42 protein-coding genes and 3 tRNA genes (1 of these 45 running past the window's edge) are annotated in these 57671 nt (G+C 40.0%); 23 read left to right on the top strand and 22 right to left on the bottom strand.

Annotation, left to right across the window (positions count from 1 at the left end; genetic code table 11):
• The 4 genes from MTCD1_RS13105 to MTCD1_RS20755 all read right to left on the bottom strand — a co-directional run.
• Positions 1-3130 carry the 5' portion of an AAA family ATPase gene (locus MTCD1_RS13105; RefSeq protein ID WP_088568959.1) on the bottom strand. Its footprint begins 791 nt before the window's first position, so 3130 of the gene's 3921 nt are visible here — the first part of the coding sequence; it begins with the start codon at positions 3128-3130; the stop codon falls past the left edge of the window.
• The gene (sbcD, locus tag MTCD1_RS13100; RefSeq protein WP_057180795.1) at positions 3127-4641 is read right to left on the bottom strand and encodes an exonuclease subunit SbcD; all 1515 of its coding nucleotides are present in this window, start codon (positions 4639-4641) and stop codon (positions 3127-3129) included. The genes MTCD1_RS13105 and sbcD overlap by 4 nt, the downstream gene beginning before the upstream one ends.
• Positions 4642-4827: 186 nt before the next feature.
• A complete protein-coding gene (locus tag MTCD1_RS13095; protein ID WP_057180794.1) occupies positions 4828-7299 on the bottom strand; it encodes a response regulator in 2472 nt (823 codons plus the stop codon).
• A gap of 268 nt (positions 7300-7567) precedes the next feature.
• Positions 7568-7768 (bottom strand): hypothetical protein, encoded by a 201-nt coding sequence (locus MTCD1_RS20755; RefSeq protein ID WP_143760124.1) that lies wholly within the window; start codon positions 7766-7768, stop codon positions 7568-7570.
• Between the two features lie 250 nt (positions 7769-8018).
• Here MTCD1_RS20755 and MTCD1_RS13085 point away from each other — a divergent pair, with 250 nt between their 5' ends.
• Both MTCD1_RS13085 and MTCD1_RS13080 read left to right on the top strand, forming a co-directional pair.
• Positions 8019-9530 carry an MFS transporter gene (locus MTCD1_RS13085; protein ID WP_057180792.1) on the top strand — a complete coding sequence of 504 codons (1512 nt, stop codon included), beginning with the start codon at positions 8019-8021 and terminating at the stop codon, positions 9528-9530.
• 94 nt (positions 9531-9624) lie between these two features.
• The gene (locus MTCD1_RS13080) at positions 9625-11352 is read left to right on the top strand and encodes a bifunctional protein-serine/threonine kinase/phosphatase (protein WP_057180791.1); all 1728 of its coding nucleotides are present in this window, start codon (positions 9625-9627) and stop codon (positions 11350-11352) included.
• A 370-nt stretch (positions 11353-11722) separates the two neighbouring features.
• Here the strand turns inward: MTCD1_RS13080 and MTCD1_RS13075 are convergent, their stop codons facing one another.
• A complete protein-coding gene (locus tag MTCD1_RS13075; protein ID WP_057180790.1) occupies positions 11723-14095 on the bottom strand; it encodes a S8 family serine peptidase in 2373 nt (790 codons plus the stop codon).
• A 209-nt stretch (positions 14096-14304) separates the two neighbouring features.
• On the opposite strand from MTCD1_RS13075, the gene MTCD1_RS13070 reads away from it, so the two are divergent.
• Positions 14305-15003 (top strand): 2OG-Fe(II) oxygenase, encoded by a 699-nt coding sequence (locus MTCD1_RS13070; protein ID WP_057180789.1) that lies wholly within the window; start codon positions 14305-14307, stop codon positions 15001-15003.
• Between the two features lie 151 nt (positions 15004-15154).
• Entirely contained in the window at positions 15155-17470 is a 2316-nt protein-coding gene (locus MTCD1_RS13065) for an FdhF/YdeP family oxidoreductase (protein ID WP_057180788.1), read from the top strand.
• 83 nt (positions 17471-17553) lie between these two features.
• On the opposite strand, the gene MTCD1_RS13060 is transcribed toward MTCD1_RS13065, so the two are convergent.
• Positions 17554-18591, bottom strand: coding sequence for a formate dehydrogenase accessory sulfurtransferase FdhD (locus MTCD1_RS13060; RefSeq protein WP_057180787.1), 1038 nt, complete (start codon positions 18589-18591; stop codon positions 17554-17556).
• A 281-nt stretch (positions 18592-18872) separates the two neighbouring features.
• Here MTCD1_RS13060 and MTCD1_RS13055 point away from each other — a divergent pair, with 281 nt between their 5' ends.
• Positions 18873-19982 (top strand): NAD(P)/FAD-dependent oxidoreductase, encoded by a 1110-nt coding sequence (locus MTCD1_RS13055; RefSeq protein ID WP_057180786.1) that lies wholly within the window; start codon positions 18873-18875, stop codon positions 19980-19982.
• Positions 19983-20117: 135 nt separating this feature from the next.
• A complete protein-coding gene (locus MTCD1_RS13050) occupies positions 20118-21386 on the top strand; it encodes a GGDEF domain-containing protein (RefSeq protein ID WP_057180785.1) in 1269 nt (422 codons plus the stop codon).
• An 8-nt stretch (positions 21387-21394) separates the two neighbouring features.
• Here the strand turns inward: MTCD1_RS13050 and MTCD1_RS13045 are convergent, their stop codons facing one another.
• From MTCD1_RS13045 to murQ, 3 genes are all read right to left on the bottom strand, one after another.
• Positions 21395-24364 (bottom strand): FAD-binding and (Fe-S)-binding domain-containing protein, encoded by a 2970-nt coding sequence (locus MTCD1_RS13045; protein ID WP_057180784.1) that lies wholly within the window; start codon positions 24362-24364, stop codon positions 21395-21397.
• Positions 24365-24408: 44 nt separating this feature from the next.
• Positions 24409-25521 carry an exo-beta-N-acetylmuramidase NamZ family protein gene (locus MTCD1_RS13040; protein WP_231733001.1) on the bottom strand — a complete coding sequence of 371 codons (1113 nt, stop codon included), beginning with the start codon at positions 25519-25521 and terminating at the stop codon, positions 24409-24411.
• Between the two features lie 82 nt (positions 25522-25603).
• On the bottom strand, positions 25604-26530 hold the full coding sequence (murQ, locus tag MTCD1_RS13035) for an N-acetylmuramic acid 6-phosphate etherase (protein WP_057180782.1): 927 nt from the start codon (positions 26528-26530) through the stop codon (positions 25604-25606).
• 223 nt (positions 26531-26753) lie between these two features.
• Here murQ and alr point away from each other — a divergent pair, with 223 nt between their 5' ends.
• Complete coding sequence (gene alr / locus MTCD1_RS13030) at positions 26754-27836, top strand: alanine racemase (protein ID WP_057180781.1); 1083 nt, start codon at positions 26754-26756, stop codon at positions 27834-27836.
• Positions 27837-27872: 36 nt separating this feature from the next.
• On the opposite strand, the gene queE is transcribed toward alr, so the two are convergent.
• Positions 27873-28541: a 7-carboxy-7-deazaguanine synthase QueE gene (gene queE, locus MTCD1_RS13025; protein WP_057180780.1), complete on the bottom strand. Its 669-nt coding sequence runs from the start codon at positions 28539-28541 to the stop codon at positions 27873-27875.
• 139 nt (positions 28542-28680) lie between these two features.
• Between queE and queC the strand changes: the two genes are divergently transcribed.
• The 3 genes from queC to MTCD1_RS13010 all read left to right on the top strand — a co-directional run bounded on the left by queC (position 28681) and on the right by MTCD1_RS13010 (position 30956).
• The gene (gene queC, locus MTCD1_RS13020; RefSeq protein ID WP_057180800.1) at positions 28681-29337 is read left to right on the top strand and encodes a 7-cyano-7-deazaguanine synthase QueC; all 657 of its coding nucleotides are present in this window, start codon (positions 28681-28683) and stop codon (positions 29335-29337) included.
• 401 nt (positions 29338-29738) lie between these two features.
• Positions 29739-30347 carry a MarC family protein gene (locus MTCD1_RS13015; protein ID WP_057180779.1) on the top strand — a complete coding sequence of 203 codons (609 nt, stop codon included), beginning with the start codon at positions 29739-29741 and terminating at the stop codon, positions 30345-30347.
• A 396-nt stretch (positions 30348-30743) separates the two neighbouring features.
• Positions 30744-30956 carry a hypothetical protein gene (locus MTCD1_RS13010; protein WP_057180778.1) on the top strand — a complete coding sequence of 71 codons (213 nt, stop codon included), beginning with the start codon at positions 30744-30746 and terminating at the stop codon, positions 30954-30956.
• 48 nt (positions 30957-31004) lie between these two features.
• On the opposite strand, the gene uvrB is transcribed toward MTCD1_RS13010, so the two are convergent.
• Together uvrB and MTCD1_RS13000 are read right to left on the bottom strand one after the other, a co-directional pair.
• Complete coding sequence (gene uvrB / locus MTCD1_RS13005; protein ID WP_057180777.1) at positions 31005-33026, bottom strand: excinuclease ABC subunit UvrB; 2022 nt, start codon at positions 33024-33026, stop codon at positions 31005-31007.
• Complete coding sequence (locus MTCD1_RS13000; RefSeq protein WP_057180776.1) at positions 33023-34411, bottom strand: MATE family efflux transporter; 1389 nt, start codon at positions 34409-34411, stop codon at positions 33023-33025. Before MTCD1_RS13000 ends, uvrB begins: the two co-directional genes overlap by 4 nt.
• A gap of 662 nt (positions 34412-35073) precedes the next feature.
• Between MTCD1_RS13000 and MTCD1_RS12995 the strand changes: the two genes are divergently transcribed.
• The 3 genes from MTCD1_RS12995 (at position 35074) to MTCD1_RS12985 (ending at position 35509) form a co-directional block, all read left to right on the top strand.
• Positions 35074-35149: transfer RNA gene (locus MTCD1_RS12995), tRNA-Asn, on the top strand.
• A gap of 104 nt (positions 35150-35253) precedes the next feature.
• Positions 35254-35329, top strand: a tRNA-Asn gene (locus MTCD1_RS12990).
• A 104-nt stretch (positions 35330-35433) separates the two neighbouring features.
• Positions 35434-35509, top strand: a tRNA-Asn gene (locus tag MTCD1_RS12985).
• Positions 35510-36459: 950 nt separating this feature from the next.
• Here the strand turns inward: MTCD1_RS12985 and clpA are convergent.
• Both clpA and clpS read right to left on the bottom strand, forming a co-directional pair.
• Positions 36460-38718, bottom strand: coding sequence for an ATP-dependent Clp protease ATP-binding subunit ClpA (gene clpA / locus MTCD1_RS12980; protein WP_057180775.1), 2259 nt, complete (start codon positions 38716-38718; stop codon positions 36460-36462).
• Between the two features lie 19 nt (positions 38719-38737).
• Entirely contained in the window at positions 38738-39058 is a 321-nt protein-coding gene (clpS, locus tag MTCD1_RS12975) for an ATP-dependent Clp protease adapter ClpS (RefSeq protein ID WP_057180774.1), read from the bottom strand.
• 252 nt (positions 39059-39310) lie between these two features.
• On the opposite strand from clpS, the gene cspD reads away from it, so the two are divergent.
• Entirely contained in the window at positions 39311-39529 is a 219-nt protein-coding gene (gene cspD / locus MTCD1_RS12970) for a cold shock domain-containing protein CspD (RefSeq protein WP_057180773.1), read from the top strand.
• Between the two features lie 75 nt (positions 39530-39604).
• Here cspD and icd read toward each other — a convergent pair whose 3' ends face one another.
• Together icd and MTCD1_RS12960 are read right to left on the bottom strand one after the other, a co-directional pair.
• Entirely contained in the window at positions 39605-40855 is a 1251-nt protein-coding gene (gene icd / locus MTCD1_RS12965) for an NADP-dependent isocitrate dehydrogenase (protein WP_057180772.1), read from the bottom strand.
• Between the two features lie 252 nt (positions 40856-41107).
• Positions 41108-43339, bottom strand: coding sequence for an NADP-dependent isocitrate dehydrogenase (locus MTCD1_RS12960; protein ID WP_057180771.1), 2232 nt, complete (start codon positions 43337-43339; stop codon positions 41108-41110).
• A 179-nt stretch (positions 43340-43518) separates the two neighbouring features.
• Here MTCD1_RS12960 and MTCD1_RS12955 point away from each other — a divergent pair, with 179 nt between their 5' ends.
• From MTCD1_RS12955 to MTCD1_RS12930, 6 genes are all read left to right on the top strand, one after another.
• Positions 43519-44124 (top strand): pseudouridine synthase, encoded by a 606-nt coding sequence (locus MTCD1_RS12955; RefSeq protein ID WP_057180770.1) that lies wholly within the window; start codon positions 43519-43521, stop codon positions 44122-44124.
• Positions 44114-44605 carry an NUDIX hydrolase gene (locus MTCD1_RS12950; protein ID WP_231733000.1) on the top strand — a complete coding sequence of 164 codons (492 nt, stop codon included), beginning with the start codon at positions 44114-44116 and terminating at the stop codon, positions 44603-44605. Before MTCD1_RS12955 ends, MTCD1_RS12950 begins: the two co-directional genes overlap by 11 nt.
• 115 nt (positions 44606-44720) lie before the next feature.
• The gene (mnmA, locus tag MTCD1_RS12945; RefSeq protein WP_057180768.1) at positions 44721-45863 is read left to right on the top strand and encodes a tRNA 2-thiouridine(34) synthase MnmA; all 1143 of its coding nucleotides are present in this window, start codon (positions 44721-44723) and stop codon (positions 45861-45863) included.
• Positions 45864-45908: 45 nt separating this feature from the next.
• On the top strand, positions 45909-46541 hold the full coding sequence (hflD, locus tag MTCD1_RS12940) for a high frequency lysogenization protein HflD (protein WP_057180767.1): 633 nt from the start codon (positions 45909-45911) through the stop codon (positions 46539-46541).
• Positions 46542-46629: 88 nt separating this feature from the next.
• Entirely contained in the window at positions 46630-48000 is a 1371-nt protein-coding gene (gene purB / locus MTCD1_RS12935; protein WP_057180766.1) for an adenylosuccinate lyase, read from the top strand.
• A gap of 263 nt (positions 48001-48263) precedes the next feature.
• Positions 48264-48587, top strand: coding sequence for a GNAT family N-acetyltransferase (locus MTCD1_RS12930; protein WP_057180765.1), 324 nt, complete (start codon positions 48264-48266; stop codon positions 48585-48587).
• Between the two features lie 21 nt (positions 48588-48608).
• On the opposite strand, the gene MTCD1_RS12925 is transcribed toward MTCD1_RS12930, so the two are convergent.
• Positions 48609-49016, bottom strand: coding sequence for a DUF4826 family protein (locus tag MTCD1_RS12925; RefSeq protein WP_057180764.1), 408 nt, complete (start codon positions 49014-49016; stop codon positions 48609-48611).
• A 231-nt stretch (positions 49017-49247) separates the two neighbouring features.
• Between MTCD1_RS12925 and MTCD1_RS12920 the strand changes: the two genes are divergently transcribed.
• Positions 49248-50282, top strand: a complete 1035-nt coding sequence (locus MTCD1_RS12920; protein ID WP_057180763.1) for a Leu/Phe/Val dehydrogenase — start codon at positions 49248-49250, stop codon at positions 50280-50282.
• 87 nt (positions 50283-50369) lie between these two features.
• Positions 50370-51227, top strand: a complete 858-nt coding sequence (locus MTCD1_RS12915; RefSeq protein WP_057180762.1) for a transporter substrate-binding domain-containing protein — start codon at positions 50370-50372, stop codon at positions 51225-51227.
• A 59-nt stretch (positions 51228-51286) separates the two neighbouring features.
• Here MTCD1_RS12915 and MTCD1_RS12910 read toward each other — a convergent pair whose 3' ends face one another.
• From MTCD1_RS12910 to thrS, 5 genes are all read right to left on the bottom strand, one after another.
• The gene (locus tag MTCD1_RS12910; protein WP_057180761.1) at positions 51287-52390 is read right to left on the bottom strand and encodes a phosphoribosylaminoimidazolesuccinocarboxamide synthase; all 1104 of its coding nucleotides are present in this window, start codon (positions 52388-52390) and stop codon (positions 51287-51289) included.
• A gap of 229 nt (positions 52391-52619) precedes the next feature.
• A complete protein-coding gene (gene rplT / locus MTCD1_RS12905; protein ID WP_057180760.1) occupies positions 52620-52979 on the bottom strand; it encodes a 50S ribosomal protein L20 in 360 nt (119 codons plus the stop codon).
• A gap of 16 nt (positions 52980-52995) precedes the next feature.
• Positions 52996-53190 (bottom strand): 50S ribosomal protein L35, encoded by a 195-nt coding sequence (gene rpmI, locus MTCD1_RS12900; protein ID WP_019029135.1) that lies wholly within the window; start codon positions 53188-53190, stop codon positions 52996-52998.
• Between the two features lie 181 nt (positions 53191-53371).
• Positions 53372-53929 carry a translation initiation factor IF-3 gene (gene infC, locus MTCD1_RS12895; protein WP_057180759.1) on the bottom strand — a complete coding sequence of 186 codons (558 nt, stop codon included), beginning with the start codon at positions 53927-53929 and terminating at the stop codon, positions 53372-53374.
• A gap of 118 nt (positions 53930-54047) precedes the next feature.
• Positions 54048-55961, bottom strand: coding sequence for a threonine--tRNA ligase (thrS, locus tag MTCD1_RS12890; RefSeq protein ID WP_057180758.1), 1914 nt, complete (start codon positions 55959-55961; stop codon positions 54048-54050).
• A 740-nt stretch (positions 55962-56701) separates the two neighbouring features.
• Here thrS and MTCD1_RS12885 point away from each other — a divergent pair.
• Positions 56702-57433 carry an SRPBCC family protein gene (locus MTCD1_RS12885; RefSeq protein WP_057180757.1) on the top strand — a complete coding sequence of 244 codons (732 nt, stop codon included), beginning with the start codon at positions 56702-56704 and terminating at the stop codon, positions 57431-57433.
• The last annotated feature ends 238 nt before the right edge of the window (positions 57434-57671 follow it).

Raw genomic sequence — 57671 nt, 5'->3', positions numbered from 1 at the left:
GTGCTTGTTTTTTATTATCACCAATATCATCGGCAAGTTTGCTCAGTTGCTGCTTTTTATCGGGACTAAGCAAGGCTGATAAAACCTGTTGTTCATCGGTAAAATCACTGGCAGATAGGAGTTTTGTCCAATCACTGGTTACGCTGTCACTTTGCTTACTCACTGTCTCTAATTGTGTTTTTGCCGTGCTTAGTTGGCCTTTATTTTCCTGTTGTGCTGATATTTCTGCCTGATGCAGACGTTTCGCCTGTTCAAGTTCTTTATCATCAGCCAGTCGCTCAACAGATATTTTTTCTGTCAATATAACCGTATCTTGCATCTGTTTATCGGTGATACCAAGCTCAACAAACAAGGTGACACGTAAGGTGTTTTGAGCGGAAATTTCACTTTGCTGACCACTTAATTGTGCTTTTGCTTGGCTATATAAGTGCTGCTGTTGTTCAACCTGCTGTTTTAGTAAACCTAGCGTGTGTTCAATGCTAGTTAAGTGCTCTTGTGCAGCTTGCTGGTTACTGGCAATTTGTTGGTATTCTTGTTGCTGTTTCTGCACAGAGCCTAGCCAAGTTTCATCAATACATATTGACTGAACTTGTCCGCTAGCCTCATCACTTACCGAAACATTAGGCAAGGCTATTTTACTAGCAATTCCACTCACAGTGATGTCGGCTAATAATTGTCCATTGAGGGTGACCATAGCTTGCTGTGCTAAGGCTAAATCCTTGGCTATCTTTATCTTAAGGTCACGCTGAAAATTGCCTTGTTCGTGTAATAGTTGTAATTGATTTTTCTGACTAGATAATTGCTTATCACCAAGGGTTAACTGCTCAAGGTTTTGTTGCTGAGCTTGACTGTTTTGCTGCAGTGCTTGTTGCAAAGACAGTAACTCATCAAGCTGCTGACTCAAGGTATTTAATTGCTGAGTTAACGCTTGCGCAGTGCCTGCATCTATTAATGAAATCTGCTGTTCATTTTGCTTGCTAGTAATATCTTCCCTGATAAATTGCTTAACCGTTAACGACTGCCAATTTTGCTCAAGACTCTGTTGCTCGTTAGTGATGCCTTGTAGGCGAGAATGTTGCATGGCAAGTTGCGCCGTTAGCTGCGCTTGCACACTATTAAGGGCTTTACCTCGTTGTTCTAATTGCGACAATTCATCATTGAGCCGTGATAAACGCTGTTGCTGCTCATCACTATCAAGTGCTTGATAATCATTTATCGCTGGGTGTTCACATGAGCCACATAAGGGGCAAGCGTCTTCGGCTTGTAGTTTTGCTCTGTGCTCACTGAGCGCCATAATAGTTTGCTGCTGAGCAAGTAAACGTTCAACGTCTTTTTTCTGTTGCTGATTAGCACCATAACTTATGCGTAACTGTATTAGCTCTTGCTCTGTTATGGTCAGTTGTTGCTTATCTTTTACTTGTTGTCGTGACAAACCTTGTTGCTCATCGGCCAACACCTGAAACCGCTGTGCTAACTGCAGGGCTTGTTTTAAGCTTAGTTGTTGCTCTTGGCTATCAACAACCGCTTGATTAAGGGTCTCACTGGTTACCTCAGTTATCGCTGCTGCCTGATTTACGCCCTTATCCTCTGCGTTATCATCACTAAAGCGAGCAAAGATAGCCTGCGCCGCTTGGCTGTTTTGCACCCCTTGCTGTGCTTGGTCGACCAGGGTTTGCTGTTGTTCATTAAGCGCGAGTAACAGCCCTTCACTCTGCGTAATATGCTGCTGTTGTGTTTGATGTTGAGCTTGTAAACCAAGCAGCGTTTGCTCAAGCTTACTTTGCTCGCTTAATAAGCCCTGCACACTCACTTGCTGTTGAGTTAATTGCTGATATTGATTTTGCCATAAGGGTAGTTTTTCCGGCAGTTGCTGCAAGGCATGGCCTTGAGCTAACGCTTCTTGTTGCTGCACCACTGTCTGTAATATTTGCTCTTGCTCTGTTTGAGCCGTGACTAAAGCCGCTTCGTTAACCGTTAATTCCTGGCTTTGTCCAGCGACCCTATTGTTAGTCTCTTGCCAAGCTGCTTGTTGGTGAGTAATGGCATGTTCAAGCGGTTGGATCTTTTCCTGCAATACTTGCTCAATAACGTTACGTTGTTTTTCTGCCGTAATTTGGCTGGTTTTTAGCTGGGTTAAGACACTATCACTGGCTAAAACCGCTTGCTCCAGTGTTGCTAATTGCTCGGTTTGACTAGTCACTTGCTGCAAACTTTGCTGGTATTGCTGACGATAATGCGCCATTTGCTCATAAGGCGCGCGCAGCGGCTCAGCCAAAGTCGACTGGGTGAGTAAATCAAGATCGGCTTTTGCTTGCTGCTCTTGCATCTCTATCGCTGTTAACTGCTGCTTTGCCTCTTGTTGTGCTTGTGCATTAGTCGATAAATTCGAGCACCAATTTTTTACTTGTTGCGCCTGCTGCACTTGTTCATTTAACTGTTTTTCTTCACTTGTGGTTTGCGCAAGTTGTCGCTCAAGCTCACTGACCTGCTCTTCATCAAGTAAGGCGACACCTTGGCTCTGAGCTTGTAATAACTTCAATTCTTCACTGGCACTGCGGTGATTATCAAAAACTTGTTGGGAAATATCGCCGTAAATTTCGGTACCGGTGAGTTGTTCAAGTAATTGTGCACGCTCATTGGCCGGAGCATTTAAAAAGGCGGCAAACTCCCCTTGGGAAAGCATCATTGATTTGGTAAAACGTGAAAAGTTAAGCCCAGTTAAATCGCTAATATCACTGCGCACTGTTTTAAGCTTATTTGACATTATGGTGCCATCGAGTTTAGCGAGTTCAGCTACAGGCTCTAATAAATTGCCATCAAGCTTATTGCGGGCTCTTTTTTGGCTCCAAAAGGCCCGATATCCTTGACCTTTTACTTCAAATTCAACCTCAGCCATACAGTGACTAGTATGGCGGGTCATTAACTGGTTTTGTTTTTTAGAAACAGTTAAACGCGGTGTTTGATGATAAAGCGCTAAACAAATAGCATCGAGTATGGTAGTTTTTCCGGCCCCAGTAGGACCGGTAATAGCGAATAAACCGCTGCTATCAAAAGGCGCGGCACTAAAATCTATTTTCCAACTGCCTTTGAGAGAATTAATGTTCTCAAAGCGTAACGTTAAAATTCTCATAAATTGTCTTGCTCAACCTCTTCAACCTTGCCATTTTCCTTGCCCGCATCACTATCACAAGCCTCGCTTTGTCCTTGCTTTTCAGCCTCACCTTGCTTAACTTCAGCTGAGCGCTTAGCGGAAAGCTCCACCGATAGCTCAGTAAACAATAATTTTAAGCGCTCTTTACGGGCTAATTCCTCCTCCGTTTGCCAATCCAGTTGTGACAAACGCGAATCAAATACTTCTGCCAACGATAATTCGCTTAAAGTACTGTTATCTTGCTGTGATAGTTGTGCTTGCAGACGTTGCCGTGCTTTTTTACAACGACGCACCAATAACACTTCAAACGGCATATCAACAACAAGATCACTGACTCTTTGTGATAAATCGCTCAAGTGATCGCCATTATCAATTTCAATATCCAGCCAAGCTTTACTCTCAAGCGCTAGCTCGGTTTGCGCACCCTGCTCTTTAAACAATTCAAACTCTACCAGGGTCTTTTTTAAGTTGCACTCAAGCTCATCCACCGATGTTTTTACCATATATAACGCTTGAAAACACGGCACCATAATATCGTTAACCTGAGCAAGTTTGCCCGAGATAAACTCAACCATAAGTACCCGTTTTTCCTGCTTTGCTTCATCAAAACTAAGCGCGATTGGCGAGCCGCAATAACGAATGTGCTCTGATTTCGCCACGTGTTGCGCTCTATGGATATGACCCAGAGCGATATAGTCTGCTGGCGGAAAAGCGCTAGCAGGAAAAGCTTCTAACGAGCCTATATAAATATCTCTGACCGAGTCACTTTTACTATCACTTAACGATACGCCAAGCGCAGTAAGGTGACCCGTAGCAATAATTGGCAGTTGCTCGCCCGGCTCCACTTCTTTCGATATTTCTTTGGATGGTGCTTTAGCTTGTGTTTTGGCTTGCTCTTTGAATAGCTTTTTAGCTAAAACAACCGCGTGTTGATAAAGGTGCTGATAATGAGCACTGATCGCTTGTTGTAAATTTTGCTGTTTATCACTGGCCGACTGACCAGCACGGCTTTTAATAACATCACGTGGACGGACAAAAGGGATGGCACAAATAATGGCCGATGCTTGCCCTTTGGCATTCATTAACGGAAAAACTTGCTGTGCCAAGGCCTTAGCTGCCGCACTTGTTTCAGTGCTTAAATCATCTTCAGCAAGTGACACAGGAATTACTTGGGTAATAACGCGGGTAGATAAACTGGCTAATACCGCTTGCGACTCAGACAACATCGCCACTGAGTCATGATTTCCAGCCAATATAACCAGTTGGCAAGCAGTAAGATGTAGCTTGGCAATAAAATCATAATACATTTCACGGGCATAACTTGGCGGGGTTGAGGTATCAAAAATATCACCGGCAACAATAATGGCATCAATATTATGCTTGCTAACTTGTGCTATCAACCAACTAAGAAATTGTTGATGTTCATTGGCGCGGCTTTTGCCGTAAAAATATTGGCCAAGGTGCCAATCTGAGGTATGGATAATGCGCATAAAACGGGAAAAACTGTGCAATGAAGACGTGGCCGTAGTTTACCTGAACAAGTAAATTAAGTGTAGGCAGTTTCCCCATCCTTTAAGGCTAATTGATAGTGACGACCAAAAAACTCAAACTTATCACCCGCTATACCATTACAAATAGCGATTAATACAATTTAAATCACTAAAGCTGAATCGAATTTACTCAATTAATGAAGGTTGTTTTGTCTTATTTAGCCACTTATTAACCGTATCCGTTAATATTTCCAACTCAATTGGCTTAGTTAAATAGTCACTCATACCCGCAGCAAAACATTTCTCATCATCGCCAATCATAGCGTTAGCTGTCATGGCAATAATTGGAATATCTTTATAGTTATCCCCTGCTTCGCCTAAACGAATTTCTCTGGTAGCTTGATAGCCATCCATGGTTGGCATTTGGCAATCCATTAACACCAAAGTGAAGGGGTCGTCTGCATGGGCGTTAGCCAAAATATGTAAGGCTTCTTGGCCATTCTTTGCCGCGGTCACATCAAGGCCAATTTCATGCAGCATTTGCGTTGCTACCACAGTATTAATTCGGTTATCTTCGACCAATAAAATTCTAACCTTAGCTAACCTACTTATAGGCTCGACCTCGTTTTCACTGATAGCGCTGTAATTTTCAGCTAATTCATTATTTTCATGGGAAAATGAAGCTAAATATTGATGGGTAATAATAGGTTGCGAGCCGTCAGTATCACTGGCGGTGGATTTTATTATGGCTAACGCATCTAAAATATCGGCTCCGGTAACGGGTTTTGAGAAATAAGCACTAAAACCTAAATCGGTAAAATATTGCTTATCACCTTGTGTAGACATGGATGTCATCATGACCATGGGCAGTTGATTAAAACGCTTATCGTTTTTTATTTTCTTAGCAAAAGTGGCACCGTCCATTTCCGGCATCTGCATATCAACAAAAATCACATCAAACAAAGCCTGCTCATTGTCATAATACTGAGCCAATTTTAATAACGCCGCTGCAGCACTGTCCACTTCTTCTACGTAGCAGCCCCAGAGTTCCAATTGTCCTCTTAATACTTCCCTATTGGTGGCGTTATCATCTATCACTAATAAGGATAACTTGCTGACATCAATATGGGGTATTACCTGTTTAGATTGATTGCTTTTTAACAAGGTAATATTAAATTTAAAACAACTGCCCTTAGCCAAGGTGCTAGTAACCGATATTGAACCTTGCATCAATTCACATAATTGTTTGGCAATGGATAAACCGAGCCCAGTGCCGCCATATTTGCGGGTAGTGGAAGAGTCAACTTGGGTAAATAGTTGAAAAAGCTTATTAATGGCTTTTTTCGGAATACCTATGCCGCTATCCTGCACGGTACAAGTAAAGATTAGTGCTGAATTTTCACCTTCAATCAGTTCCGCCCTCACGATAATCTCGCCCTTTTCGGTAAACTTTATTGCGTTTGAGACTAAATTTGCAATGATTTGTCTAATGCGGTCTGGATCACCTTTGACCATGGAATGTTCAATGCGAGTAATATCGAGAATAATTTCTAAGCCTTTACTTTCAACTTGTAAGGCCACAGATTGAGCAAGTTCAATTAATAAACTGCGCAGGTCAAAGTCCAGTATTTCTAAATCTAGTTTCCCCGCATCCACTTTTGAAAAATCTAAAATATCATTCAGTAAAACTAATAATGACTTAGCGCTAGAACGTGCTATTTCAGCCTTATACAGTTGACTTTCATCAAGTTTTGACCTCATTAATAAATCTAACATACCGATAACACCATTCATTGGTGTTCGAATTTCATGACTCATGCTAGCTAAAAATTCTGCCTTTGCCAGGGTTGAAGCTTCGGCATCAGCTTTGGCCAGTATGAGCTTGTTAAAAATTTTGTTAATGATGTTAGAGACTACCGCTAAGGTAGATAAAAAAAGTGTGGCAGCGGTCAATATAACCGTCATCATGGCATGTGAATTACTAGATTCTGCGTGGGTAAGCTGCCCTGTCGCCAAAAAGTTCGATGCTTGCATACCCATATAATGCATACCGGTAATAGCGGCACCAACTAACGCCGCAGAGCGTATCATTTGGTAATTCACCTCCCTGGCAGAATTAACAGTAAATTTCCCAACATACAGAGCAAAGATAGCTAAGACCACGGCAACCATGATAGAGAGCAGAAAAAACCAGGGGTGGTAAACTAAAATAAAATTGCCATACATTGCTTCCATGCCCATATAATGCATGGTGCCAATGCCAGCGCCTAAGATAATTCCGGCGCCGATAAGCTGCCAAATATCATATTTATCACGGTCAATAAAAAACAACGCGATGTAACTGGCCGCAATAGCAGGCAGAACAGATAATGCGGTGAGCACAAGATGATGGTGCACGGCTACGGGTAATGATAACGCCAGCATACCAACAAAGTGCATCGACCATATTGCGCACCCCATGGCGATAGAGCCGCCGATATGCCAGAAGCGCTTAGTGGCAACAGACTCAGCATGACGCATAGAGGGAATGGTAGATAACCCTGCGTACACACCAATCCAAGCAACGATATAAGAAGCAAAGACAACAAAGTAATTATAATCGGTAGTTAATGTTAGCAAGAGATCGGTATTATTATCTATAAATTCTAAGCCAAACATATTTTAGCGTCTCAAGATTGAAAAAAGTGGAGATGAAATTTACAATGCATTAGCATTTAGCATAGACCCATTTAGCCAATTAGCCATTAAGGCCTAAGCCCTAAGCCAACTTCACCTTAGCGTGATCATTATTTTCTCTGCTGTCAAAACAGTTGCATTCGCCAACATGTTGTCAATTATATTTCCCGCGGATAAAGCCATGATACTAGCCATAACAAAAAACATAATGGTGGCAGCTAAATAATAACCAGCAGCAGTTTTCTGTTTTTTAACACCGATAATAGCAGCAGACAAACAGGCAATAAAAATCACCGAGCACGTTAATAAGCCAAACCATGCCTATTGACATAATGGCTATCAGCAGCACAATAAAAACTAAGCGATTGGATTTATCATTAAATAGTGCTAACTGATGGACAATAAAACTATCAGTGATTGTCATCGGCCGTGTTAGACGAGAAAAATTCATAATAAGGAAGAATCCTGACTGCCGCATTGAATTAGCTAGGGTTATTATCACTGAACATATCTATTTGTTACACTTTTGTAAACTTGCTACATTTTATCACTTATTAAGCTGCACTATGGTGCATACCAACCTTCCTCACGCTTTAAATATAATAAATAACCATAGATATCAACACGTTAAATGATGGCTCGTTTTTTGCTGATAATTTACTATTGTTTGAAAATTCACCCTAACTAAATCAAGGTTTTGTATGAGTCAATCATCGTTAAAACATAATTTTTTATCCTTTCAGGGCCGAGCCAGAATTCTCCATAGTACCTGGCTAGCTTTTTTTATCACTTTCCTAGTATGGTTTAGCCATGCACCACTCATGTCTACCATACAAACCAGTATGGGCTTAACAGATATTGAAGCTAAAATATTATTGATTTTAAATGTGGCATTAACGATACCGGCCCGAATTGTCACGGGTATGTTGGTTGATAAATATGGTCCGCGTAATTCTTATACCGCCATGTTGGTGGCTACGGCACTATTATGTTTTTTCTTTGCCTCTGCGCAAAGTTTTGAAACCTTAGCGTTAGCTAAGTTTTTAATGGGTTTTGTTGGTGCGGGTTTTGTCATTGGCATTCGCATGATCAGTGAATGGTATCCAGCAAAGCAATTAGGTTTAGCCGAAGGTATATATAAGGGCATGGGTAACGTAGGCTCTGCCGTTGGTGCCGGTACTTTAGTGTATATCGCCAGTTTATTTGGCGGCGAAGATGGCTGGCGTTATGCCATTGCCTCAACCGGCGTATTGGCACTGTTATATTCAGTTTTTTACTATTTTGCCGTAACAGATACACCGGTAGGCTCTACTTATTTCAAACCTAATAAGTCCGGTGGTCTTGAGCTAACTAGCAAGCGAGATTTTGTTTTCTGTCTATTGTTTAATATTCCTATGGTGGCGGCATTGGCCATATTAACGTGGCGAGTAACCGATGCTGGTGTGGTTGCTGGTACAGGTGCTGAATTAATTATTGGTGCCGGTTTACTCAGTGATTTTACTGCCTATGTTATTTATGGCTTATTACTGGCATTGACCCTTTATCAATCGTGGAAATTGTATCAGGTGAATAAAGACATGTTGCAATCACCGCCTATGGATGAAATCTTACAGTATAAGTTCAAACAAGTAGCCATCTTAAGTATTGGTTATGCGGTAACCTTTGGTGCTGAATTATCGGTGATATCCATGTTAGCGCAATACTTTGAAAGTCAATTTTTAGTCGCTGCTGCTGCTGCCGGTATATTTGGTGCTTGTTTCGCCGCCGTTGATGTATTTTCTTGTCCCTCAGGTGGTATGTTCAGTGATAAGTTTGGTCGTAAACTTCCCTTGATCTTTTTATTAAGCGGCGCATCATTAGGCTTTTTTGTTATGTCATTGATCACCCCAGCATGGCCTCTTGCGGCAGTGGTTGCCACCATGATGATTTGCTCATTCTTTTTAGGCTCGGCAGCCGGATGTATTTTTGCGGTAGTGCCCCTAGTCAAACGCAAATTAACCGGACAAATTGCCGGTACGGTTGGTGCCTATGGTAACGTTGGTGCTGTAGTATTTTTACTGGTCTTTTCCTTTGTTTCACCCTCGGTGTTTTTTGCTACTATCGGTGCTGGGGTCGCCTTTGCCGTTTGTTGTTCGCTATTTTTAGATGAGCCAAAAAGTACCATGGCCGAAGTGATGCCTGATGGCACAGTGCAAATGATTGAAGTACATTAACACTGATTATTTGATAATATTTTATGGTCGCTTAACTCTTACCGGTATAAGAGTTAAGCGATTTTTAACCTAGATAAAAACAGGATGGGGCGATTTGGCCAGTGAATTAAGCTTTACTGTGGCACAACGTTCAGTAGCAGGTAAAAAAGCTCAGAACGAAGATGCCATTGGTATACGACTTCCTAAAGATTCGTTATTAACCAACAAAGGCGCTGTAGCGGTAATTGCTGACGGTGTCAGTGCCGCAGAAGCAGGTAAAGAAGCCAGTGAAACCTGTGTGCATAATTTTTTATATGACTATTATTCTACGCCCGATAGTTGGAGTGTTAAAAAATCAACGTCGCAGGTGTTAACCGCGCTTAATCGTTGGTTATATGGTCAAGGGCAACAATTCAATGATGTACACAAAGGCTATATTAGTACCTTCAGCTGCATTATTTTCAAATCACAAACTGCCCATGTTTTTCATGTGGGTGATAGCCGTATCTATCGTTTTCGCCACGGTGAATTAGAACAAATAACCAGAGATCACAGCACTTATATCAATGCAAATCAAAGCTATTTATCTCGAGCCATGGGTTTAGATGTAAAGCTCGATGTCGACTGTCACAGCTTAGCGGTAGAAGTAGCAGACATTTACTTGTTAACTACCGATGGCATCCATGACTTTGTTAAACACAAAGAGTTAGCCGCTATTTTAGCTAAGCTAACACCAGAAAGTGATGAAGCCTGCTTTGAGCTGGCATGCGAAAATTTTATTGCTCTAGCGCTAACCAACAGCAGTGGCGATAACTTAAGTTGTCAAATTTTACGACTTGATAGCCTGCCGGCACAAACCATCAATGAAGTTGGCCGCAAGCTGTCAGAATTACCTTTTCCGCCTTATTTAGAGCCTGAGATGATATTGGACGGATACAAGGTGGAAAAGGTCTTACATGTCAATACCCGCAGTCAAGTGTATGTGGTGCGAGATGTTGACAGCGGCGCACGTTATTGCATGAAAACACCGTCGGTTAATTTTGACGATGATTTGCCTTATGTCGAACGTTTTATTATGGAAAGTTGGATGGGTAGTCGCATCAATAGCCCTCATGTAGTTAAAGTAATTGAAGGTAATAGAGCAAAGAATTGGCTTTATTATTTAACTGAATATATTGAAGGCATAACCCTAGAGCAATGGATAAAAGAACACCCAATACCTGCGGTGCAAGATGTAGTCTATATTCTGGCTCAAATTGAAAAAGGTCTACGGGCAATGCACAAGCGCGAGATTTTGCATCAGGATATCAAACCAGGCAATATTATGATTGATCATAATGGCGAAGTTAAAATCATTGATTTTGGCTCATGTTATAGCAAAGGTATTGCTGAAATAGCCACGCCGCTGGACCAACCGGGTATTTTAGGCACTGCCGGCTACTCTGCGCCAGAAGTCGTCATCACAGGAAAGAGTACGGTGCAATCTGAAGTTTTTTCATTAGCTGTGCTCGCCTATGAAATGTTAACCGGCAAAGAGCCGTTTTCTGGCAAGCTCAATAAATGTCGAACCGTTAAAGCCTATATGAAAACCAAATACATTCCCTGTTTTGATATCAATCCCTTGGTGCCTATCTGGATCGACTGCGCGATAAAAAAGGGCCTACGCTTTAAAGCCGAACGTCGTCATGAAGATGTATTAGAGTTTTTACATGAATTACAAAAGCCCAATCCTAAATACAAAAGTAACCACAACGCGGTATTAATGGACAAAAATCCGCTGTTATTTTGGCAAGCTTGCTCCGCATTTTGGTTAATCGCTTTTTTTATTTCACTAGTATTTTAACTTAATACCAAATTGATTAAGTTCTTTCCCACTCAGCGAGAATTAAAAGGCTTAGAGACAAGGCATTGATTGAAGAGAATGGTTACTCCCTTCTCCAAATCAATAACGCTGTGTGTAAGCCTTTTAAACTCGCCCTCGGGAGCTTACTCGATGACCACTAACTTCGTTAAATTCATTTGATTTAGAGTGACTAAACCGAAACGAATTTACCTTGTTATTGAACATCGAGCATAACTCTGAGTTGGGAAGAAATTTAATCAAATTGGTATAAGTCCATTGTTGCAAAAAAAAAGGGTAACTTGCGTTACCCTTATATTTTTTTGCTTACTCGCTTATTTTATCAAGCGATTTTACTTAGCTAGCATACCAATTACTGTGGTGTAGCTTGTATGTTTAACGTTACCCCTGATGCGGCTGAATACCCGTAGATATCAACATACCAAGTACCCTGTGCTGGGTCAGTAAAGTTACAGCTTTCATTGTTGCCATTTTTATAAGGGCGACAATCATAAGTAGACGATGTTGATTGCTTACCTTGAGTAACATACAAGTCTGCATCACCACTACCACCAGAAAGGCTAACCGTTAGGTCGGCGTATCCCGCTGCTAAATCAAGGGTATAACGAGTCCATTGTCTTCTTGCCACTGAGATGTTGTTCACTGTGCTATCAATGGGGTTAACAGCACCGCCACCACCCGTACTTGGCTCAATGTAACTAGCGGTTAAACTAACGCCAGTAAAATCACTATAAGCTTTGATTTTCACATAATAGCTTCCGCCAGCTTGTGTACTCGCACAAGATTCAACATTACCTGCTCTATATGGACGACAGTCATAAAGACTGTCCGTTGGCTCAGCACCAAATTTCACATATAAATCCGCATCACCACTACCACCTGTGATGGCAAAGTTAATATCGGTTGCACCCACGGGTACTTCCATAGTGAAAACAAGTTCATTACCCGTAGTCGCGGCTAGCTCTGTTTTAACGACACCATTTTCAAGTACGGTATCGTCTGGGGTTGTACCACCGCCGCCACCTGTACCACTACCATCACAACCATTCGCGCTGATGTAATCAATGGCATCTTTAGTTTGTACTAATCCATAACCAAATTTAACATCCCGGCCAGTTGCACCAAGATCTTGTGCCGTGGCATTAAGTACATTACGAATTTCGACGTTAGTACAGCTAGGATGATGACTCCATACTAAGGCAGCGACACCAGCAACATGAGGTGATGCCATTGAGGTACCACTCATCTTGCCATAATTACCCGCGCCAATATTTACCGTTGCACTCGCGCCTAAGTTACTTAACATGGCTGCACCATCAGTATCTGAAATAGTAACACTCGGAATGCTAGTCGCGTTGGTGGTACCTAAGGTGCCACCAAAACTGCCCGCTACGTTATTATAAATAATAGCGCCAACACCGCCGCTGTCTTGACAAGCTTTGACTTTATCGTGAAATGAAATGCTACCACGAGCAATTAAACACACATTACCGTTAGCACCCGAATCAATCGACTCACCCGTGCCAAAGTTATATATAGCACCTGTGGCACTGCCCTGGTTTGCCATGGCATTAGCCGAATAGCCAATACCGGCAACCGACACTTCGACCACTGAACCCAAACCTTCCGGGTAAGTAGAGTAAACATCAACACCTGGGCCTGATATCTCAACCTGACTATTCTTCTGTGAAAAATCAGCTAAGACTTTATTGCTATCAATAGCGGCCACTGACATCACTGAGTCATACGAAGCAGGAAAACTTTCAGCGTCAGTTGTACTGGTAGCAACACCACTATTACCCGCCGCAGCGATAAGTAATACGCCAGCATCATAAGCGGCTTGCATGGCATTTGCTTCACTGGTATTTGAGCCCGCACCACCTAAGCTCATATTAATAACATCTGCGCCATTGCTGACACAGGTATTAATAGCGCTGACTAAACTGGAGGAATAGCCCCAACCTGATTCATTAAATACTTTAACAATATGCAAGTTAGGATCGGAACCAATAACACCACGAACACCAATACCATTATTAAGGGCAGCAATGGTACCAGCTACATGAGTACCATGTGGGCCGCCATGATCAAACCAATTACCCGTACCACTATCATTAGTACCATTAACCGTACCGCCTTGCGCGCCCATATCTTCATGAGGCATATTTAGACCTGAGTCAATAATACAAATTTTCTTACCACCGGCGTTCGCTGAAGCAATACTGTCATCAACTTGGTCCGCTTGTACCATACCAATACCATAAGGTACGTTTTGCGCCATAAAACGACGTGGTAAATCTTCTTCTACGTATTCAACATTATCATCCATCGCTAAACTCATCACATCTGCTGGTGATAACTCAGCGGTGATGATATTCATATTAGGAAATTCAGCGCCAACTTTAACGCCTAGAATTTTAAATTTTTTCTTAAGCGCTGCCAAACGATTAAAAGCCATAGGGCTAGCCATATCGCTCACAGTGCTAAAATTACTTATCGTCGCTTGCATCGTTGATTGAGCGTTAGCGGATTGCTTATATTTGACAATAAAGCGTTTTGGTAAAGGTGAGCTGGCCACGGCAGATAATATATTATCTGTGGTCTGCACTCCAACGGGTTGCGCTGCATATAAAGCTGTTGATATTGATAGCGACAAGACACTTACCGTTGTTATTATTGCGGCCTTATGTAGCGATATTTTGTTGCGTTTTATATTGTTTGACATGACTTTTTCCTGTACGTTAAATGATATTTATTGATTTTTTTATACAAATTCAGTACACAATGATATAAATCAAAGCCAGACAAACATAACATTAATGCAACAAATATTACAAGTATGTTACAAAATATTTATGGTTAAGTTAAATTACCCCTAGTATGTCATATAAAAATGTCAGTTAAATTTACGCAAAATAGCTTTAAGGATTAATAATGAGCCAATTTATAGGTGTGTTTGACCACGCACTATCCGATGATCTGTGCGACAAACTAATAAAAGGTCATCAAAGCAGTGATAAAGTAGTAAAAGGTCGTGTTGGTCATGGGGTGATGACACATCTTAAAGATAGCATGGATGTCACTATGGTTGAAAAAGAATGGCAAGCACTACAGCTTGAGCTTATTAACGCCAGCTATCCCCATGTCAAAGCTTATTTGACTAAGCATTACATGGCGTTAATCTCAGCTTTAAACCCAACAGTCACAGATCCCGACACAGGCTTACCTACCTCGGTAACGAAAGAGAATTTTGACCGTTTAGGCACAGCTTACTTAGACCAGTTGATCCAGTACGTTTTTTGTTACGACAATTTCACCGTGCAACGCTACGAGCAAGGGGTTGGTGGCTATCATTACTGGCATTCGGAAATTTTCCCGCAGTTACCACACAATAAGCCATTACACCGGGTATTAGCGTTTTTGTATTACTTAAATGATGTTGATGAAGGTGGCGAAACAGAATTTCATTATCAAGGCATAAAGGTTAAACCTAAAAAAGGCTCATTAATTATTTTCCCTGCCGGTTTTACTCATACCCATAAAGGTCATATTCCTTTGTCGGATGAGAAATACGTGGTGACTTCATGGCTAATGTATAACAAAGCTGAACAGCTCTATGCTAAGAAGGGCTAGCTGTATTCATTTCAGCACACAAAAGCCCAATAACACTGAACGCAAGCCAGTTGAATGACTGGCGTCTAACCGCTGCCTCCGTATATAATTGATTCATGAATATCTGTTGATATTTTTCAATGGTCTGCGTCGTTATTTCAAGGTGTATTTTGTGTCTAAACATTTCAGTAAAAAGCCCAACAAAGCCGGTGGTTTTTCCTCATTAACCTCGACCTTAAAACACATCATGCGAAGCCAGCAACCACAGACTAATGTCAAAAATTTATTAAGAGCAAATAAGGATAAAGGCTTTGATTGTCCGGGCTGTGCTTGGGGCGATGAAAAAGAAGGTTTACTGCAGTTTTGTGAAAATGGCGCCAAAGCCATTGCGTGGGAATCTACCAGTAAAAAAGTTGATGCCACTTTTTTCGCCCAATATAGTGTCCGCCAGTTACAAAAACAAAGTGATTATTGGTTAGAGTATCAAGGTCGGTTAACTGAGCCGATGAAGTACAATAAAGACACTGATCATTATGAGCCTATTAGCTGGCAAGATGCCAATCAGCTGATAGCAAATAAACTCAACAGTTTATCTTCGCCCAATGAAGTAGAATTTTATACTTCTGGCCGCGCCAGCAATGAAGCCTCGTTCCTTTATCAATTATTTGGCCGACTCTACGGCACTAATAACTTTCCTGACTGCTCAAATATGTGTCACGAAGCCAGTGGTATCGCGTTAAATGAAGCCATTGGTATTGGTAAAGGCACGGTAATATTAGACGACTTTAACCACGCCGAGGCGATATTTGTTTTTGGACAAAACCCGGGCACCAATCACCCTAGGATGATGAATGCCTTGCGTAAGGCCGCACGAGGCGGTTGTAAAATAGTAAGCTTTAACAATTTAAAAGAAGTCGCACTGGAACGTTTTGCCAGCCCGCAAGATCCTATCGAGCTTTTTACCCCCAAGGCAACAACTATCAGCCACGCTTATTTTACCCCTAAATTAGGCGGTGATATGGCGGCTGTTCGTGGCATGGTCAAAATAATTCTCGCCCGTAACGCAGAGCAAATAGAAAACGGCAAGCCCGCACTAATCGATAATGACTTTATCAAACAACATTGCCAGCAATTTGACCAATATCAGCAAGTGGTTAACGACACCTCATGGCAACAAATTGAACAACAATCTGGACTATCGTTTAAAGAATTGTCGCAAGCGACGGATATATTTTTGCACGCAGACACGGTAATTTGTACTTGGGCCATGGGCATCACCCAACATAAACATTCTGTCGCGACCATTCAAGAAATTGTTAATTTACAGTTGTTGTCTGGCAATATTGGTAAAAAAGGTGCCGGTTTGTGTCCGGTGCGTGGTCATTCCAATGTGCAAGGTAATCGCACCATGGGCATCAATGAAAAGCCTACGGCGGCGTTTATCGAGCAACTTTCACAAGCCGTTAATGCTCAACTACCCAAAGAAAAAGGTCATAATGTTTATTATGCCTTAAATGCTTTTTTACAGAAAACCAGTAAGGTATTGATTTGTTTAGGGGGTAATATCGCCCAAGCCGCGCCCGATACCAAACAAACCCATCAAGCATTAAAAAATACCGAGTTGAATGTGCAAATAAGTACAAAACTCAACCGTAGTCATTTATGCATCGGTGAAGACGCGCTCATTCTGCCCTGTTTAGGCCGCACTGAAATAGATAATCAAGCCACTGGTGAGCAGTTTATTACCGTGGAAGATACTTTTAGCATGGTGCATGCATCACAAGGTAGCGTAGTGCCCCTAGCAAAGACCATGCACTCTGAAACCGCCATTGTCACGGATATTGCTGATGCTACCTTAACTAACTCCACGATAAACTGGCAACAGCTAAAAGGCAATTATGATCTTATTCGTGATTTAATCGAACAAGCCATCCCAGGATTTAGTAATTTTAATCAACAGCTTGAACAACCTGGCGGCTTTTATCTTGGTAACAGTGCCGCACAACTTCAATGGCACAATCCTCAAGAAAAAGCCTTGTTTACTGCTAATTGTCTGCCAACAAGTATTATCAACATATCTACAGAGCAAGTAAACGAACTGCAAAAAAAGAATCAGCCACTTTATACCTTACAATCTTTACGGTCACACGATCAATTCAATACCACCATCTATGGCATGGACGATAGATACCGTGGCGTTAGTAACGCCAGAAATGTATTATTTATCAACGAAAAAGATGCTTTAAAACAAGGATTTAAAGATAACGACTATGTCGACATCACCTCTATTTGGTCGGATAACCAAGATCGCACGGTAACTAACTTCATCTTATGTTTTTATGATATTCCACGCAGTAATCTGGCCGCTTATTACCCAGAAACCAACCCGCTGGTGCCACTGGACAGTTATGGTGATCGCTCTTATACACCCACCTCAAAATCGGTGGCGGTGATCATCAACAAAGCGCTAAAACCACCGTTGATTTAACTGGAATTACCGCAGGGGCGCGTGCTGGTGCTGCTTGATTATTTCTACTCTAGCTTTACTCCATATTTATTCGATATAATCAGTTAAGCATTAGTTAAGCGCCAATCACCATGATAGACATTAAAGCCTTTATCACTAACAAAACCAATCAAGGTTAAATCAAATTGCTTAGCTGCTTGTATGGCAAGATCAGAAGGTGCTCCAACACCGACTAAAACATGAATACCGGCCATGATGGTCTTTTGTACTATTTCAAAGCTTATTCGTCCACTAACAAGCAGTAAACATAACCTTGCTTGTTGCGACGATTTTGCAGAGTTACCATGCACTGACTTATTTTGCACGTCGTTGGATGTTAATAAAGCGCCAATCACCTTATCTACCGCGTTATGACGACCGATATCTTCATAGATATGTTGTAAATTTAGCTTTTGATGCAATGAGCGAGCTAACGGTAGCTCAGCTGCTCCTGCTGGCTCTCTGTTACACTCTAGCCCAAATAAGGCTACGCCATGTACACCACCCGTTTTATCAAATAGACCTTGTTGACCACGCATTTTACTGGATAATAAAAGTAATGACTGTGCCACTAGAACATTTTTATGTTCAACAAAAGATAAGTTTATTACCGTCTTAAGCTCTAGTGTTTTTAAGGAGGTAGTGCCACAAAGGCCACAACTAGAATAGCTCATCATATATCGTTCTAATGAGGATAAGTCGGGGATAACCCCGGCATTAAAGAGTACTAACCACTCATTTTGCCCGCCTTGCCCCGTTATATCGTCAGACTCTAGTTTTATTGACTCAATATCACTAAGTTGCTTTATCACCCCTTCACTATGCAATAAGCCGATTATCAATAAGTAATCGTGTCCCGGTGTGCGCATGGTAATAGTGAATACTCTGTTTTCCACCACGCCTTGTGCTAGCCAAGATAAAGTGATCTGCAAGGGTTGTTCAACAATAACCGTATCGGTACTGGTTTTCCTTATCAGTGTGCGCTGATTCTTTTCTGTAACCGCAGCTAAAACGGCACTTTTCCCCGTTCCTCCAGGGCTAAAGGAGTAGCTTACCTTGTTGATGGTTTTTGTTGAACGTAGAGCGCTTGCAGTATTTTCCATATGAAATTGTATTACTATTTTAAGGGTGCTTAATGAGTAAAGTTTACCGCCTAACCTTAAAACAGGAAAGCGCTAGTTACCTTGATTAACGAATAAGAGTTAAAATATGGTCTAGCTTTTGTTGCATAACAATTTATTCAGGCTAAATTATCTTTTGTCTATCGAGCCTAGGTAAAATTTACTAAAAAATAGAGTAGATGTTTGTTTTATCGCTATAATTAGCACACTTAGGGTCACACTTACCACCAAGGTAAAGTGTGCTTGTTATTACGTAGGATAGTATGGATAAAGTAGATGTGCTTATTGTTGGCGCGGGTGTTATTGGTTTAGCCATTGCAGCAAAACTCAGTCAACAGTTAGATGATGTGTTAGTGATTGATAAAAATGCTAGTTTTGGTGAAGAAACCAGTAGTCGCAACAGTGAAGTGATTCATGCGGGTATTTACTATCCACAAAACAGCCTAAAAGCAACGTTCTGTGTGCAAGGCAAAACCTTGCTTTATCAATATTGCCAAGAGCGCCATATTCCCGTTAATAAAATCGGCAAGTTATTGGTTGCCCAAGGCCCAGTAGAAGAAGCTTACCTTAAAAAAACCATGCTCAGCGCTAGCAAAAATGGCGTTGATGATCTTACCTGGATTGCTCAAGCCCAATTAAAACAGCTTGAACCTGAACTAAGAGCGACGGCGGCTATACATTCTCCGTCAACGGGCATCATTGACAGTCATGCTTATATGCAAAGTTTATTAGCACAAGCTGAACAAAATAACGCTATGTTTGTTGCCCAAACCAAAATGATTACTGCCCTAGCTACACCAGATGGTTTTGACGTTAGCTTAGATAGCCAAGGTGAACGGCTATCCATTCACTGCAAATATTTAATTAATTGCGCGGGATTACACAGTGTATCGTTAGCACATACCATCAAGGGCTTAGATAAAAAATTTATTCCCCAGCTACATTGGTGTCGTGGTCATTACTTTTCTTATCAAGGAAAAAGTCCTTTTAAACAGTTGATATACCCTATCCCGCGTGACAATGGCTTAGGTATTCATGCCTCACTTGATATGGGTGGCCAGTTAAAGTTCGGCCCTGATACTCAATATATTGAACATTTGGATTATGACTTTCCAGAGAAACTGAAAGACAAGTTTATAACGCAGGTATCGCAATATTTTCCCACGTTAGCAATCGATAAGTTACAACCAGCTTACGCGGGTATTCGCCCTAAATTACAGGGGCCTAATGATGCTTTTAAGGATTTTGTTATTCAAACAAGTCAAGTACACCAACTTAAAGGCCTAATAAATTTATTTGGTATTGATTCACCGGGCTTAACCTCTAGCTTGGCCATCGCTGATTATGTTGCTGAGCGGCTAAAAGTTGTTTAATTGCTCATGCTGTATTACGTTTAAAGGAGTAACATTTTTACCTGCTAGTCTCTCAAGCGAATAAATTAACGTTAACACTCATTTATTTTGCTATAGATGTTTGCAACGACTTAGCTACTTTAAGGGATATTTTCTATGCAAAAAGTAAAGGAGACTCAGGGAAGTGGTGAACTTTATGGTGTTATGTCACTGCTATTGTTAACGTTAATCATCTCAGTCTTGTTATTTCTCAACATAGAAAAAGTTAAAAGCATTGATTTACACTCAGCTGACATTAAGGTTATTGATGATAGTAGCGTGCTAGGTGCCTCAATCGCCAAGGTAGTAAAGACCAATCAAGGACTTGAATTTTCATGTCAATTAAAAAAATCGCATCTAGATCAACCTTATTGTCAGTTAATTATTAATGTACAGGATTTAAGTAAACAAGCCCCCTTCACCGGCTTAGACTTATCTAGTTATGAGAAAATTGGTTTATGGATACAGCATAATCATCCAACACAACCCGGTACCCGTATAGAATTACGCAACTTTAATGCGGATTACTCGCTCAATGCTGAAGAAAAAAGCCTAAAATATAATAGTTTAGAGTATTTAGAAGCTTACGTTAGTAACCCCGTTTGGTTAACACTCAATGATTTTTATATCCCTCAATGGTGGCATAATAGCCATAATTTAGCGTTAACTCATGGCGGCACCGATTTTGCCAACATCTATAGTATAGTCATAGCACCCAGTACAACAGTAGCAGCAGGTAACTATAAAATAACCCTGGAACGTATTGAGTTTAAAGGTAAATATGTCAGTTCAACCACGCTGATTTCAATATTAATTGCCATATGGAGTTTAGCGCTAGGTTATTTAATCCATCGTGCTAGTCGCCCGAAAGAGCGTGCAGCGGAAGTTTCAGCTCAACCTGCACCAGCAATAGCCTTTGGTGCTCAGACTGATGCCTTAACGGGCGCACTTAATCGTATTGGTTTAAGAAAATGTTTTGATCAACTGGCGCCAACTGACTTACAAAATTTAAGTATTATCTTTTTCAATCTAGATGACTTTTCAGATTTATACCCGAAATACGGTCAGCAAATGGTAGATAAGCTTTTACAACAATTTGTCAAGCAAATTAATAGCTCCTGCCGCTCTAGCGACACGATAGCTCGCTGGAATAGCGAAGAATTTTTATTGGTCTGCCCCGATACCAGCCTGGCACAAGCCATGGCAGTAGCGGATAAAATTAGAGCCAGTATTTTAGCGACTGCTTGGCCAAACGACATTCAACTATCTTGCAGCTCAGGTGTTGCACAAATGCACGATGAAGATTTAAATGATCTTATTGCTCGAGCTAATAAAGCGCTTTATAAGGCAAAAAACACCGGCAGTAATCGCACGGCGGCCGCTTAATTTATACCTTAATCACTGCACTGATCTAATAAATACAGTATCGATTGATAAGATATGCCTGAATGCTCGGTTAGCCCTATTTCACACGTGCGAGAGTTACTCAAACCTCGTTGACAACCCGGTGGTATTTGAGCTTTTAAAGGCGCCAAGGCACTTTTATTGAGTTCCGGTAAATAAAAACCTTTATCTCCGGCAAAACCACAACAACTGATATTTTCTGGTTCAACAATATTGTCACTACATAGCTGGGCAAGTTGCTTTAAATAACGGCCCTGGTCCATTTTTTCACTGCTACAGCTATTGTGTAGCATAAAACATTCATCGCTTTTATTAATCTGTAATTTATCCACCACATACTTGGCGATAAACTCAGTCGCTTCAAATATTACCAACCTAGTGGCAGAATTATCACTGTCTTCCCCTTGATTCAAGGTCAGTGCACATGGACTAGCATCGGTGATGACCGGCCATTTACCTTGCTCTGAAGCCGTGACTACTTTTGCTAAAAATTGCTGCCTTTTATCTTGAGAAATCTGTGCTAAGCCTTTTGACTGCCATGGCATGCCACAACATAATTCACCACTGCCCTTTGGAATAATGACGGTAATATTGGCTTTTTTACATAGTGACAAGACGACTGCAACTAAACTGCGTTTATCGGGTGCTTGTTCATCACAACCAAATATACGATTGGCACATGAAGGGATATAGACAACTTTGTTTGCCGCCTTAGTTGTTGCTACCGGTGTTGCTACCTGAGTTTCAATATTGCTGGCAACAGGTGCTGAGAGCAGATGGTTTTGACCATTAAACTCACCTTCAGCAATGACTTTAGCCCCGGCTGGCCAGGCTTGAAACCATAAAGGTATGGCATTATTACTCAAGGTACTAACAGCCTTAAAGGACTTTTTAGTGAACTTATTACCGGCGATATGATTTATCGTAGCCACTGTATTTAAACCCAACCTAGCAATACTCGACACTGCAGAAAAATTATCTGCGATCACTTTAGCCGAAAAGGTTTTTACCTTACTGCCAGTATTTTTCTTTTCTCTTAGCGACTTGATAAACATGCCGGTATCAATACCCACTGGACATTGTTGACCACATAGCCCAGTGGCCGCACAACTATCGATAGCAAAAAACTGATAATCTTTTTCCAAAGCTCTTAACTGAGCGGTTAACGCTATTTTTTCCGAGTCATTGGCATGAGAAATTTGTTGGCTTAATAGGGCTTTTTGTCGCCATAACGCAATGCGTTGACGTGGGGTGAGGGTGAAATCTTTCGAAGGGCACACGGGTTCACAAAAGCCACATTCAATGCAGGTATCAATAATGTCATCTGTCGCCATCATGGTTTTTAAGTGGCGTAGATGGGCCTCGCTATCGTCATTGATGATAACGCCAGGGTTAAGTATGCCTTTAGGATCAAACAATGTTTTTATTTGTTTCATCACTTGATATAAGTCCCCGCCCCACTCCATTTCCACAAATGGCGCCATATTACGACCCGTACCATGCTCAGCTTTAAGCGAGCCTTGATAGTCAATGGCAACCATTTTAGTTACCTTAGCCATAAAGTCACGATAACGACTGATTTCCTTGTCACTGGCAAACGTTTGAGTGAAAACAAAGTGTAAATTTCCGGCTAAAGCATGACCAAAAATTATCGCTTCATCATAACCAAATTGCTTAAATAATTGCTGTAAATCGTTAACACCTTCTGCCAGCCTTGCCAGTGGCAGGGCAATATCTTCAATGATGACTGTGGTTCCCTTTGGGCGGACTGAGCCAACGGCAGGAAACATGCCCTTGCGTATTTTCCATAACGCCTCGATTTCGTCTTTATCAATAGTAAAAGCTTTTTGTGCTTGAATAGACTTTTCCACAATTTTAATATGGAGCAATAATTGCTGCTCATTGACTTGCAGTTGTTCGACGGTATCGGCACTTATTTCAATTAACAAGGCCACGCTTTCTGCGTTTAAAGGCTTATCAATATTTACAATCGAAGCAAGTTGACCGTGGACACTGTTTAACGCCCGAGCATCCATAATTTCTACTGCATCGACACGTTCTTGAGCTAAGGACAAAACAAGATTACAAGCAATATCCATATTATCAAAAATAAATAGCCCGGCAGATTTATGAGGCAAGACCTCGATCGTGTGGAAAGTAATGTTATTAATAAAAGCCAGTGTTCCTTCTGAGCCTATAATTAAGTGACTAATAATGTCGATAACATCGCTATAATCAACCAGCGCATTTAAGCCGTAGCCGGTGGTGTTTTTTAAGCGGTATTTATGCTTAATTTTAGTGACTAAAGCGTGATCCGCATTGACGTAGTCAACAATTTTCATCAAGCGAGTGGTAAAACTTTTGTTTTGCTGAAGAAATGTTTCCCTTGATTGACTATCAGCGGTATTTAACTGGCTGCCATCAGCAAATATCAAATCTATATCCGCCAGGGTATGATAACTATTGTCTTTTACCCCACAACACATGCCCGAAGAATTATTAGCGGCTATGCCACCTATTTTGCAACTATTGATCGAGGCGGGATCAGGACCTATTTTACGGGCATACACCTGTAGTGCTTTATTTGCGTGAGCGCCAATAACGCCTGGCTGTAGAGAAATTTTTTCTCCTTGGTCTAAGATCTTTATTCCCTGCCAAAGGCTTGATAAAATTATCAACACTGAATCACTAATGGCTTGACCGGACAAGCTAGTCCCAGCCGCACGAAAAGTGATGGCTACTTGATATTTATTAGCCAGTTTTATCACTTGGCGTACCTGAATATCGCTATCAAGTTGCAAGACAACTTTTGGTACTAAGCGGTAAAAACTCGCATCGGTGCCATAAGCAAAGCGTTGCAAATAGCGCTCAATTACATTGTCTTTTGGTAGGATTTTGGCAACAGCCTGACTAAATTCTATAAATGCGCTTGCCGCTACGGTTTGCTTCGCACTAGCCATCAAAATTTTCCTTATAAAGCGGTAGTTCCATAAAAAATTCTTCGCTAATTAATATCGGGATAGAGCAAATAAGGCCGACGCTTTACTCTAAAGCTATCGATATCAGCCTGCCAACTTTGTTTTATTTGTTGAGCACTTTGTCCCGAAATAATCGCTTTTCTTAATTTATCCGTGCCTGCTAATTTATCCATAAATTTTGGACTGTTAAAGAAAATGAGGCCTTTTTTTGCAAAGGCTTGATACCAAGCCAGTAAATAATGTAAATTTAAACCTTGGCTAGCAACATGGCGAAGATCTTCTCCCTGTAGCTTTACCTGCATTAATTTTGGCTTAGTTGCGGCCCCTAACGTTGACACTGGGGTAAAGGTGAAACTGCCTAGATTAACTTTATCATGACCGATCACCTGAAAGGGAAATGGCGTGCCCCGACCAATACTTACCGGTGTGGCTTCAAAGAAGGTTAATGAGGGATATAAAGCGATGGCCTGATCATTCGGTAAATTAGGGCTTGGTTTTACCGGTAAGCTATAGGCGAAATCTCTCTGATAATTTTTCACTTTAACTACCGTAAGCGCCAAGTGCTTTTTACTGGTTAACCAAGCTTCTCCTTTAATCATTTGTGCAAGCTCTGCTACCGTCAGCCCGTGTAGAATAGGTATGGGGTGCATGCCAACAAATGAGCGGAATTCTTTTTCAAGTACGGGACCATCAATAAAACTACCATTAGGATTAGGTCGGTCTAAGACGATAAATTCAATACCCGCATCCGCTGCCGCTTCCATCATGTAATGCATAGTACTGATATAAGTATAAAAACGCACACCAACATCTTGAATATCAAAAACAATGACATCAAATTGTTTCATGATACTTAATGAGGGTTTACGGGTTTTACCATACAGTGAAACCAGAGGGATACCTGTTTGACTATCAAAGCTTGAAGCAAACTTTTCACCGGCATCTCTATTACCGCGGAAACCATGTTCTGGGGCAAAGATAACGTTAATATCTATATGCTTTTTTAACAAAAAATCCACTAAATGCTCATCAAAAACCTTAGAGGTCTGATTGACCACTAAAGCAACTCTTTTGCCTTTTAGTTTTGGTAAGTACCGCGATACTTGCTCGGCGCCAACGATTATAGGTTTTACTGTCATCGCACTCGCCGGTAAATTAACTAAGAATAGCGAGCAGTAAAACAATAACGTCAGCCTTTTTAAAAACATACTTATCACAGCATTAACAGCCTTGTTGCTCAATAGCTTTACGCAAAAAGCCTTTATTTGCCAATAATGCTGCTTTAGCTTGGCTAAGGTCTAAACCAGTTAAGACCATTAAACTGGCAAGTTTTGTCTGATTATTTGCTTGGCCAAGGGCGTGCTCTGCGGTAGAAAAATCACACTCAGTTGCCTGCATGACAATGCGGATGGCTCGAGCATATAACTTTTCGTTACTGGCATTGACATCTATCATTAGGTTTTTATAGCTTTTGCCACTACGGATCATACTGGCAGTACTGAGCATATTTAAAATGAGTTTTTGTGCAGTTCCTGACTTCATCCGAGTAGAGCCTGTTAGCACCTCGGCACCAACTACCGCGCAAATATCAACATCACTATTTTGTCCATAACTACTGTTAACACTACAGCTAATACCGATAACTGCAGCGCCCTGCTCCTTAGCAAATGCCATTGCTGATAACACGTAAGGCGTTCGACCACTGGCAGCGATGCCCACTAAGACATCTTTGCTAGATAAATGCACCGCTTTCAAATCATCTATTGCCAGTTGTCTATTATCTTCAGCACCTTCAACAGCTTTATACATAGCGCCAGCACCACCAGCAAGAATGCCAATAACTTGCTCACTCGACACACTAAAAGTAGGTGGGCATTCAACCGAGTCAAGTACTCCTAATCGACCGCTGGTACCGGCGCCAATATATATAAGTCGACCACCACAGGCAAAAGCCTCAACGATAAGATCAACCCCTTGCGCAATTTCGGGTAACAATTGACCGACAATAACCGCTACTTTTTGATCTTCTGTGTTTATTTTTTTGACAACACCAAGTGAATCAAGTAAATCAATATCTAAGGTATTGGGGTTTTGCCCTTCAGTGCTAATGTTTTTAAGCTCATCAACTAAATCTGCTTGCCTGTTCATGGAATCATCTCGTTGTGGTTATCTGGCCTAATGGTTACTTCATTTCATTGACTAAATTCAGCTGAAATTTGTCAACTAATGATAAAAACACGATTAAGATAAGGTGCACTATAGTTATCATGGTACACTTATAACTAATAATAAATAGAGAAATTAACGACCTTTTTCATAGTCGAATTGATTTTTTTCGCCACTTTTCATCCGTTAGTTATCACCCTATTATATGAGCTATATCTCCAGACTTACGCAAGCCGTTATCGACCTAGATGCCTTAGTTAAAAACTACCAATATATTGATAGCCTCGCCCCTAACAGCAATACCATTGCGGTGATTAAAGCCGATGCTTATGGTCATGACGCGAATAAAGTTGCCCATGCGCTAAGCGCAACCGTTAATACTTTTGCTGTCGGTTTTATTGATGAGGCAATGGCGCTGCGCAGTGCGGGTATTAATAATACTGTGCTTATTCTTGAAGGACCTTTTAAAGAAAATGACTTTCAGTTGGCACAACTGCATAATTTTTCATTAATGCTGCACAGTGATTATCAAATAGCGTGGCTGAGATCTCTTAACGTTGAATTTTCTGGTGATATTTGGTTAAAAGTAGAGACTGGCATGAACCGCTTAGGTTTTCATCTTGAGCAAGTCGACCACATCATGACACAGTTAAGCCAGCAACAAAGAAGTAAGCTGGTATTGTGCTCGCACTTTTCTTCGGCTGAACAGCTTGATAGTGTAAAACCGGTAGAGCAATTGGCTAAGTTAATGAGCTTAGTCGAAAAATATCATTGTCAATTTAGTATGGCGAATTCCGCGGGTATTTTAAATTGGCCCGCAAGTCATGGCGATCACACTCGATTAGGCTTAGCGCTTTATGGTATTTCTCCTATTGGCAAGAGTCCACTAAGCCAACCACTCATCCCAGTGATGACCTTACAAGCCAATATTATTGCGATACATACCTTAAAAATTGGCGAAACCGTTGGTTATGGCGACATTTGGCAAGCGAAAAGAAAATCTACCATAGCAACCGTTGCTATTGGCTATGCCGATGGTTATCCGCGCAATGCAAAACTTGGCACTCCGGTCTTCATTAAGGGTAAAGTTGCCCCACTTGTGGGTCGAGTTTCAATGGATATGATCACCGTAGATATCACCGATTTAACCAACATAAATATTGGCGATACTGTTGAGTTATGGGGTAAAAATATCAGTATTGATATCGTTGCTCAACACAGTGATAGCATTAATTATGAATTATTAACCCGAGTGTCAAAGCGTGTCCCCAAAGTGGTTACCGGTTAAGGTTAATCACCTTAACAGCAAAACGAGCCATAGCACTTATTCAATACCGATATATTTGTGTACTTGTATCGATAAACGCCAGTTATTAGCAATACATGTTGCTATCGCTAACTCTGTTGCTCGCTTCTTTTGGCTAATCGGCTGTAAGTAAATAGCGGTATTTTCTACCTTATGCAAGGCCAATAAAGCTTTCAAGTCATCGACATGTTGCTCTGTCGCAATAGGATGCTTTATTTCATTGGCACGTGACATAGCGCTTGCTAAAATTTTATAGCCACCGCGCATATTAATTTTAGGCGAAACGGTTACCCAACATTTTTCTGTGGTAATAATCTCAAACGTGCCAGAAGTTTCAATTTGTGTACTATAACCTTGTTGTTCAAACAACTGACATAATGGCGTTAAATCAACCATACAAGGTTCACCGCCAGTGATAACTATGTGTTTCGCTTGAAAGTTCTTATCTTGCACTAAGGCAAAAATTTCAGCAACAGTAAAACTAGACCATTGAGAGGTCTCCGCTTTTTTAGCTAACATAATGTCAGGACTAACTTGATCATCAAGCTCAATTTGCCAAGTATGTTTAGTATCACACCACGAACATCCTACAGGACAGCCTTGTAATCGAATGAAAATTGACGGTTGTCCGGTAAAAGAACCTTCACCTTGAATGGTTTCAAAAAGCTCATTAATTTTATAGTTCATGGGTATTATGGTTTTCTCTGCTACATGGTGGTGTGTTTTATTAGGCATAGTGCTCACTTTCTGCTTTAGCCCATTGTCTATTTCAAGTAAAATAACAGGCGTTTTATATTATACCTTAGATCAATTAAGAGAGCTTCAAATGACTGAAAAAGTTGTTGTTATTTATTCTGGTGGCATGGATTCCTTTACTGTATTAAACCGTGCTCAAAAAGACGGTAAACAAGTTTTTGCTTTGTCATTTAATTATGGACAACGTCATGTAAAAGAATTGCAGTGCGCTAGCACTGTCTGTAATGGGCTCGGTATCAACCATAAGGTAATTGATATTTCGGCAATAAATCAATTATTTGCTGGTTCTTCTCTCACCGATGATATCGATATTCCCGAAGGCCACTATGAGGCTGATAGTATGAAGTCAACCCTAGTACCCAACCGTAATATGATTTTACTTTCTTTAGCCGTAGCTTATGCGGTGTCGGTTGGTGCTGAGCAAGTTTATTATGGTGCCCATTCAGGTGATCATGCCATCTACCCCGATTGTCGCCCTGAGTTTGTCGAAAAGATGAATGATGTTTGTAAAATAGCGAATTATGAAAGTGTTGAAATTTTCAGCCCCTATTTAACCGTGAATAAAACCGCAATCCTCGCTGATGGTATTGCTATGGGTCTTGATTACAGTAATACTTGGACCTGTTATAACGGTCGAGATAAAGCCTGTGGCAAGTGTGGCGCATGCCAAGAGCGCTTAGAAGCTTTTTTTGAAAATAATATCACCGACCCAATTCCCTACGAATAAAACGCCTTAATAACATTATCCCGGCATTAATTTCATCAACAACATTGACGTAATTAATGCTCTGTTGGCTGCTAGGTTTTAGCCGTATCAATGCTTAGTCTTCCAATGAGACCACCACTGTACTTCAGTGGCTTAAAGGCTAATTATTAAAAAATATTTACCGCAGACATTATAAATTAACCTAGTGCACCTTATTGCTATATTGGCTAAGGGTATTTTGCGGATAAAATTATAAACAATTCTTACTCACTATCTCGTGTCAGAGTTAAATTATGCTGGCGACTACAAAATGATCTTATTCGAGAACCTTACTTAGTATAAAATAATGACCATTAAATCAGTGATATGTATCGGATTAAATTTATATATATCAGGAATTTACCATTTTTACGGTGATTATTATGATCGACTATGTTTCAGTGTTTATCTTTTTCTTTGCGGTTATTGACCCTGTCGGCACTATTCCGGTATTCATTGCGGTTACCAGTCGCTTTGATGAAAAAGTTAAACGTAAAATAGCACTAAAGGCAGTGCTTGTCGCAACTGGAGTTTTATTGTTTTTTATTATTGCTGGTGAAGTAATTTTAACTGCCATTGAAATACCTTTGCCTGCCTTTGAAATAGCCGGAGGAATTATTTTATTCATGTTTGCCATAACCATGATATTTGGTGATAGTAAACCTGATGAGGAAATTGGCATGGTAAGAAATGATAGTGAGACCGCTATATTTCCTTTAGCGATACCTTCGCTTGCTAGCCCTGGAGCAATGCTTGCTGCTGTACTATTAACCAAAAATTCAACGTTTAGCATTCTTGAACAAGTCCAGACTGCTGGTGTAATGATTTCTGTTTTAGCGATTGCTTTTATATTTATGTTAGCAGCAAGTTCGATACACCGATTTATAGGCAATAGCGGCTCAAGTATTATTAGTCGGGTTATGGGAATGATTTTAGCTGCTGTGGCAACAAACAGCGTATTGTCTGGTGTAAAGATCTACTTTGAGCTTTAGGCATCGATATACTTGTTGAAAGTGAAAATCGCGCCTTAAAGTAACTCGACTCATATCGATTAAATCATCTGTTCAAGGTCGCTTATTTCCCCTAAGCAGCCTTAACTTTTTGCTCAGAATAATCCACGGTAAGGATAGCTAGGCGCGGGAATTTTCCACAAAAGTTACGCTAACATACCGGGAAATCACCGAAGCACGTGCCCTCATGATAAAATTGTAAAGAAAACACTCAAAGCTAAATGAGTTTCAAATAATTAACATAATGCTTTTGAATAACTTAACTGAATATAGATTATTATCTTCCATTGATTTTTTTTTAAGATAAAAAATGTATAACCACTAGCACATTTTAGCCCTAGACTTATAAGGTGTTCAATGAAAAGTTGAGGTTGCCTTATGAGTGCTACGTGGAAGCATCAAGCACGACGTTTGAAGCAGATGATTGATGCAAATAATGAAACTCAAGCTCACCTTTATATGGAGCGGCTATTATTATTTCCCCTCGATATTCAAGATAAAATAATAGAAGATATTAGTCACCTCCCTCACTGCAATAGTGATGCGGTTGCTAATATTCTTGGCCAATATTCAATACAGGAGTTAAAGTAGCTGCAAAGCTACTTTAACTGGATTATGGCAGATATTTATGGTCATAAATCAGCTTGATAATTGCTGTATTCGCAGTTTGGCAATTTTGTCACGTACCGCGGCAGCTTGTTCAAACTCTAAATTTTGCGCGTGATTCAGCATTACTTTTTCAAGCCCCACTATTTTAGTATCTATTTGCGCAGTGGTTAACAGGGGCTCTTCTGCTTGCTGGCTAATATGATAATGTGCATTAGCTGCTGCTACCTTATCAAGTGCTTTGGCATCACTATAACTGCCAACATCCATTACATCGGTGATTTTACTAATAATACCTTTGGGAGTAATATTATTATCTAAATTATATTGGTGCTGTTTCTCTCTACGTCGATCGGTTTCATCTATAGCCCGTTGCATTGAACCCGTTACTCTGCCTGCATATAAAATTGCTCGGCCATTGATATTACGTGCAGCTCGGCCAATCGTTTGAATCAAAGAACGTTCAGAGCGTAAGAAACCTTCTTTATCTGCATCTAGAATGGCAACTAAAGAGACTTCCGGCATATCTAAGCCTTCTCGAAGTAAATTGATACCAACTAAGACATCAAACTTACCCAACCTAAAGTCCCGTATAATCTCGACCCGTTCAACCGTATCAATATCTGAATGTAAGTAGCGGGCTTTGATACCGTGCTCATCCAGGTAATCGGTTAAATCTTCGGCCATGCGTTTTGTTAATGTGGTTGCCAATACCCTTTCATTTAGCGGTAAACGTTTGTGTATTTCTGATAACAAGTCATCTACTTGTGTTTCAACCGGTCTAACTTCAATTTGCGGATCAAGTAAACCGGTCGGCCTCACCACTTGCTCCGCAATATCACCGGCGCATTTGTCTAATTCATATTGACTTGGCGTAGCCGAGACGTAAATAGTTTGTGGCGAAAGTGCTTCAAATTCCTCAAACTTCATTGGCCTGTTATCTAGAGCCGATGGTAGGCGAAAACCATATTCCACTAAGTTTTCTTTACGCGACCTATCGCCTTTATACATGGCACCAATTTGAGGCACGGTAACATGAGATTCATCAATAATAAGTAAACCATCATCAGGTAAGTAATCGAATAACGTTGGTGGCGCATCGCCTTGTTCTCTACCCGATAAATAGCGAGAATAATTCTCTATACCAGAGCAATAACCAAGCTCTGTCATCATCTCAATATCAAACAGGGTTCGTTGGGTAAGACGCTGCTCTTCAACTAACCTATTAGCATCTCTGAGTTGCTGTGTTCGGTGTTTAAGCTCAACTTTAATTTTCTCAATTGCCGCAACAACTTTTTCTCTCGGTGTCGCATAGTGTGTTTTAGGGTAGACAGTTACACGAGCCAGTATTTTTTCCACTTGTCCCGTTAGTGGATCGAATTGACTAATGCGCTCTACTTCTTCATCAAAGAGCTCAATACGTAAGGCTAGCCGGTCTGACTCGGCTGGAAATATATCAATGACATCTCCACGTACTCTGTAGGTTGCTCGCGCAAAAGCGATATCATTACGAGTATATTGCAACTCAGCAAGTCGGCGTAAAATGTCACGCTGATTAATAATGTCACCTTGGCTAATATGTAACATCATTTTTAAATAGGAGTCAGGATCACCCAAGCCATAAATAGCAGAGACTGACGCAATAATAATAACGTCTCGACGTTCTAACAACGCTTTAGTAGCCGATAAACGCATTTGCTCGATATGTTCATTTACCGAGGCATCTTTTTCGATAAAGGTATCAGTAGCTGGCACATAAGCTTCAGGCTGATAATAATCATAATAAGAAACAAAATACTCAACCGCATTGTTAGGAAAAAACTCTTTCATCTCACCATAAAGCTGAGCTGCCAAGGTTTTATTCGGCGCTAAGATCATGGTGGGTCGATTAAGTTTTTCAATCACGTTAGCAATGGTAAAGGTTTTCCCTGAGCCAGTTACGCCTAAAAGAGTTTGATAGGCTAGACCCGATTCAATACCGTCTAAAAGTTGTTTTATTGCCTTGGGTTGATCTCCGCTTGGGCTGTAATTCGAGCAAAGGGTTAGATTTTTCATAGCACTTGCTCCGTTGTCCCAGGCTCAAGAGGGATGAATTGCTTGGTAAACAGTCGATATGAAATCATAGCCATAAATACATTGCCGAGTAATGCTCCGGCGAAAAGGCCCGCTAAACCGTAAAATAAACTACCTAAATAGGCTAAGGGTAAATAACAAACAAAGAGTCTTACAAAACTTAAAGCTAAAGCTATCATGGGTTTATGCAAAGCATTAAAGGAAGAATTTGTTAAGATGATAATGCCTTGCAAGCCATAGCCCAAGGGTAGTATCCAAATATAGAGTTTAATTAAGTCTGCAACTTCTGCCTCTTTGGTAAACACACTCGCGATCCAATGTGCGCAAACAGCCAATAAAAAATAAATTAAAATTTGCCAAACTAGGATAAATTTTATCGCGACTTTATAAGCTTGTTCGACACGATGCAATTGACCAGCGCCGAAGTTTTGGCTAATAAAGGGCGGTAAAGTCATCGAAAGAGCCAGGACTATTAAACAAGCGATTGATTCAAGTCTTGAACCAACACCAAAAGCAGCGACAGCTGATTCACCATAGGTGGCTACTATGGTGGTCATTATAGCGGCAGCAAGGGGCGTTAACATATTTGCCCCTGCTGCAGGTAAACCAATTTTCAAGATATCTCGACAAGCACTGAGCAACTCTTTTAAAGGCAGCATACTAGTATGAATAAGATCATATTTTTTAGTTAAAATGTACAGTACAAAGCATAAACCAAAAAGCCAAGAGATCAGGGTCGCAATTGCCGCCCCTTGTATTCCCATCGCCGGTACTGGACCGAAACCAAAAATAAAAATGGGGTCAAGTACTGCGTTAATCAGGCCCGCACTGCCCATAATGATACTGGGTGTTTTAGTATCTCCTGAGGCACGTAAAACAGCATTACCTATCATAGGGCCAATTAAGCAAACACTACCTATATACCAAATATCCATATACTGATGGATTAAAGGTAATAAAGACGGCTGAGCACCCAGTAGAGTAAATAATGGATCGGTAATGAAATAGCCGACTAAAGATAAACATGCCACGATAATAGCGGTTAAATACATAGCTGCTGTGGCGACATTTTTTGCCGACTTGGTATCTTTTTTACCTATACATTTGGCGATAACGGCAGATGTCCCTATTCCCAAACCAATAGTAAAACTTAGTACGGTGAAAGTAACAGGAAAAGTAAAACTTATTGCTGCTAGGGATTGAGTGCCGAGAAGACTGACAAAAAACGTATCGACTAAGTTGAATGTCATCAACATCACCATGCCATAAATCATTGGAATGGTCATACGCTTTAGCGTGTTAGCAACGGGGTCTTCAAGTAGGTTAACTTGCTTGCTATTTCGTTGGGATAAATCTGTTTTGGTCATTTGGTTACTATCGTGATTCTAATGGTAAGACAAGGTAAATTATATGCAGTGATGTATTGTAAAAGATTAACTTACTTTTACCTAGTGTAGATTTATTCGTTTAACTTTGATTGATGAGCAAGTAGCCGCCAATAAGAATTATTTTTAATAACCCTACTGGGTCTTAAAGCTGAAATTCGATAACTTAAAAGACAATAAGCGTCTCGTTAAAGTAAATGAGTAAATAAAACCACAGCCAGTAAAAATCATTAGCGGACTAGTTGTTCAAAATTTACTCTAAATTAACAAAAAAACACCAATACCAGCTAAGTCATTGAAAATAAAAAGGTAATTATATAACGTCAAATACGTTGACATCGAGCCAAGTCAAACAAAACGTTATGGTTATGCTACTTTACACTTTAACTCACATAGTTATCCACAGGAATCGTGGATAACTAAATCCTATAAGTAATTGAAATTATTTAACCACTTTGGCTTATGGAAAGCATTTGAATAATCGACGTGTTTAAAAAACACCCTGAAACTGTTGTAAAAGCCACACTTCTGAGTACATTTTCAACAAACAAATATATTTTTAGATTTTTATTGTTTTTGTGTTGACACTTAGGCCACAGGTCTTTAATATTCCGCCCCGTTAGCCACTGAGGTTAACGCGAGATTCCCCAATAGCTCAGTTGGTAGAGCGATGGACTGTTAATCCATGTGTCACTGGTTCGAGCCCAGTTTGGGGAGCCACATTTACAATTAGCGATAATAACCAAGTATCGTTAATTGGTTTTCTAAGTCTAACTTAGAAACAAGTTTCAACTTCATTGATAAACAGAAGTTAAAAAGTTTATTCCCCAATAGCTCAGTTGGTAGAGCGATGGACTGTTAATCCATGTGTCACTGGTTCGAGCCCAGTTTGGGGAGCCACATTTACAATTAGCGATAATAACCAAGTATCGTTAATTGGTTTTCTAAGTCTAACTTAGAAACAAGTTTCAACTTCATTGATAAACAGAAGTTAAAAAGTTTATTCCCCAATAGCTCAGTTGGTAGAGCGATGGACTGTTAATCCATGTGTCACTGGTTCGAGCCCAGTTTGGGGAGCCACATAAGAACAAAAGAAACCTACTTTACGTAGGTTTTTTTTCGCCTGTAGAAAGCCTATTGAACCGATGGTATAAACTGGTAAGAATATATTCCCCCTATCGCTTACTTGCTAGCACGATGGCATTCACTGGCTCTAGCCAAGGTCAGCCAAAAATATGGCTGCCACATTAGCATATGGAAAAACCTGTTTTTGCAGGTTTTTTTCGTCTAGAGAAAACTATTGCACTGATATAACAGACGTATGAGCTAATAGCACCGATGGTAAAGTAATGGACTACTATCAACGACAATAAAGGGCATGTGTTACGGTCAAGCCACTTAAATCGGGCGTTGGCCGCTAGATTTAACTAACAAGCTACCGTTAGCGGTTTTTATTACCAGGCATATGTCTCAATCGACAAATACCTGGTATTTTGCCATTTTTCCTACGTATAAAATAGCTCACTTAATTAATGGCTCTGTGGTAGTTTGGTGTTGTTGAGTAAACGAGCGAGACGCATACACGCTCATTGACATCAGGACAATATGCTCAGGATAATTGCTCCTGCATTATCTTATAAGGTACGTCCTGTACCGTCTGCATTGTCTAATAAGTGACATCCATGTAACGTCTGCCACCGCGATATACCGTTCGTCAGCCTCCATGGGGCTCTACACAAGCATCAGGACAGTGTGCTCAGGATAATAGCTCCTGCATTATCTCATAAGTCACATCCATGTGACGTCTGCACTGTCTAATAAGGGTATATCCATATACCGTCATGCTGGTGAAGCTCGCTCTTATCACATCAGCAACACATTTCTTTAAATCAGTGTGTTACATTATAGACAACAGTGTTCTACAACAGAGCCTAATTAATGTACTTGGTATTAGCTACAGACGTACAATAGACTCGCATAAAAAAGCCCTACTAAGTTTCCTTGTAGGGCTCTAGATTAATTACTGTGAATTATTCTTTTACGGTAATCAATTCCTTTTTACTTTCGTAGTTAAACACCAGCTTATCTTTTTTAACATCAACTTTGGCTACGCCACCCTGTGTTAACTCACCAAAGAGTAACTCATTAGCCAATGTCTTTTTCAAATGCTCTTGAATCAGGCGAGCCATAGGTCTAGCACCCATAGTTTTGTCGTAGCCATTATCAGCTAACCACTGCCTCGCTTCTTTACTCAATTCAAGTGAAACACCTTTGTCATCCAGTTGTACTTGTAATTCAACAATGAATTTATCAACCACTTGCTGAATTACAATGTGATCTAAATGATTAAACCAAACAATATTATCTAAGCGATTTCTAAACTCAGGTGAAAATATCTTATTAATTTCACTTAAGCCATCAAGACTGTGGTCTTGTTGTTTAAAGCCAATGGATTGACGCACTGTCTCTTGTACGCCGGCATTGGTTGTTAACACTAAAATAATATTTCTAAAGTCAGCTTTTCGACCATTATTATCCGTTAAAGTGCCATGGTCCATGACTTGTAGTAAAATGTTGTATACATCTTCATGTGCTTTTTCAATCTCATCTAACAAGACCACGGCATATGGATGTTTTAACACAGCATCGGTAAGTAGACCACCTTGTTCATAACCAACGTACCCAGGAGGTGCTCCGATAAGGCGGCTAACGGCATGTTTCTCCATATATTCCGACATATCAAAACGCAGCAATTCAACGCCTAAAATTTTAGCTAATTGTTGAGTTACTTCCGTCTTCCCCACTCCAGTAGGACCGGCAAAGAGGAAAGAGCCAACGGGCTTTTCTTCACTGCCTAGGCCAGCTCGAGATAAACGAATAACGGATGAAAGCTCACTAATAGCTTGGTCTTGACCAAAAACAACCAGCTTTAAGTCACGATCAAGATTTTTAAGACTATCCTTTTCAGCGAGTGATACTGATTTTTCAGGAATTCTAGCCATTTTAGCGACAATGCTTTCAATATCAGTATTATCAATGACTTTTTTCCGCTTATTAGCTGGAACAAGTTGCTGCTTGGCTCCCGCTTCATCAATGACATCAATGGCCTTGTCTGGCAAAAATCTTTCGTTAATATATTTAGCAGATAGTTCCGCAGCAGCCTGTAACGCTTTATTGGTATAACGAATACCATGATGGTTTTCATACTTCTCTTTAAGGCCGTGCAGTATTTTAGTGGTATCGGCAACGCTAGGCTCGCTAATATCAATTTTTTGGAAGCGACGAGCTAATGCGCGATCTTTTTCAAAAATACTTTGATATTCTTGATAAGTAGTAGAGCCTAAACAGCGAACCTTACCAGCAGAAAGTAGCGGTTTGAGCAGGTTAGAGGCATCCATCATGCCACCAGAGGCTGCTCCCGCACCTATAATAGTATGGATTTCATCAATAAACAGTACCGCATTTTTTTCTGCTTCAAGTTCTTTCAATAAAGATTTAAAGCGTTTCTCGAAGTCGCCACGGTATTTAGTACCCGCTAATAAAGCGCCCATATCAAGAGAGTAAATGGTCGCATCGGCTAAAAACTCAGGCACCTGTTTATTGACAATCATATTGGCTAAACCTTCAGCAATGGCGGTTTTACCAACACCTGCTTCACCAACTAAAAGAGGGTTGTTTTTTCGCCTTCGACTCAATACTTGTAAGGTACGTTCAAGCTCCTCATCACGACCGATTAAAGGGTCTATATTGCCTTTTCGAGCTTCTTCGTTAAGGTTAACTGAAAAGTTTTCAATAGTACGGGGTTCATCTTCACTTTGTGGTTCACCATCGAATGCTTGGGTGGAACTTTCATCAATTTTCGCGATGCCGTGAGAGATATAATTAACAATATCAAGGCGACTAATATCTGATTTTTTCAAAATATAAGCGGCTTGCGATTCTTGTTCGCTGAAAATAGCGACTAATACATTCGAGCCACTGACTTCATTTTTACCCGAGGATTGCACATGAAAAACAGCTCGTTGTAGCACACGTTGAAATCCTAACGTTGGCTGGGTTTCACGTTCTTCTTCCCCTACAGGGATCATTGGCGTTGTTTCACCAATAAAGTCTAATAAGCTTTTACGAAGTTTAGCCAAATCAGCACCGCAAGCTCCAAGTGCTTCAATCGCTGAGGGGTTATCTAATAAGGCCAGCAGTAAATGTTCTACTGTCATAAATTCGTGGCGAGATTCTTTAGCTTGGCGAAAAGCTAAATTAAGTGATATTTCTAAGTCTTTGTTTAGCATAACTACTCCAACTTTTACTTTAGGCTTTTTTCATCACACACTTTAATGGGTGCTGATGTTCAAAAGCGTACTGGACAACATGTTCTACTTTTGTTTCTGCTATCTCTGCAGTATATATGCCGCAAAGACCCTTTCCTTGATTGTGAATGGTTAACATAATATCTGTTGCTTGTTCTGCTGTTTTGTTAAAAAAATTACACAATACATCTACAACAAAGTCCATCGGGGTATAGTCATCATTAAGTAAAAAAACATGGTATTTAGCCGGTTCTTCTATTTGCTCTTTAACTGCCTCTTCAACAATGGTTTGGGTGTCAAATAACTCTTTCCTAGTGCTCATATGTTTATCTTAGTCTCTACTTTTCACTTTTGCTGTAACTTTTTGTGGAATTAAGCCTAAAGAACGGTAATAAAACATCTTTTTAACTTGACTAATTCCATAACTTATCTACGATTCTATAGGCGACTAATATTTAGTCGCTTAGTTTGTGGTCTATGCACTAACTTATCATTTGCCTATCCCTTTGGGGATATACGCTGCAACGATAAGTTAAACATAATTAAATACTAAAGGATATAAGGAAGTTGAAGTATGGCACACGGTACAGTTAAATGGTTTAATAATGCAAAAGGTTTTGGCTTTATTCGTCCAGATAGTGGTGGAGAAGATATTTTCGCGCACTATTCAACAATCGAAATGGATGGGTATCGAACATTAAAAGCCGGACAAGATGTCAATTACGAACTAAATGAAGGCCCTAAAGGTCACCACGCAGCTAGTATTAAATTAGCTGAAGACGAACTAGAATAAAAAACCTTAGCGCTAAAGTAACACAAAAAAACACAGCTATTTAGCTGTGTTTTTTTATGCTCTTACCGCCTTCAGCTACATATGTTCAATAATACAATCACCAAATGCTGAACAAGAAACTAAAGTGGCATCATCCATCAATCGCTCAAAATCGTATGTTACTGTTTTTGCTTTAATGGCTCCCGACATCCCTTTAAGGAGTAAATCAGCCGCATCAAGCCAGCCCATATGTCTTAACATCATTTCAGCGGAAAGAATCACTGAGCCAGGGTTTACTTTGTTTTTACCGGCGTATTTTGGCGCTGTGCCATGAGTTGCTTCAAACACCGCAACTTCATCGCCCAAATTTGCCCCAGGAGCAATACCTATACCACCAACCTGAGCCGCAAGAGCATCTGATAAGTAATCACCATTCAAATTTAAAGTAGCAATGACGCTATACTCTGCTGGTCGTAATAATATTTGCTGTAACATAGAATCGGCTATAACATCTTTAATGATGATATCTCGACCTGTATTAGGGTTTTTAAGGGTGCACCAAGGACCACCATCGATTAAGCTTGCGCCGAATTCTTCTCGCGCCAGTTCATAACCCCATTCTTTAAACGCGCCCTCGGTAAACTTCATAATATTACCTTTATGAACCAGAGTTACCGAATCTTTATCATTATCAATTGCATATTGAATTGCTTGTCTGACCAGACGTTGTGTGCCTTCTTTAGATACTGGCTTTATACCAATACCACAATTTTCAGTAAAACGAATATTACTAGCGCCCATTTCATTAATCAGAAAATCAATCATGGCTTTAGCCTTATCACTCCCGGCTTTAAATTCAATACCGGCATAAATATCTTCAGTGTTTTCTCTAAAGATAACCATATCGACTTCAGCCGGTCTTTTTACCGGGCTTGGCACACCGGTAAACCATCGTACTGGACGTTGACAAACATAAAGGTCAAGCATTTGTCTTATGGCGACATTCAAAGAGCTCATGCCACCCCCTACAGGTGTTGTCAGCGGTCCTTTTATGGAAACCTTATATTCCTGTAGTATGGCAAGTGTCTCATCTGGCAGCCACGTTTCACTATCATACATTTTGGTCGCTTTCTCACCAGCATAGACTTCCAGCCATACTATCTTCCTATCGCCACTGTAAGCTTTAGCGACAGCAGCATTTACAACTTTTAACATAGGTGGTGTCACATCCACACCTATACCATCGCCTTCGATGAACGGGATTATCGGATTATTTGGCACTATTAACTTACCGTCAATAAAAGTTATTTTATCTCCAGTGGTTGGAATGGTGATTAGATTCGTCATAAAGTTAGCTCCACATTAAGCAAGAATAAAAATGTTGCACTACTAAACTAAATCAAAAAAGTTCAAGTCACTAATCACTTTTGGATTATATTCGTTATCACTAAAATGAATAAATATCCTTTAGACCAAAGTCTAATAAGGAATATCGGTAAAAAAAACAAAAAAAAGCTAAGTATTACTACTTAGCTTTTTATTTCGGTGCGCTTGGTAAACAACTTAACTCTTTGTTTACCCTGAATTTTGCTAACTATTTTATAACAGTGCCGATAAAATAGTATTAAAGGTCTCACTAGGACGCATTGCTTTTTCGACCAGCTGAGTATCCGCAAAATAATAACCATTGAGATCAACCGCTGGACCTTGAACGGCATTTAACTCAGCAATAATCTTTTCTTCCTGCTTGGTCAGCGCTTGCGCTATACCAGTAAAGTTGTCTTTAAGCTCAGTATCTGTTGTTTGCTCTGCTAGTGCTTGCGCCCAAAACATGGCAAGGTAAAAATGGCTACCGCGGTTATCTAATTCACCCACTTTACGTGATGGTGATTTGTTGGTAGCTAAAAACTTACCCGTGGCTGCATCTAAAGTATCCGCTAATATTTGAGCTTTAGCATTACCCGTCGTTACCGCAACATGCTCTAGTGAGGCAGCAAGTGCTAAAAATTCACCTAAAGAGTCCCAACGTAAATGGTTTTCTTTTACGAATTGTTGTACATGTTTAGGTGCAGAGCCACCAGCACCTGTTTCGAATAAACCACCACCATTCATTAATGGCACAATCGAAAGCATTTTGGCACTAGTACCAAGCTCAAGAATTGGAAATAAATCCGTTAAATAATCACGTAATACATTACCGGTAACAGATATTGCATCTTCACCTTTAGCAATACGGGCAAGGGTATATTGACAGGCTTTTACTGGCTCAAGAATTTGGATATCTAAACCGCTAGTATCATGGTCAGCTAAATAAGTATTAACTTTTTTGATCATTTGTGCATCATGACCGCGATCTTCATCTAACCAAAATACCGTCGGAATTCCCGTTGCTCTAGCACGAGTTACCGCTAATTTAACCCAGTCTTGAATAGGGGCATCTTTAACCTGACACATTCTGAAAATATCACCTTGAGCAACATCTTGCTCAATCAGTGTTTCACCCTTATCATTTACAACACGAACAACACCGGTACCTGACATGGTGAACGTTTTATCGTGTGAACCATATTCTTCCGCTTTTTGCGCCATTAAACCAACATTAGGTACTGTACCCATTGTTGTTGGATCGAAAGCACCATTTTCACGACAAAAATCAACTACAGCCGAGAAAACACCCGCATAGTTACGGTCGGGGATCATAAATTTAGTGTCTTTTTGCTTTCCATCAGGTCCCCACATCATACCTGAGGCACGGATTGCTGCCGGCATTGACGCATCAATAATGACATCACTTGGCACATGTAAGTTGGTAATGCCTTTATCTGAGTCAACCATGGCTATTTCTGGGCGAGTAGCATAAACAGCTTGTATGTCTGCTTCAATTTCTGCTTTTTGCTCAGCCGGTAAACGGGCGATTTTAGCGTAAACATCACCAATACCGTTATCAGCGTCAACACCTAACTGTTCAAAAGTAGCCGCATGTTTAGCAAAGACATCTTTATAGAATACTTTTACTGCGTGGCCAAACATGATTGGGTCTGAAACTTTCATCATGGTTGCTTTTAAATGTAATGAAAGTAAAACATCTTCTTCTTTGGCTTTATTTATTTCCGTTTCAAAGAATTCGACCAATGCTGATTTACTCATCACTGAAGTATCAATAATTTCTTTATCCAGTAATGGCAACTTTGATTTTAATAAAGTCACCTCACCGTTTTGAGCAACAAATTCAATATTTACCTCGGTTGCACCAGTAAGTGTTACTGACTTTTCACTGCCATAAAAATCACCTGAGCTCATATGAGCCACATGAGATTTTGACTCGCTAGACCAAACGCCCATTGAGTGAGGGTTATTACGCACGTATTGCTTAACAGAAGCCGGAGCACGACGATCAGAGTTACCTTCACGTAATACCGGATTAACCGCTGAACCTAATACTTTAGCGTAAGTTAACTTAATAGACTCTTCCGCTTCATTTTGTGGCTCAGCCGGGTAATTAGGTAAGTCGAAACCTTTTGCTTGTAATTCTTTAATAGCCAATTCTAACTGTGGAATAGATGCTGAAACATTTGGCAATTTGATAATATTTGCTTCTGGTTTTTTCGCTAATTCACCTAACTCAGCCAATGCATCATCAACACGTTGCTCTTCAGTTAAGTATTTTGGAAAGTTAGCTAAGATACGAGCCGCTAATGAGATATCACGTGTTTCAACATTAATGCCTGAAGAAGCGGTATAAGCTTGAATGATTGGCAATAAAGAATACGTTGCTAAGGCAGGCGCTTCGTCGGTAATAGTATAAATGATTTTTGAGTTATCAGTGCTCATTGAGATTCCTACGTTAATTAGCTAAACGCTCGAGTGTTCGTATAAAGATTCACTAAAAATTAATTAAAATTCACTCAAGCTAAAATTTATTTTTCGCGCGCATAGTATAGTAATTCAAAGCGTATTAATATAGCCAAGCGGCGAGCCATCACATATTTTTAAGGATATTTAGTCTAAAAATGAAGCAGAGTAAAGGCTATACAAGACATAGCGCTAAAAACCAACAGCAGGTACGACCACTTAGCGAAAAGCGAATAATTGTACTTTTCAATAAACCCTTTGATGTTTTATGCCAATTTACCGATGAGAATAATCGCCAAACCTTAAAAGATTTTATCACTATACCTAATGTATATGCAGCAGGACGACTTGATAGGGACAGTGAGGGTTTATTGTTATTAACCAATGATGGTAAGTTACAGCATCAAATAGCCAATCCGGTTAAAAAAACCGAGAAAACCTATTGGGTGCAAGTTGAAGGTGCGCCAACAGAGCATGATTTAGCTAAGTTACGACAAGGTGTTGAATTAAAAGATGGTATGACTAAACCAGCTAAAGTGGCCATTATGCTGGCACCTAAAATTTGGCCACGTATTCCCCCGATAAGGGAACGCGCCAATATTGCCACCACCTGGCTGGAAATCACCATAACTGAAGGTCGTAATAGGCAAGTTAGACGCATGACGGCAAACATTGGTTTTCCTACCTTGCGACTCATTAGATACCGCATCGGCAATTGGACTTTAGATAATATAGCCAATGGGGATTTTAAAGTTGAAGAGTAACGCCGATATATCAACGAGCAATGAGCACGGCTCAAGCCAATTTAAGCCCAATACCACGGTGGCGGCGATTATCCACCATAAAGGTAAATTCTTATTTGTTGAAGAATTAGATAATAACCAAGTAGTATTCAATCAGCCTGCTGGGCACTTAGAGGAAAATGAAAGCCTTACGTCGGCCATTAAACGTGAAGTACTCGAAGAAACGGGCTTAAGCGTAGAGCCCGAATACCTGTGTGGTATTTACTACTTTCATCGACCAGATCTGCAACTGTATTTTTTACGTTTTTGTTTTGTCATCGAATTGGATCAATATTTAACCGGCCAGCCACAAGATAGCGAAATAATAGCCACTCATTGGCTTAGCCTTGAGCAAATAAAAGCAAAAGGTCTGCAATTGCGTAGTTCCATGGTATTAGAGTGCATTGAAGATTACTTAGCGGGTAATAAAATCCCCTTATCACAACTAAAATCTAATCTTTAATCTATATCCTGTTAGTTGTGCGTGTTATAATTTTGCGCCTCTTATTTTAGTACACTTATTTTTAGTTATAGATAGTTAGTACGCTTAATTTTTAAAGTCTATTGGTCAAACAAATATGTTAACAGCCACAAATAATACCCCTCCAGAGCAAACCAAAGTTATTGTTGGTATGTCTGGTGGTGTCGACTCATCGGTCTCTGCTTACTTGCTTAAAGAGCAAGGTTATCAAGTAGAAGGTTTGTTTATGAAAAACTGGGAAGAAGATGATACTGATGAGTATTGTGCTGCTGCTCAAGACTTAGAAGATGCCCAAGCTATTTGTGACAAACTAGATATTAAATTACACACCATCAATTTTGCTACCGAATATTGGGATAATGTATTTGAGTATTTTCTTGCTGAATATAAAGCCGGACGTACCCCTAATCCCGATATCATGTGTAATAAAGAAATAAAGTTTAAAGCTTTTTTAGAGTTTGCTTGTGAAGATTTAGGTGCCGACTATATTGCCACTGGCCATTACGTGCAACGTGAGTTTCGTGATAATGGCTGGAAGATGATACGAGGCCTCGATAGTAATAAAGATCAAAGTTACTTTCTTTACACTTTAGACGAAAAGCAATTATCTAAAACCTTGTTTCCGGTCGGCCATATTGAAAAACCGAAAGTACGCGCTATCGCCGAAAAGGCTGGCTTAGTTACCCATAATAAAAAAGATAGCACGGGTATTTGTTTTATCGGTGAGCGTAAATTCAAAGATTTTCTTGGTCAATATTTACCGGCAAAACCAGGCATTATTGAATCAGCCGAAGGCGTGGCTATCGGCCATCACGACGGCCTTATGTATCATACCCTGGGGCAACGAAAAGGCTTACGTATCGGCGGTCTAGCTGATGCAGGTGAAGCACCTTGGTACGTGGTCGAAAAAGATTTATTACGTAATGTTTTAATTGTTGGTCAAGGTCACAACCACCCTCGCCTATTTTCTAAAGGTGTCATAGCAAATCAATTACACTGGGTTGATAGAAAAGCACTCAGTAACAGTATCCAATGTACCGTTAAAACGCGTTATCGCCAAGAAGATGTCTCTTGTACGGTAACCCCTTTAACGAGTGACGTAAATATTAGTGTAGAAAAGCAAGAATACCAAATTGATTTTAATGAAAAACAAAGCTCAGTTACCCCTGGGCAATCGGTGGTATTTTATCAAGGTGATGTCTGTTTAGGTGGTGGTATTATTGATACCCTCATTCGTTAAAATTAACATCGTTTAAGCCAATACAAGCCAAAAACAAGAGATAAAATGAAAGATCAAACCATTACTTTTGCCGCTATTTGCCAAGTTGCTTATCAAGTACAACAAGTCTCACGATCAGGTCATATCACGGATGAAGAATTCCGTGTGTTACTGCAAAGTATTATAGAAACCTCCCCCGATAATACCTTAGCGGTTTACGGTGGCAAACTCAGTAATATTAAAAAGGGTCTGGAGTTGTTAATTCAGCATTTAGGCAGTGATAAAGAGACAAGCAGTGCTAGCAAACAAAAAGACCCTGAGTTTACTCGCTATATCATTAGCTTAATAAACTTAGAAAGACGCCTTGCTAAACAACCTAAACAGCTCAACGCCTTGGGTGAACGTATTAATGCAACTGAGCGACAGCTTGCCCATTATCCAATAACAAGCGAGACCTTAATTGCCAGTTTTGCCAGTATTTATAGTGATATTATTAGTCCCTTAGGTAATAAAATTCAGGTCACTGGCGAGCCAAGTATTTTAAAGCAAAACGTAAATCAATATAAAATTCGAGCGTTATTGTTAGCCGGCATACGTGCGGCAGTCTTATGGCGACAAACGGGCGGTAAAAGACGTCATATATTATTTAGTCGTAAAAAAATAGTTGATACCGCTAAAGCCTTACTCAACAGAATTTGATAAAAATCACCCTCTATTTAGCTCTGTAACTTAACAGCTTAGTTACAGAGCATATTAATATAACCTACATATAACCTAGGAAAAGATTATGGAACTTTCAGCATTAAGTGCAATATCACCAGTAGATGGTCGTTATGGCAGCAAAGTAAAATCATTACGCCCTATTTTTAGTGAATTTGGTCTAATTAAATACCGCGTAACCGTAGAAGTACGTTGGTTACAAAAGCTTGCTGAAACAAGTGCTATTGCTGAAGTTCCAGCATTTTCCACCGAAGCGAATGCTGCTTTAAATGCCATTATCACTGACTTCAGTGAAGAAGATGCGTTAAGCATTAAAAAAATTGAAGCGATAACCAATCATGATGTTAAAGCGGTTGAATACTTCTTAAAAGACAAAATTGCTGATAATGCTGAATTGCATGCAGTCACTGAATTTATTCACTTTGCTTGTACCTCTGAAGACATCAACAACTTATCCCATGGTTTAATGTTGAATGACTGTCGTGAAAAAGTATTATTACCAGAAATGGACAAAATTCTAGCTGCTATCAAAGGGCTAGCGGTTGAATACAAAACTATACCTATGATGTGTCGTACTCACGGACAACCTGCTTCGCCAAGCACCCTAGGTAAAGAAATGGCTAACGTATATGTACGTTTACAGCGTCAACGTGAGCAAATCGCCAAGGTGGAGTTGTTAGGTAAAATTAACGGCGCCGTAGGTAATTACAATGCTCACCTTAGCGCTTACCCTGACATTGACTGGCATGAATACGCTAATGAATTTGTTACCTCATTAGGTTTATCATTCAACCCGTTTACCACGCAAATTGAGCCACATGACTATATTGCTGAGCTATTTGATGCTATCGCTCGTTTTAATACCATTTTAATCGATTTTGATCGTGATATCTGGGGTTACATCGCTCTAGGTCACTTCAAGCAAAGAACTATTGCCGGTGAAATTGGCTCATCAACCATGCCACATAAAGTTAACCCGATTGATTTTGAAAACTCAGAAGGTAACCTAGGTATTGCTAATGCACTTTTCACTCACCTAGCACAGAAATTACCTATTTCTCGTTGGCAACGTGACCTAACTGACTCAACAGTGTTACGTAACCTAGGCGTTGGTTTTGCCCATGCGATGATCGCTTACGGCGCAACCCTAAAAGGTATTAGCAAGTTACAAGTTAACGAAGCAAACCTAGCAGCAGAATTAGACAATAACTGGGAAGTGTTAGCCGAGCCAGTACAAACAGTGATGCGTCGTTACGGCATTGAAAAACCATACGAAAAATTAAAAGAGCTCACCCGTGGTAAACGTGTCAACGGTGACTCTATGCGCGAATTTATTATGACGCTTGAGCTACCTGATCATGCCAAAGCGCAGTTATGTGAAATGACTCCTGCTAGCTATATTGGCCGTGCAGTTGCTTTTATTGATGAGCTAAAATAAGTTACTTTTAAGCACTGACATTAAAAAGAAGGCACTATGCCTTCTTTTTTGCTTATAGCCCCCATACTTAAAGCTTAAAAGCCCTCAGTAATGCCTCAAATCACCTAATTGATAAATAAAAATACATAAAAACAAATAAAACTCGCCAGTCATTGGCAACAAGCTGCTCCGCTACTTAAAAATATTCGTGAAAAAGTCTTTGTCTGTGAAAGACGCATCCCTAAAAAATTGAATTTGATCAAGGTGATCGTACCGCATATCACATGCTAGTATGTGACGATAAAAATCAAGAGCCTATTGCAACCGGACGTATTTCCCCACAAGGAGAAATAAGCCGTATTGCCGTGGTTATGGGCTATAGAAATGAAAAAATAGACAAGTTTATTATGCAGGGTTTATTCCGTATTGCCCATAAACTCATGCTAAAGGAAGTATTTATTTCCAGTCCATTAGATAAAGTAGATTACTTTACTCAACATGATTTTTACCCGATTGGCTCCGTTTATATGGTGGCTGGCATGCCAAAACAACGGATGGCATGCGCAATTTCTAATGCAGAAAAAGCCAAATACTACCTAAATAACTAATGTTTTTCGTTGAAGTTATAACTATTTAGCTTGCCACAGAGACTCATCTTCATACAATTTATACAAACCATCCGCGCGGCCAATTAATAACTGAGCAAAGTCATGCTGCTCTTCACTTTTTGCTTGTAAAAGATTTTCTGCCTGCATTTGCCATTTTAGCGAGAAATGTCTCAATGCATCACGTGCATTAGTGGCAATCTCAGCACTGCTGTGATCGCTTGGTAAATCACCACATAAGACCCAGTAACTTTTCCCTTCAAGGGAGGTTAATTTCCACAGTGCTAACAAAGGCACTAAGTAACGGCTATCTTCCGTTTTAACACTATTGGTGACAATACCTTTCTCTGCTAGATACTTAGTGGCTGTTTGATATTGCTCTCTTATCCATTGCTGCTGTTGCTCTTCTGTCATCTTTACTGCTTCGTTCATTTTATCTCTCTACTTATTCAAATTCATAATGGATTGTTGATTTATAGCCGGGGGCAAGTATGTCACCAATAATGTGCAGTTGTAGCTTTTCGCTTACAGCTAGCATCCTAATAGTAAATACTTAATGTTACTCGTGACTAGCTTGGCAATTTTCTAGGTGCTATGGTTCTCTTAAAACATTACAACACATTTAAATTGCCTTTTCTAGCAAGAAAAAATGGAGATAAAAAGATGGCTTTATTTGATTTACCTGATTTTGACGATCACGAACAAGTTGTTTATTGCAGCGATAAAGCAAGTGGACTAAAGGCAATTATTGCCATCCATAGCACTAAACTTGGTGCTGCTGTCGGCGGCTGTAGAATGTGGGACTATGCTAGTGATGAAGAAGCTCTCATTGATGTTTTAAGACTCTCTAAAGGCATGACTTATAAAAATGCTTTAGCAGGCTTAAGTATGGGTGGTGGTAAGTCGGTCATTATTGGTGATGCAAAAACACTTAAATCCGAAGCGCTATTTAAAGCCTTTGGTGCAGCATTAAATAACTTAAATGGCCGTTATTTAAGTGCAGAAGATGTCAATATCACCACAAGTGATATCGCTATTGCTAACACCGTCACCCCTTTTGTCACCGGCACTGAAGGTAAAAGCGGTAACCCTGCCCCCTTTACCGCCCTTGGAACCTTCCTCGGCATCAAAGCATCGGTCAAACATAAACTTAATCGTGATGACTTAACTGGCCTCAAAGTTGCCGTACAAGGCCTAGGCAGTGTCGGTTATCTTTTATGCGAACACCTCCATAATGCTGGGGTAAAACTTGTTATCACGGATATCAATCAAACGGCTTTAGATATTGCCGCAACTGAGTTTAATGCCGAGGTGGTAGGTTTAGATGAAATTTATGATCAAGATGTTGATATCTATGCCCCCTGTGCATTAGGTGCCACCATTAATGATAAAACCATCAGTCGTTTAAAAGCCGTAATTGTTGCTGGTTGTGCAAATAATCAATTAGCCGAGCCGCGCCATGATCAAGCTTTAGTAGAGCATGGCATTTTATACGCACCCGATTATGTAATTAATGCTGGTGGTATCATTAATGTCTCTTTTGAAGAGGATTACGATGCTAAAAAATCGACTCTAAAAGTTAAAGAAATCTATCATACCCTATTAGATATTTATGCTAAGGCTGATGCACAAAATAGACCTACCGGTATTATTGCTGATGAAATGGCGCGAAAAATCATTAAAAATGGTGGTAAATAGCGGTTAGCTTGGCAAGCTACATTCAAGTAATCAACAAGATTTTCCAGGCTACACTATAATTGCTACAACCATTCATAGGGAATAGCAATGAAAGCCTTGCTCATTTTGTTGTTACTTTTTTCAGCCCATTGTTTTGCCATAACGACGGTAACAACAACGGGAAAACAAAAGCCTGATGATGCCAGTCACGATTATTTTGTCGGCTTACTTCGCCTTGCCTTAATTGAAACCGCAGATGAGTATGGTTACGCGGTTTTACAAACAGTCCCTTACCCTGGGCAAGAGCGAATGTTAAAGTTATTAGCATTAGGTGCTTTTTACGATGTTGTCTGGGCTGGTAATTCAGATATTCGTCAGTCTGACCTTCATAAGGTCGCTTTCCCTTTATTCCGTGGCGGTTTAGGTTGGCGCGGTATGATAATACGTCAACAAGACAAAAATAAGTTCTCCGCATATCATTCAGTCAAAGACTTAAGCAAGGTAATTGCTTGCCAGGGGCGACACTGGCCAGATGCAGATATATTAGAGCATGCTGGTCTTGCTGTAGCACGTGTTGGCTACTTTGATGCTATGTTACATATGGTCGAGTTAAAGCGTTGTGATTATTTACCCTTAAGTATTTTTGAAGGCCAAGCTGAACTTGACCTAGTTCAAAGCAGCTTTCCAAACCTTATATTTTATCAAGACTTAATTATTCAATACCCGCTTACCATGCATTTTTTTGTCAAAAGCAATAATAAACAGTTAGCCAACCGATTAACTTTAGGCTTACAACGCCTTTATGATTCCGGCGCGTATGAGTATTACATGCAAAAACATCCCTTAACCCAATATGCTTTTCCACTAAGTAAATTTAAAAATTCAAGAGTAATCAAATTAGAGAACCCTAATATTAAGCAAAAAGAATTGGCTAAGTTTGGTTTAACTTGGCCCAGTGGTAAATAAAAAAACCCAGCGACAAGCTGGGTTTTATGGTATTGAGTAAGTAATTTCCAAATAAAAAACTAATCAATCAATTGATATTGTTCACGTAATATTGTAATTATTTCTGCTTTGGGGTTATCAGATAAGATAATTTTTTCACCGGTAATTTTCTCAGCAAGATCTATATATGTTTTAGAAACGTGCATTAAGACATCTACTGGTAATTCATTATCCGCAGCAAGTGCTAAACGCTCGTTCATACGATCTTTATTGAGTAAAATATCTGCATCTGCAAAGTGATTCAATAACCACTGACGGAAACCTTCTTTCGAGTTTTCGACGACGTTACCCGCACGGTATTGCGCACCATCCCATATACGTGATGAGTCTGGTGTACCTACTTCATCCATATAAATCAGTTTATCATTACCATCAATATCTTTCACATAACCAAATTCAAACTTAGTATCGACAAAGACCTGGTCTATGTCAGCTAACGCCGTGGAAATAACATCAAAACCTTCGGTCAGTAATTTTTCATATAAGGCTATATCATCAACCGATTTAAAATTAAAGGCAGCGAAATTATCTTCGATATTTTTACGGGTTATATTGACATCATCAACCGCTGGTACACCGGGTATGCCTTGCAAGACACCCTTGGTTGAGGGGGTTTGTAGCAGCTCTGTTAGCTTACTATCTTTTACTAAGCCATCAGCAAGCTCAATGCCACAAAATTCACGTTCGCCTTTAACATAACTGCGCCACATAGAGCCGGTGATATACTGACGACAAATGGCTTCAATCATAACCGGTTTAGCTTTTTGTACAATCCAGACAAAAGGATGAGGTATATCTAAAATATGACTATCGGCAAGTCCCTGCGCTTTAAACAACTTAAACCAATGATTTGAAATGGCATTCAATGCCGCACCTTTGCCAGGCACTCCGCGCATGCCATCTTTACCCGTCCAAATGCAATCAAAAGCTGAAATCCGATCGCTGATCACCATAATAGCTAAAGCGGTATCACTCGGGACATCATAGCCTTTCTCTTTAATAAGGCGCTTGCTATCTGCTTCAGTTAACCAATAAACAGAGCGTACTTTACCACTGTGTACAGGAGCATCCGTCCGGATTGGCAGGTCGTTATTAACGGCTAAAACTTTATCAGCTAGGTTCATAATTAATTCTCTTATATATTCACAAATATTTTCAGCTTTTTAGAAAAACTACCACTTAACTAAAACTACTTATACCGTTAATCCGCACTCTGCTCTTAAGTGATAATTAACGGGCTGGTGCAATCAAATAATTTTAGTTAAATCGTAATCGCTTAAAAGTAAAAAGGACGCTATAAAGCGTCCTTTTTTCAAGCCTAACTAACCCTTAGTTAAGCTTACATTCTTATACTTAAGCAGCTAAAGAAGCTTGCGCTTTTTCAACTAAGAAAGTGAATGCTACTTTATCGTATACTGCGATATCAGCTAGGATCTTACGATCAATTTCAATAGTAGCCTTTTTAAGACCATTAATGAATTTGCTGTAAGATAAACCATTTATACGAGCTGCTGCGTTAATACGAGCGATCCAAAGTTGACGGAATTGACGTTTACGTTGACGACGATCGCGGTAAGCGTATTGACCTGCTTTAGTTACTGCTTGAAAAGCAACACGATAAACACGACTACGTGCTCCGTAATAACCTTTAGCTTGCTTTAGAACCTTTTTGTGACGTGCACGAGCTTGTACACCACGTTTTACTCTAGCCATTTTCTATATCTCCTAATTAACCGTGACGTAAAAGTTTTTTAACTGACTTAATGTCAGCTGCGGCGATCATGCTTTTAGCACGAAGATGACGCTTAACTTTAGTACGACGCTTAGTCAGGATATGACGAAGGCCAGCTTGTTTGAACTTGTAGCCATTGGCTGTTTTTTTAAAGCGCTTTGCAGCACCTTTATTGGTTTTCATTTTAGGCATGTGAATAACTCCGCATTTATACCCTTTGGGTATATGCCAAATATTAAGTAGCGAGGGCGAAAGTAACTTTCTTTATTTAACTAAAGTCGGTCTCTTTACTTGTAAGCCTTTACTACCAGCGTAAAGATAAAGTTGGTGAATAGGAAATCCGAAAATCCCCTATTACTTGTCAAACCAAGTTTTATCTATTTTTAGGGGCTAAGACCATCACCATTTGACGCCCTTCCGCACGACGCGGGAAGAACTCGAGCACAGTAAGCTCAGCTAAATCGTTTTTAACACGAGTTAGTAGCGCTAAACCAATCTCTTGGTGGGCCATTTCACGGCCACGGAAACGTAATGTAACCTTGACCTTATCGCCACTTTCTAAAAAGCGTTTCAGGTTGCGTAGTTTTACCTGATAATCGCCTTCATCTGTACCAGGACGGAATTTAATTTCCTTAACCTGAATTTGTTTCTGATTTTTACGTTGTTCTTTCTGCTCTTTAGCTTTTTCATAGATAAACTTGCCGTAATCCATGACACGACAAACGGGTGGTTTAGCAGTAGGGCTAATTTCAACCAGATCCACACCAGCATCATATGCTTGGTCCATTGCTTCATCTAATGTAACGATGCCACCGGCTTCTCCGTCAAACTTAATTAAACGAACTTCATTGCCTGAGATATCTGTAATTAACTCATTTAAACGATGAGCTGGCTCTTTACGCCCGCCTCGTTGTCCACCTTTAATAGCCATGTTCCTCCAAAGAACTCTTTTTAGCTGTTTATTGAATATCTGCCTTAATGCTTAATTACAAAAAAGGCAGACTATTTTTAAATTTATAATATCCATTATAAATTTATCGCTGCTTAAACTATGACTGACGCGTTTTCACTTCATCAGCTAACTTAGCGATAAAATCATCAACAGACATTTTTCCTAAATCTTCACCACTTCGAGTCCGAACGGAAATTTCGCCGGATTCCATTTCTTTGTCACCAATAACCAACAAATAAGGAATACGCTTCAAAGTATGTTCGCGGATTTTAAAGCCTATCTTCTCATTTCTCAAGTCTTGTTTTGCTCTAAAGCCATTTTCTTTCAGTTTTTTAACGATTTCTTTACAATAATCACCTTGTTTATCGGTAATATTCATAATTATGGCTTGAGTCGGTGATAACCATGTTGGGAATTTACCCGAATACTCTTCAATTAAAATACCAATAAAGCGCTCTAATGAACCTAAAATGGCTCGATGAATCATCACCGGAGTATATCTTTCGTTGTCTTCACCAACATAAGTGGCACCTAAACGCTCTGGCAAAGCAAAATCAAGTTGCACAGTGCCACATTGCCAAGCTCGTCCTAAACAATCCATTAAGGTAAATTCAATCTTAGGACCGTAAAAAGCACCTTCACCAGGTAAGTATTCAAAGTCAATATTACTGTCGGTTAATGCTTGTGCTAAGCCCGCTTCCGCTTTATCCCAAATTTCATCACTACCAATACGACTTTCCGGACGTGTCGATAATTTAACAATAATATCTTTAAAGCCAAATGATCCATAAATATCGTAAACCATTTCGATACATTTTTTCACTTCGTCTTGAACTTGCGATTCCATACAGAAAATATGGGCATCATCTTGAGTGAAACCACGTACGCGCATTAAACCGTGTAACGAGCCTGAAGGCTCATTACGATGACAACAACCAAACTCGGCAATACGTAAAGGTAAATCGCGGTATGATTTTAAACCTTGGTTAAAGATTTGTACATGACCTGGACAGTTCATTGGTTTAATCGCGTATTCACGCTTTTCAGAGGTAGTGGTAAACATACTATCTTTATATTTTTCCCAATGACCAGACTTTTCCCACAAACTTCTGTCCATCATCATCGGCGCTTTTACTTCGTCATAATCGTACTCGCGTAATTTCTCACGCATAAACTTCTCTAACTCAGTATAAATAACCCAACCATCATTATGCCAAAACACCATACCCGGCGCTTCTTCTTGCCAATGAAATAAATCTAAGGCTTTACCAATTTTACGGTGATCACGTTTTTCCGCTTCCGCTAAACGCACGATATAGGCTTTAAGTTGCTTTTTATCTGCCCATGCTGTGCCGTAGACACGTTGCAACATTTTATTGTCGCTATTGCCACGCCAATAAGCACCGGCGAGCTTCATTAATTTAAAGTGATGACAATGACGCATGCTCGGCACATGTGGGCCTCGACACATATCAATATATTCTTCATGATGATACAAAGCAGGCATATCATCTCGAGAGATATTTTCATCTAAAATTTCAATTTTGTAACTCTCGCCGCGCTCAGCAAAAGCATCACGAGCGGTTTGCCACGACCCCACTTTTTTCACCACTTGATAATTAGTACGGGCAAGTTCAGTCATACGTTTTTCAAGTTTAAGCAAATCATCTGTAGTAATGGTGTGCTCTAAATCGACATCATAATAAAAACCATTGTCGATAGTAGGACCAATCGCCATTTTCGTATCTGGCCATAGTTGCTTAATAGCATGCCCTAATAAATGTGCACAAGAGTGACGAATAATTTCTAAACCTTCGCTATCTTTACTGGTGATAATTTGTAAGGAAGCATCTTCTGTTATCAATTCACACGCATCAACTAATTCACCATTGATACGGCCAGCAATGGTCGCTTTAGCAAGACCTGGGCCGATATCAAGCGCGACGTCCATTACAGAGACGTTATTATCAAATGAACGAGTTGAACCATCAGGGAGAGTAATTACCGGCATGTGTTTCCTTATCAGTGGCGGCGCACACAAAGCGTCGCTTGAATTTTAATAGTGTATTTAAATGATTAAGCCATGACAAAAGCATAACTTATATGTGTTCATAGTGAACATGACAGCACCTATGCTCAGGAGAATGTGCATCCTGCATTCTCTATTAAGTGACATCCATGCCACGTCTGCATGTGCTTAATACCGTTCATCCTGAACATAACAGCACCTTGCTCAGGAGAATGTGCTCAGGATAATTGCTCCTGCATTATCTAATAAGGTACTTCCTGTACCGTCTGCATTCTCTATTAAGTGACATCCATGCCACGTCTGCATGTGCTTAGCTAACTTTAAGATAGCTCCGTTCGTCCTGAACATAGAAAGAGCTATGAGCTATTTTTTAATGTGCTGATTGTAAAAGCCTTGCCCTGTTAAAACAAGGATTTTCAACAGCATCTCAATACTTTTTTATCTTTAAAAATATAAAAAAAAATCTTTGGCCTTGCCAATAAAAGTTTTACCGCCCTAACAGCACAGTCTATACCGGGCACTAGTGTTGTTGAAAGGATTGAAACTAAGCAAAAATTTGAGCCATAAAAAATGCTTTAATTGAGATTTGGCTCGAGGTTGCCTATAGTAGCAAACCGATTGCTGCTGAAGAGATGACCCTGCTATTAAAAGAAATCTGCATAGCACTTTACCGGTAAATCAGTAATAATATTGTTAAAGCAATTAACAACTAGTTGATTTAAGTGAAAAGATTACTATTCCTTACTGCTCTTATTCTGTGGCCAGCTCAACAATTTGTCCATGCATCACAAAACCCTTGGAAAACATGGAAACAGACTAGTGAGCAAAGTGTTAGTTATCGTACAGCTGCCCACACAGGTAAAACGGATAAAAAACTCATCGAAATTAGAGCCACCGCGACTGTCCATTCAAGCATTGCCGGCTTCTTACTGTTTTTACAAGATGTCAGTAACACACCAAATTGGTTAGTTAACGCCAGTAAAAGTGAAATTATTAAGCAATATTCAGCCAAAGAACATAGCTTTTATATAAAATTAGCAAAAATATGGCCATTTATGCCCAGAATCTTAATACTCAATTCCAGCTATTGGCAAAACGATGATCTCAGTGTTGAAATCAACATAACCGATATAAGCGCGATGACGACTGATAAAAAAATTCCACTAGCGCTAACCAATATAGAAGATTATTTAAAAGTAAAAGTTCATCATGCCCATTGGAAAATAACACCTAAGCGACCAGAAGGTAATGATGCGTCAATAAAACTAACCGAACTATATATTGAGTATATTTTTACCGCCGATGGTCGGGGTAACACACCAAAATGGCTGGCTGATCATATAGCGCTTAAATCAATTTGGAAAAGTATGCGCAATATTAGGCGTCAGTTGCCCGAAGAAAAATGGCAACAACAAGCCATTAAAGGTATTACTGAATTATCGGTAATACCTTAATAAATAAACCTTAACGAATATTCCTGCAACTCTTAACAAAACATTAATTTTGGCTCTGTTGTAGTTTGGTGTTGTTGAGTAAACGAGCGAGACGCATACACGCTCATTGACATCCTGTCACCGCGATATACCGTTCGTCCTGAACATAATCCCCTCCATGGCTGAGGGATCCCCATTTCTTTATCTGAATTGTGCATCCGCGCATGCCTTTAACCCTCCTAGTGCTAGAGCAATGTCA

This window comes from Colwellia marinimaniae (genome assembly GCF_002207865.1).
Taxonomy (GTDB): Bacteria; Pseudomonadota; Gammaproteobacteria; order Enterobacterales; family Alteromonadaceae; genus Colwellia; species Colwellia marinimaniae.
The sequence above is the reverse complement of the archived record's forward strand: the minus strand, read 5'-3'. Positions and strand labels throughout refer to the sequence as shown.

What these genes read in the sequence shown, in the direction of transcription:
- sbcD (WP_057180795.1), bottom strand. Translation starts at nt 4,641, where the DNA reads ATGCGCATTATCCATACCTCAGATTGGCACCTTGGCCAATATTTTTAC.
- MTCD1_RS13095 (WP_057180794.1), bottom strand. Translation starts at nt 7,299, where the DNA reads ATGTTTGGCTTAGAATTTATAGATAATAATACCGATCTCTTGCTAACA.
- MTCD1_RS20755 (WP_143760124.1), bottom strand. Translation starts at nt 7,768, where the DNA reads ATGAATTTTTCTCGTCTAACACGGCCGATGACAATCACTGATAGTTTT.
- MTCD1_RS13085 (WP_057180792.1), top strand. Translation starts at nt 8,019, where the DNA reads ATGAGTCAATCATCGTTAAAACATAATTTTTTATCCTTTCAGGGCCGA.
- MTCD1_RS13075 (WP_057180790.1), bottom strand. Translation starts at nt 14,095, where the DNA reads ATGTCAAACAATATAAAACGCAACAAAATATCGCTACATAAGGCCGCA.
- MTCD1_RS13070 (WP_057180789.1), top strand. Translation starts at nt 14,305, where the DNA reads ATGAGCCAATTTATAGGTGTGTTTGACCACGCACTATCCGATGATCTG.
- MTCD1_RS13060 (WP_057180787.1), bottom strand. Translation starts at nt 18,591, where the DNA reads ATGGAAAATACTGCAAGCGCTCTACGTTCAACAAAAACCATCAACAAG.
- MTCD1_RS13055 (WP_057180786.1), top strand. Translation starts at nt 18,873, where the DNA reads ATGGATAAAGTAGATGTGCTTATTGTTGGCGCGGGTGTTATTGGTTTA.
- MTCD1_RS13050 (WP_057180785.1), top strand. Translation starts at nt 20,118, where the DNA reads ATGCAAAAAGTAAAGGAGACTCAGGGAAGTGGTGAACTTTATGGTGTT.
- MTCD1_RS13045 (WP_057180784.1), bottom strand. Translation starts at nt 24,364, where the DNA reads ATGGCTAGTGCGAAGCAAACCGTAGCGGCAAGCGCATTTATAGAATTT.
- MTCD1_RS13040 (WP_231733001.1), bottom strand. Translation starts at nt 25,521, where the DNA reads ATGACAGTAAAACCTATAATCGTTGGCGCCGAGCAAGTATCGCGGTAC.
- murQ (WP_057180782.1), bottom strand. Translation starts at nt 26,530, where the DNA reads ATGAACAGGCAAGCAGATTTAGTTGATGAGCTTAAAAACATTAGCACT.
- alr (WP_057180781.1), top strand. Translation starts at nt 26,754, where the DNA reads ATGAGCTATATCTCCAGACTTACGCAAGCCGTTATCGACCTAGATGCC.
- queE (WP_057180780.1), bottom strand. Translation starts at nt 28,541, where the DNA reads ATGAACTATAAAATTAATGAGCTTTTTGAAACCATTCAAGGTGAAGGT.
- queC (WP_057180800.1), top strand. Translation starts at nt 28,681, where the DNA reads ATGACTGAAAAAGTTGTTGTTATTTATTCTGGTGGCATGGATTCCTTT.
- MTCD1_RS13015 (WP_057180779.1), top strand. Translation starts at nt 29,739, where the DNA reads ATGATCGACTATGTTTCAGTGTTTATCTTTTTCTTTGCGGTTATTGAC.
- MTCD1_RS13010 (WP_057180778.1), top strand. Translation starts at nt 30,744, where the DNA reads ATGAGTGCTACGTGGAAGCATCAAGCACGACGTTTGAAGCAGATGATT.
- uvrB (WP_057180777.1), bottom strand. Translation starts at nt 33,026, where the DNA reads ATGAAAAATCTAACCCTTTGCTCGAATTACAGCCCAAGCGGAGATCAA.
- MTCD1_RS13000 (WP_057180776.1), bottom strand. Translation starts at nt 34,411, where the DNA reads ATGACCAAAACAGATTTATCCCAACGAAATAGCAAGCAAGTTAACCTA.
- clpA (WP_057180775.1), bottom strand. Translation starts at nt 38,718, where the DNA reads ATGCTAAACAAAGACTTAGAAATATCACTTAATTTAGCTTTTCGCCAA.
- clpS (WP_057180774.1), bottom strand. Translation starts at nt 39,058, where the DNA reads ATGAGCACTAGGAAAGAGTTATTTGACACCCAAACCATTGTTGAAGAG.
- cspD (WP_057180773.1), top strand. Translation starts at nt 39,311, where the DNA reads ATGGCACACGGTACAGTTAAATGGTTTAATAATGCAAAAGGTTTTGGC.
- icd (WP_057180772.1), bottom strand. Translation starts at nt 40,855, where the DNA reads ATGACGAATCTAATCACCATTCCAACCACTGGAGATAAAATAACTTTT.
- MTCD1_RS12960 (WP_057180771.1), bottom strand. Translation starts at nt 43,339, where the DNA reads ATGAGCACTGATAACTCAAAAATCATTTATACTATTACCGACGAAGCG.
- MTCD1_RS12955 (WP_057180770.1), top strand. Translation starts at nt 43,519, where the DNA reads ATGAAGCAGAGTAAAGGCTATACAAGACATAGCGCTAAAAACCAACAG.
- mnmA (WP_057180768.1), top strand. Translation starts at nt 44,721, where the DNA reads ATGTTAACAGCCACAAATAATACCCCTCCAGAGCAAACCAAAGTTATT.
- hflD (WP_057180767.1), top strand. Translation starts at nt 45,909, where the DNA reads ATGAAAGATCAAACCATTACTTTTGCCGCTATTTGCCAAGTTGCTTAT.
- purB (WP_057180766.1), top strand. Translation starts at nt 46,630, where the DNA reads ATGGAACTTTCAGCATTAAGTGCAATATCACCAGTAGATGGTCGTTAT.
- MTCD1_RS12930 (WP_057180765.1), top strand. Translation starts at nt 48,264, where the DNA reads ATGCTAGTATGTGACGATAAAAATCAAGAGCCTATTGCAACCGGACGT.
- MTCD1_RS12925 (WP_057180764.1), bottom strand. Translation starts at nt 49,016, where the DNA reads ATGAACGAAGCAGTAAAGATGACAGAAGAGCAACAGCAGCAATGGATA.
- MTCD1_RS12920 (WP_057180763.1), top strand. Translation starts at nt 49,248, where the DNA reads ATGGCTTTATTTGATTTACCTGATTTTGACGATCACGAACAAGTTGTT.
- MTCD1_RS12915 (WP_057180762.1), top strand. Translation starts at nt 50,370, where the DNA reads ATGAAAGCCTTGCTCATTTTGTTGTTACTTTTTTCAGCCCATTGTTTT.
- MTCD1_RS12910 (WP_057180761.1), bottom strand. Translation starts at nt 52,390, where the DNA reads ATGAACCTAGCTGATAAAGTTTTAGCCGTTAATAACGACCTGCCAATC.
- rplT (WP_057180760.1), bottom strand. Translation starts at nt 52,979, where the DNA reads ATGGCTAGAGTAAAACGTGGTGTACAAGCTCGTGCACGTCACAAAAAG.
- rpmI (WP_019029135.1), bottom strand. Translation starts at nt 53,190, where the DNA reads ATGCCTAAAATGAAAACCAATAAAGGTGCTGCAAAGCGCTTTAAAAAA.
- infC (WP_057180759.1), bottom strand. Translation starts at nt 53,929, where the DNA reads ATGGCTATTAAAGGTGGACAACGAGGCGGGCGTAAAGAGCCAGCTCAT.
- thrS (WP_057180758.1), bottom strand. Translation starts at nt 55,961, where the DNA reads ATGCCGGTAATTACTCTCCCTGATGGTTCAACTCGTTCATTTGATAAT.